We start from the raw sequence: 51,084 nt of genomic DNA on the forward strand, positions 1-51,084 counted from the left end.
GACCGTGTTGCCCGACTCGAACCCGGGGTTACCCAGCTTCTGGCCGGCACCGGTGCAACCACCACCGCTGCCCACGGTGAGCGTGTACGTCGCCGTCTTCGTGCCCGACGCCGCCGTACCGCTGATGGTCACCGGGTAGGTGCCGGCCGGGGTGCTGGTCGACGTGGTGATGGTGAGGGTGGACGAGCCACCGGAGGTCACCGAGGACGGGCTGAACGACGCCGAGGCGCCGGTCGGCAGGCCGCTCGCGGAGAGGCTGACCGACTGGGCTGAACCGCTGGTGGTGGCGGTGCTGACGGTGGCCGTCACCGAGCCACCCGCCGAGGTGGAGCCGGAGGTCGGCGACACCGACACGGAGAAGTCGTTGGTCGACGTGCCGTTGACCACGTAGAGCAGCTTGTTGGGCGAGCCGGTCCCGGGGTTGGTCACCACGTTGCTGGTCGCGTTGTTCACCAGGTAGTCGCGGACCTGCTGGGGGGTCCAGGACGGGTTGGCGCTTGCCACCAGCGCCGCCGCGCCGACCACGTGCGGGGTAGCCATCGACGTGCCGCTGATGTTGTTGCTGGCGGTGTCGCTGGTGTTCCAGGCTGAGGTGATCGACGAGCCCGGGGCGAAGATGTCCAGGCAGGTGCCGATGTTGGAGAACGACGACCTGGCGTCGGTGCTGGTCGTCGAGCCGACCGTGATCGCCTCGGTGACCCGGGCCGGCGAGGTGTTGCAGGCGTTCGCACCGTTGTCGTTGCCGGCCGCCAGGCCGTAGGTGATGCCGGCGTTGATCGAGTTGCGCACCGCCGTGTCGAGCGTGGTGTCCACGCCGCCGCCGAGGCTCATGTTGGCCACCGCCGGCTTGATCGCGTTCCGGGTCACCCAGTCGACGCCCGAGACGACCCCGGCGGTGGTGCCGCTGCCGGCGCAGTTGAGCACCTTGACCGCGATCAGCTGCACGCCCTTGGCCACCCCGTACGACGAGCCGCCCACGGTGCCGGCGACGTGTGTGCCGTGGCCGTTGCAGTCGGTGTTGTTGGTGTCGACGGTGTTCGTACCCCAGGTGGCCCGCCCACCGAAGTCGCTGTGCGTGGTCCGGATGCCGGTGTCGATGATGTACGCCCGCACGTTCGAGGCCGTGGTCGGGTAGGTGTACGAGCTGCTCAACGGCAGGTTCCGCTGGTCGATCCGGTCCAGACCCCAGGACGGCGGGTTCGTCTGGGTGCCGGCGATCGACACCGTGTGGTTCTGTTCCACGTACGCCACTGCGGCATCGGCGGCGATCCGCGCGGCAGCCGCCGCGCCGACCCGCACCTCGAAGCCGCGCAGGGCAGCGTTCCAGGTACGGGCGACGGCACCACCGTGCCGGGTGGTCAGCCGCTGCCCGGTCTCGGTGACCCGGCTGGGCGCGACGGCGCTGTCCTTCAAGACGATGATGTAGCTGTCGGCCACCGCGGTGGCGCCGCCAGCGTTCCGGATGACTCCGCTCGGTTCGGCGGCCAGGGCGGGGCTGGCCGCCATGGCCATCGCCAATGCGGTCGCGCCGACGAGTACAGACCTGTGCGGGAGATTCATCTCCCTACCTCCCTCCGACCGGCACGTGTCCGCCCGGCGAGGAACAGGCAGATCGACGTTGACCGATCGATACGAGGCTAGGTCAAGAAGCCGACGATGGGAAGATGTCGCCCGCTCAATAACGCCGGCGGGATGTCCCCTACGGGGCGAGGTACGGGACGAACCCGGGTGCCGCCCCGGAGTCGTTGCACGTCGAGCCGGACAAGGCTGAAGGGCATGGCCGATCAGCTCGCGGTTCTGCTCCCCGTCGCCGTCGTCTGGGCTGCCGCCGGCGTCGTGGCGGACGGACTGCCCAAGCTGGATCGCGCCCGCGCGCTGCGTCGGCGTACCGGATGGTTGTCCGCCCTGACCCTGGCCGGCCTCGTCCTGACGGCAGCCGTCCTGGCCGTGGGCCTGCAGAGCGCCGGGCGGACGGCGGTCGACCTGGCCGCCGCCGGGCTCACCCTCGCGGCCGCCCCGGCGCTGCTCGTCGCGGCCTGCACGGTGCGTCGGGTACGCCGGTTGCGGGCCGGCGCTAGCGCCTTCGCCACCGCGCCGGGCACCCCGGCCCCGCACGGGCTGCGGGCCGCCGCGGCGCACCCGCTGATCGGGCTGCCGATCCAGGTGACCGCCCTCGCGGTCGTGCTGGCGGTGGTCTCGGCGGCGGGCGTCGACCTGCTGGCGACGCCGGCCGTGGCCGGCCCGGCCATCACCGTCGGCCTGCTCGGCGTCACCGCGATCGGGGTACGCCACGCGCTGCGGCACAACCGGCTCGCCGAGCGGGCGATGCCGCCGACGGCCCCGGTGCCGATACCGATACCGACGCCGACGGCCCCGGTGCCGATACCGACGCCGACGGTACCGGTGCCGATACCGGCGCCGACGGCCCCGGTGTCAGCGCGAGCGGCCGGTCCCCTGCACGTATAGCAGTTCGAGGATCGAGCGGGTCGCCTCGAACCAGCGGTCCAGCCAGCCGGGCGGCGGCACACTGCCCCTCGGCGGCAGCTCCATCAGCAGGCCACGCAGCAGCGGATGGTCCACCAGGGACTCGCCCTGCTCCAACGGCCAGCCCGCCGGCGGGAACGACGGCTCGGTGAGCGGATTGGGATCCAGGGACGGCAGGGTGAGCGGCGGCGAGACCTGCTCCGGGGCGTTCGCCTCCCGGCCCCCGGTCTCGGTGTCGGCGGAGACCACCTCGGTGAGGACCGTGTCCCGGCGCGCCCCGCGGTACTTGCCGCCGAACCGCTCCGGCTTGCCCGGACCGTTGGTGAGATTCTCTGAACCGATCGTCGTCATCCGTCTCGCCTGCCTCGTTCGGTTGCCGATCTGTGCGGTTCAACGAGGCGGAACGGAAGTGGCGACGGGTGGGCGCGGCCGGCCAGCCGGGGGTGCACGAAATGGTCCCGCCCGGCCGTGCTGCCGGGCGGGACCACGCGCACAATCCGGCGTCGCCGGATCAGCCCCGGACGAAAACACCGCCCCGGGTACCGACGACGAAAGCGCGCCAATCACCTGGGGCGAAGACCAGGGCAGGGCCGGTCTTGTCCTTCGAATCCCGGACGCCGACAGCCCCGGTCACATACGCGACCTCCACGCAGTTGTCACAGTTCGGCCCGCTCTTCGAGCTCTTGAACCAGGTCGCCTGCGTCAGGTCCACGGGGAACTTCTTGGTCGCCATTTCCACAACGGCTCCTCTGCCAGTTTTGCGATGTGAGCGATGGATTCCTCCGGGCGTATGGCCGCTGCTCGAATGTGATCGAAGATGAAGCTGTACTTCTGCAGTTCGTCGCTCTTCTCGAGGAAGAGCCCTCCCGTGGCGTTCTCCGCGTACACAACATCGGGATCACTCGGTTCAGGGAAACTGAGGATCGTGAAGGTCCCGTCCATGCCGGCGTGCGCGCCCACCTCGAAGGGCAGGACCTGCAACGTCACGTTCGGCAGTTCGGCCACCTCCACCAGTCGCTTGAGCTGGTCACGCATCACCGCGTCACCGCCAACCGGCCGGCTCAGCACCGCCTCATCGAGCACCACCCATAGATCGACCGGATCGTTCTGAGTCAGCAACGACTGACGGCCGAGCCGGACACGGACACGTTGTGCGACCTGCTCGGCACTGAAGTCGGGCCGGGCGGCCCGGATCATTGCGCTCGCATACTCCTCGGTCTCCAGCAGGCCCGGCACGACCTGCTGCTCGTACGCCCGGATCGAGCTGGCCGCCGCCTCCAGCCCCACGTACGCCCCGACCAGCACCGTGCTGTACGGATGCCACCAGCCCTTCTGCCGGGCCTCGCGGGCGATCTGCACCAGCTCGTCGCTCTCGGCGCCGACCACCCCGTAGATGCGGAGCATGTCCCGCACGTCCCGCGGGGTGGCACTGGTGTGGCCGGTCTCGATGCGGGAGATCTTGGACGCCGAGCATTCCAGCTGCTCGGCGACCGCCTCGATGGTGATGCCGGCGGCCTCCCGCTGGCGGCGGAGTTCCGCCCCCAGGCGTCGACGCCGGATGGTGGGGCTTCGCCGCTCGCTCACGGCACCGCTCCGCGGGTTGCCGGACGGGGATGACTGCTCCTCGCGCTCACCCGATTACCTCCGGTCGATCGCGCCCGGTTCGACACCCGCCGTGGGCGCGGCCGTCTTACGGCGGGCGATCGTTCGCGGCAGGGGGTGGTGCTGGTCGTCGACCGGCCGCGGCGGGCGATGACCGGCGTCCAGTGTGCCGCCCCGGCACCGGAGGCTTCAAGCGTTCCGTTCACGTGTCGTGCTCACGTATCGGCAAAATTCGACATGCAACTTGCATGAAGCACGCCCCTGGTGCACTCTGTCCGTATGGCATGGGTTACTCACCGTCTTCGCTTGATCTCTCGACGTGGTGACCCCACGGGTCGTGGGACGGCGGGAGGGGAGCCGTCCCGCGCCCACAACCTGTCCCGGGATAAAGACCTCGCCGCTGCACGCCAGTGTGGCTGCGGCGGCGGGAGCGGTAGCCGGGAGCAGTCGGGTGTTGGTCGGGTGGCGGCCCGCGACCGCGGGTTCGGCCCGACCACCACCGAACAACCTGATCAGCCGGTCCACGAGGCGCGACCCCCGTCACCGGGCCGATTTGTCCCCCGATCAGCCTTCGCCGGCTCGCCCGCCGGCCGATCTTCCAGGAGCCCATGTGCTTCCCCGCTCCGGTGACGTACTGCACGTGACTCGCGCGGCGAGTGTCCAGTTCCTCCGACCGATCAAATTCCGGGTGATCCGGGTGCTCGACTGGCCGACCTATGACGGTTGGCTCTGGCTCGACGGCTACGAGCTGAACGCGGCGGGGGACGCGGTCAGCCGGCGGTCGATCTTCGTACAGCAGGCGGGGCTGCAGCAGCTGCAAACCGCCCCGGCATCGCGTCAACACACCGTTCGACCCCGGCGTCCGGTCGTCCGGACGCCAGTCCGGGTCGGCTGACCCGGCGATTACCAGGCCGAGGACGGGCTGCCGCCATAGAATCGGTACGCCCACCCCGGCAAAGTCTCCACCCCGCGCGTCCCGGACCACTGAATCTGGGATGGTCATGGTCAATCTGCCCGCCGCGCGGCGGCACCACCGGTCCCCTATCGGCTACGCCTTCGGGCTCCTCGCACTCCTTGGCACCGCTACCGCACTCGTGCTCGTGGTCCGTCACCCGGCCCTCTCCGCCACCGAACAGTTGACCGAGCCGGTACCGGCTCCAGAGATCACGGTGGCCGGGGAGAAGCCCAGGCGCACCACCGACCCGGCGGAGGAACCGGGTTGGGCCGGTACGCCGGGCGCGGACGCCCTCGGCAATGAGGTCAAGGCGCCGCCTGGCCAGGCGGGCGAGGGCGCCGGGGAGGGAGCGCTGGCCGATGGCGCGCGGGACACCACGGACGTCAGCCGATCGCTGTTCTACTCGGGGCTGCTGGGCCTCGGCATCTCGCTGGCCGGGCTCGGCCTGGTCGGCACCAGACGCCGGCAGTGGTGACGGTCAGGGGGTCGGCGTCACCGTCGGGCCGGGCGTCGCGGTGCTCGCACCGGGCGTCGGCTCTCCGGCCTCAGCCACCACGATCGTGACCTGGTCGTCCCCGCCGATCAGCTCACCGGCGGCCGGATCGGTCTCGATCACCGTCCCGGCCGGCCGGTCCGACGTCCGGTGCTCTGTCCGGTAGGGCACATCCAGCCCGTCGAGGACGGCCCGAGCGACGCTCTCCGGCAGCCCCACCAGCGGCGGCATCGACGCCTTGGCGGTCGTGGTCGGCGGAGTGGTCGGTGGCGAACTGCTCGGCGCGGTGGTGGTCGGCGCGGCGCTGGTTTCCGGGACGGTGCTCGGTGCCAGCGAGGGTGAGGGAGCCGGCCCGGGGTCTCGCTCCGCCGCGCGCAGCGCCAGCCAGACACCCAACCCGATCAGCGCGATCAGCGCCAGGGCGAGGATGCCCAGCAGGATCGGCATCCACCAGCGACGATCGGGCTGCTCCTCGGCGTACCACTCGGTGCCGGCCCCGTCGTGGCCGGCCGGCCGGGGCGGGGGCACCCCCGCCCGACCCGACCACGCCGGCTGGCGATCGGTCTGGGGCGCGGGTTGCTGCCGTGCGGTGGTGTCCCCGGCGTCCGGAGGGTCCGGCGGCAGCGGGCGGGTGACGTCGGCGTCCCCGGCGGGTGGCTCCTGGCGGTCGTCGCTCATGGCACGTCCTCTCCCCACCGGGACGGGCACCCTGGCCCTCGATCGTCCACGGTAGCGGGCCAGGAGGCCATCGGCAGGTATCAGCGCGGCGAGCCGCCGGTCACGGCGTCGTGGACGGCGCGGCCTCCGGAGCCGCCGGCGGCTGGTCGCCGCAGGTCAGGACGACCTGGTCGTTCCATTTGGCCATCGCGCCGGGGACCGGGTCCTGGGCCGCGACCGGACCCTGACGGCCAGTCCGGTAGCGCGGGTAGAGCCCCGCCGCGACCAGGTCGTCGGCGGCGTCGCCGCACTTCTGCGCGAGGAGGTCCGGTACGGAGACGGCCGGCGCCCGGCCGGCGACCCAGAGCGTGACGGTGGCGCCGCGACGCACCGGCGTACCGGACTCGGGGGAGGTGCGCTGGACGCTCCGGCCCGAGCCGGTGCCGAAGACGAGGTGCCAGCCGAGCTTGCGGTCCCGCAGTTCCTGCCGGGCCTGCTCGAAGTCGGTGCCCACCAGCTCCGGAACGGTCAGCCCGGCCGCGGTCGTGGTCCGCGTTCCGGTCGGACGCTGCCGCGGCGTGCCGGTCGGCGAGCCGCTCGGCTGTGGCTGGCTGGTGACGCCGGCGGCCGGGGTGGTCGACTTCGCCTCGCCGGCGAGGATCCAGCCGCCGCTCGCCCCGATCACCGCCAGCAGGACCGTTGCGAGGCCGCCACCGACGAACAGTCTCGTCCGGTCCGGCCCCCGGTCGTCGCGTACCTCGGGCTGCCGGTTCCGGTACCCGTCGTCCGTCATCGCCGCCACCGCCTCAGTCATCGGCGACCGTATCCGGCGCCGCCCAGCCCCGTCGCACGGCGGGCCGCTCTCGCCCGACTCGCCGCGCCGACCATGGGACGTTACGCTGCCCGGCATGGCCAGACAGGGCTGGGGAGCATCGACCGCCGCCGCGCTCGGCGTCGCCGCCGGTACGGGGGCCGCACAGCTGGGCGTCGGCTACGGGCTGGGCATCATCAACTGGACGCCGACCGGCACCGTTCGGGTGGAGGACGCCTGGGTGGCGAGCCTTGCCTGGGCCACCTGGATCTCCGCCACCTCGGTGGTCGCCGGCGCGGTCTGCGCCCACTGGCTGCGGGGCGGGGACGACGAGGAGCCGGACGGCACCCTGCGGAAACTCGGCCTCGCGGTCGGCGCCACGGTCGGCGCGCTGATCACCGTACTGCTGGTCGCCGTGCCGGCCCGTTCGGCGCGGGTGCCGGACATGGCCGCGCCGCAGACCGTCGCCGCCGGGTACGCCGCCGTCGGGCTGCTGATCGGGCTGCTTCTGGCGATGTGGGCGCTGCACACCCGGGCGGTCGCCGCCAACCTCGTCGCCACCACCGGCTGGCTCTGGCTGCTCGCGGTGGTGTCGGTGGTCGACGGGGTGCTCTCCGGGCGCGGGCTGACCACCGCCCAGCTCGGCATCTGGCAGATCAGCGCGGACAGCGGGCTGTTCTGGATCCGGGACGACTTCTACTGGCCCGGGGCACTGCTCTCCCTGGGCTCCGCCCTGGTGATCGGCGCGCTGGCGGCCCGGCGTACGTCCCCGGAGCTGGCGGGGCGGGTCGGGACGGCGACCTCCGGGGCGGCCGGACCGCTCCTCGTCGGGCTCGCGTACCTACTGGCCGTGCCGAGGCTCGGGGCGGTCGCCGCCGAGCAGCTGTCGGCCCACCTGATCGCCCCGTACGCGGTGATCGCCGGGGTCGGGGGCTCGGTTCTGGTGGCCGCGCTGGCCCAGCGGACCGAACACCGGGCCGCGGCTCGCGAGGACGCCGCCGACCCGGATGAACATGGCAAGCAGCGCGACGCCGAAACCGGGGTGTCCCGGCCCCGCCAGCGCGACGCCGAAACCGGGGTGTCCCTGCCCCGCCAGCGCGGCGCCAAAGCCGGGATGTCCCTGCCCCGCCAGCGCACCGGCGAGCCGGGCCCCGCCACGGGCAAGGGCGGCCGCCCGGCCGTCGACGGGACGGCGGACGCGGGGCAGCCCGCCACATCCGCCGGTGGGTCGGCCGCGCTGGCCGTCGCGGGTACGGACACGCCGAAACGGAAGCCGGTCCAGGAGACGAAGAAAGCCTCGACGCAGGGCTCCGCCACGACCGGCGACCCGGGCGACGGCGGGCGTACGACAAAGGGGCAACGCCGCAGCCGCTGACCCGGAGCGACGACCACTGCGGCTGCCCGCCGCCCCTCGGCAACGCAGTGCGCGCCCCTCGACGGTCAGTCGATCGGCCAGGTGTGCACGGGTTCGTTGCCGCGCTGGAGCTCCGCATAGCGCTGGAGCACGTGGTGCAGGGCGGCCACCCGGTCCATGCCCCGGTGCCGCTCGGCCGCCCACACCGCCTCGGTCTGCCAGGCGGCACCATTACGGCCGGTACGGCAGCGCTGCTCGATGACGCCGAGAAGGCGGTCCCGCACGGCCGGAGCGACGCCGAACCCGTCCAGCCCCTGCGCGGCCTTGGGCAGGAGCACGTCGAGCACGAGCCTGGTCACCGGCACCTCGCCGAGCCGCGGCCAGTGCAGTACGGCGTCCATGCCTCGCCGGGCGGCGGCGTGGAAGTTCTCCTCGGCCGAGCTGAAGGTGAGCTGGCTCCAGATGGGGCGGTCCGCCTCGGCGAGGGCCCGGGCTAGCCCGAAGTAGAAGGCGCCGTTGGCCAGCATGTCGACCACTGTCGGCCCGGCCGGCAGCACCCGGTTCTCCACGCGCAGGTGCGGGCGGCCGTTCATGATGTCGTAGACCGGCCGGTTCCAGCGGTAGACCGTGCCGTTGTGCAGCCGCAGCTCGGCCAGCTTGGGCACCCCGCCGGCGTGCAGCACCTCCACCGGGTCCTCGTCCTCGACGATCGGCAGCAGCGGCGGGAAGTAGCGGACGTTCTCCTCGAACAGGTCGAATATCGACGTGATCCAGCGTTCCCCGAACCACACCCGGGGGCGTACGCCCTGGGTCTTGAGCTCGTCCGGTCGGGTGTCGGTGGCCTGCTGGAAGAGGGCGATCCGGGTCTCCGCCCAGAGTTGCCGGCCGTAGAGGAACGGCGAGTTCGCGCCCACCGCGACCTGAGGGCCGGCGATCGCCTGGGAGGCGTTCCAATAGTCGGCGAAGCTGTCCGGCGCGACCTGCAGGTGGAACTGGAGGCTGGTGCAGGCGGCCTCCGGGGCGATCGAGTCGGTGTGCGTCTGGAGCCGCTCGACGCCGCGGATGTCCAGCTCGATGTCCTCACCGCGGGCACCGACGATCTGGTCGTTGAGCACCCGGTAGCGCTCGTTGGTGGAGAGGTTGTCGGCGACGAGGTGCCGTTCGGTGAGGGTGGGCAGAATGCCGACCAACACGATCTTGGCGTCCGACCTGGCGGCCAGGTCGTCGGCACGGGCGAGGCTGTTGCGCAGGTCCCGCTCGTAGTCGCCGAAGCCGGTGCCCTCGATGAGCCGGGGCGGGGTGTTCAGCTCCAGGTTGAACTGGCCCAGTTCGGTCTGGAAGAGCGGGTCCGCGATGTCGGCGAGGATCTTCTCGTTGCGCATGGCCGGCTCGGCTGCGGAGTCGACCAGGTTCAGCTCGATCTCAAGCCCGGTCATCGGGCGGTCGGCGTCGAAGCCGAAGTCGTCCAGCATCAGCGCGAAGACGTCCAGGCATCGCCGGACCTTGTGCCGGTAGCGGACCCGGTCCTCCCGGGAGAAGGCGGTCTGGTCGACATCCCTGCCCATGTGTCCTCCCGGCCCGAGGCGTCCCGGAAGCGTACCGTTCCGGAACGCGTTGTGAACCATTCACGTTAGGTGCGCCCGGGCCACCGGTACCAGGGGCCAAGGGGCAGGTCCGCATTCCTACCCGGTCGGCTCGCGTCGCACCCCGGTCCGGCTGAGATCGGAATGTGACGGATCGCACCCGATCCACGTACAACGAACGGGCCCGCGCCGTCGATGGCGCGGGCCCGTGGGGCCGTACGGGGCGATCAGGCCTGGCGGATGGCCTCGCCCTCGATCTCGATCTTGATCTTCTTGCCGACCACGACGCCACCGGTCTCCAGGGCGACGTTCCAGGTCAGGCCGAACTCCTCACGGTCGATCTCGGTGCTCGCGGAGAAACCGAAGATGTCCTGGCCGTACGGGCTGCGGCCGACGCCCTCGAACTCGACCTCGAGCTCGACCGGGCGGGTGACGTCCTTGATGGTCAGCTCGCCGGTGAGGACGAACTCGTTGCCGTCGCGGGACTTCACGCCGGTGCTGCGGAACTCCAGCGTCGGGAACTTCTCGGCGTCGAGGAAGTCGCCGCTGCGCAGGTGCGCGTCGCGGTCGGTCTGGCTGGTGTTGATGCTCGCCGCCTGGATGGTGGCGGACACCGAGGACCGCATCGGGTCCTCCGCGACGGTGATCGTGGCGGTCGCCTCGCCGAACTCACCGCGCACCTTGCTGACCATCATGTGCCGCGCGACGAACCCGACCCGCTTGTGAGCCGCGTCCAGCTGGTACGTGCCGGCAGCCGGGATGGTGAGGCCGTCCCACTCACGGGTAACCGCTTCGGTACTGCTGGTCATGGTGCTGTCCTCCAGGGAGATTGTTTATTAGCCCAACGACTGATAGAGCAACTATAGCGCCGGCAATATTCCTCGTGTCAAGTACTGCTAGGATGGTGGCGTGAACCAGAACGTGTTCAACGACCCCCGGATCACCGCCGTCGGCCTCCTCGTCGAGGTGCACGCCGGGCTGTCGGCCCGGTTCGCCGCCCAGCTCGAGGAGCACGGCCTCTCCTCGGTCGAGTTCGAGGTGCTCACCCGACTCGCCCGCTCGCCCGGCAATCAGCTGCGGATGACCGATCTCGCCGCCCAGACGTCCCTCTCCACCAGCGGAGTGACCCGGGTCGTCGACCGGATGGAGCGCGACGGCCTGCTCAGCCGCCGGGCCTGCCCCTCCGACCGGCGCAGCTCCTACGCGGTGGTGACCGCCGCCGGCCTGACCCGGCTGGACGAGGCCCTGCCGGGGCACCTGCGGATCATCGAACAGTGGTTCACCGGCCAGCTCGACCCGGCAGCCCTGGAGGCCCTCCTCGACGGCCTACGCCGGGTCCGCGACGCGGTCCATCCGGGCGCGACCGCCGGAAGCACGAGCCCCACCCCGACCGACGAGCCCGCCGCGGCCGGCTGCTGAGGCACACCGGCCGGCCCGGGTACGCCCGACCCGCCAGCCACACCCGACCCGCCAGCCACACCCGATCCGCCCGGCCGCACCCCGACCCGCCCGGGCACACTCGGCGGGCACCGGCAGAAAGACCGGCAGAACCAGCGGATACCCAGGGCAAAACCCTACAAAGTCGCACGGATCAGCCATGCTCCGGGGATAGGCTTCTCGGCAAGCGGGGGAGCACCGGGGGGTGCTGGCGCGAGCGATGAGCGAGGGGCAGAACCAGGGGGCTACTTCGCTCGCGCCACCCCCGTTCTCTTCATCACCTCCGCGACGCGCCGGGCGGGCCGCCGCCCGCGGCGTCATCCCGAACGGGTCAGCCCTGCCGGCTGCGCCGCCCTGGGCGGGCCGCCAGCTCGTGGAGCAGGGCCTCCTCCCGGGGCAGCAGCCTGATCCCGCTGGACCGCCGCGCCCGGTCGAGCCGGTCCAGCACGGCCAGGTCGGCCGTGCTCGCCGCCAGTCCCACCAGCGCCTCGATCACGTCGCGCCGGTTCCGGCCATCGGCCGCCGCCTCCGCCGCCGCGGCGTACCACTCGGCCGCCAGATCACGGTCACCCCGGTGCAGGGCGAGATGCCCCTCGATCAGTGCGCAGACCGCGTCCTCCGACCGGTTGGCCTCCCCGACACCGAGCGGATCCGCGCACTCCCCGGCGGACCCCGCGCCGGGCTGGTCCGCGCTCTCCCCGACGGAGGGCGGACGCTGCCCGGGCACCGGCCGGGCCGGCCGCAGCTCGGCGACCACCTCCAGCGCCTCATCCGCCCGTCCCTCCTGGGCGAGCGCCAGCCCGACCGTGCCGAGCATTCCGCGGTGGTGCCCCGGGTCGCCCAGTTCGGCGAGGGCCGCCGCCACCCGCCGACCCTGCTCCACGGCGTCGACGTACCGGCCCTCCAGACGGGTCACCTCGGCGAGACCGGCCCGGGCCAGCACCCGTAGCCGCTGCTCCCCGGACTGGCCGGCGATCCGATCCACGACGGCCAGTCGACGCCGCGCCCCGGCCAGCTCACCCACTCGTACGTCGTGCCAGGCCAGATACGCCTGGGCGACGGCCATGTCGCGTAGCCGGCCGTGTCGGGTGGCCAGGTCCAGCACCGCCTCGGCCTGCTGCCGGGCCCCGTCGTGGTTTCCGACGGCGGGCAACAAAGCATTGAGCACCGTACGCGTCGACAATTCCCCCGCCACCTCCCCGGCGTCGCGGAAAATGGCCAACGCGGCCCGCGCCGCGGCCAGTTCCTCCGCGCCGGCATCGTGCTCCACAGCCAGCTGAGCCGCGCCGAGCTGCGCCCAGGCTCGCAGTACCGGATCAGCATCGGCGGTACGCGCGTCGACCAGCAGCCGGCGCAGCCAGCGTCGTCCGGAGACATCCCGGCCCCGCAGCCGCCACCACCTGGGCAGCGCCGCCGCCAGCCGCAGCGCGGTCACCGGATCGTCGGCGGCGGCGTGCGTCAGGGCCGCGATGATGTCGCTGGTCGCCTCGTCCAGCAGGTGCACCGCGGTGGGCAGGTCCGCACCGGCCAGCTTCGGGGCGACGCGGACCACCATCGCGGTGACCACGAGCGCGTGCCGGTGCCGGATCCGGCTCAGCTCGCCCGCCCCGACGGCCTGCTCGGCGGCGAAGTCGCGTACCGCGTCCAGGAGGCGGAACCGGAACGGACCGTTGCCCCGGACGCTGAGCAGGCCGAGTTCGAGCAGCCGGTCCAGCAGCGGCACGGCGTCCCGGCGCTGGCCGCCATCGGCGAGCAACTCCTCGGCCAGCTCCACCGACCAGCGGTTGCGGAACGCCGAGAGCCGACGCAGCGCCGCCCGTTCCTCCGGCGCGAGCAGCCGGTAGCTGGTCGCCACCGCCTCGCGCAGGGTCACCGTGCCCGCCGCACATTCGGCGGGTACCCACCCCGGCCGGCCGCCGGTGGCGAGATCGAGGACGCGGTCGCCGTACCGGTCGAGCAGCTCGGTGACGTCGAGGATCCGCCCGCGCGCGGCCATCAACTCGATGGCCAGCGGCAGGCCGCCGAGGCGACGGACCAGCGCGGCGAGCGCCGGCAGCTCGGCCGGGGTGGGCGGCTCGCGGCGTACCTGGGCGAGCCGGGCGGTGAACAGTGCCGCGGCCGGCCAGCGGGCCAGCTCGGCCGGATCCGCCGGCACCGCCCCGACCGGCGGCACGTCGAGCGGCGCGACCGGCCGGACCAGTTCGCCGGGGAGGCCGACCGGGCGTCGGCCGGTCACCAGCACCCGCAGCGTCGGCACCGTGGCGACCAGCGTCCGCAGCGCCTCCGCCACCGGCCCGGGTGCCCGTTCCACCGCGTCCACCAGCAGCAGCGCCGGTCGGCCGGCGAACCGGCCGGCGAGGTCGGCGAGCCGGTTCACGCCGAACACCGCCGCCGAGGCGGCCAGCACGTCGACGGCGTCCGAGCCCTCGCCGACCAGCACCCCGGCGACGCCGGCCGGATGCTCGGCGGCCACCGCGTACGCGACGGTGAGGGCGAGCGCGGTCTTACCGACGCCGGCCAGGCCGACCAGGCTCACCACCGGATGCTCGGCGCCCAGCAGGCCGACCACCTCGGCGACGTCCCGGTCGCGGCCGATCAGCGGAACCGGCTGCGGCAGCGCGATCGGCGTACCGGATCCGGCGGTGGCGGAACCGGTGACCGGCAGGTGCCGCCCGGCCGGATGCGGCGCGTCGGCGGCGTGGTGCCGCCCGGCCTGGCGCGGGCCGGAAGGGCCTGGCCGGGCGGCGGCGCGGAATGCCTGCCGGGCATCGCCGGCCAGGCCGAGGGCGTCGGCGAGCAGGTCGACGGTGGTGCGCTGGGGCCGCGCCGACCGGCCCCGCTCCAGATCACGAACGGTCCGCACGCCGACGCCGGCCCGGCCGGCCAGCTCGGCCTGGGTGAGACCGGCGGCGAGCCGGTGCCCACGAAGCAGATCGGGCAGAAGGGTACGACCATCCGGGCTCCGCGAAGGATCATGATCCGGGGTCATGGGCACGAAGAGTACGGACGGGGTGCGACCCTCCACAGCTGATCGTCGTCCAACCGACCGTTCAGCACGGATATCCGACACAATCCCCCGACCCGGCAGCGGGTAACTGCCCGTCCGCACCTTGAGCACGGTGCGACACCCGGTCAGCATCGATGGATGGTGATGCAGACGGACGGCAGAGACGACCAACTGCCCGGCGGCCTCGACGTGTGGCAGGCCCGATGGCTGCTCGTGCGGAACAGCGGGGTGCTGTGGCCGACGGTCTTGGGTGCCATCATGGCGCTCCTCGTTCCGTACGCCCTGCCACTGTTCGCCGTCATCGGCCTCGGCGTACTCACCCAGGTTCGCTTCAGTCGCCGGGGCGCGCTGGTGACTGAGGAGGGCCGCCACGAGCTGCACGCGCTCGTCGCCACGGCCGCCGCCCGGCTCGGCACCCCGATGCCCGACCGGATCTGGATGACCGCGGAGGCCTCCGTCAAGCTCACCGCTGTCGCGGGCCGGCGCCACCTGCTGATCGGCCTTCCATTGCTCACCTGCCTCTCCGCAGCCGAGCTGCGCGCCCTGGTGGGCTATCAGCTCGCGCTGCTCCGGCACCGGCGGCCGGGCCTCCTCGCCCGACTGCGGGACCTCTGGACCGAGAGCGTCGAGATGGCATCCGCTGAGGAGGGGCAACTGGCGTGGCGGGCGGCGACGACGCGGGCGAACGTGGACCGGTTCGCCGGCCAGGTCCAGCGGGAGGCCGATGGGGTGGCGGTGAGCACGGCCTCCGCCCTGGCCCGGTTCGCCGGCCAGGTCCAGCAGGAGGCCGATGCGGCGGCCGCGACCGCGGCCGGCAGCCGTGAGGTGGCTGCCCGGGCCTTCGCGCTGGCCGAGACGGTCGGGGTCGAGTACGACGGCTTTCTCGACAACTCCGGCGTGCCCCCGAAGCACTGGTGGCAGCCGTCCGACACGTCGATCAGCGACGTGCACGACGGCTGGTCCCGGGCCGTGGCCTACGGCCTGGGCGAGACGACCTGGGACGAGGAGGCCGCCGAGGTGCTCGCGACCGTGCATCCTGGGCTCGCCGACCCGATCCGGGCACTGGGTACGGACCCGCTGCCCGTGCTCGCGGCTGCCGACCCGATGGCGGTGGCCCCGCCGACCGTCCGCGAGCAGCGACGCATGGTCCGCCAGCTACGCGGCATCCCCTATCCCCGCGTCATCCGATGGCGCACCTACGACCAGAGCCCGCCGTCCTGGTGGCGACGACGGGCGGCCCGGGACGCCAAGTCCGTACGCGCTGACGTCGCCGCAGTGCTCGATCGGAGGGCCGTGGACGACGTCGAGGTCTTCGAGGTGGTACGGACCCGGCTGCCCGAGGTGACGGCCGCGGCACTGGGCGTACCGGTCGAGGAGCTGGAGGACCACCCGCACGACTGTCTGCCGGCCGACGACCTACCCACCGCCCTGATCTGGCTGGTCGAGGACCACCTGCTCCACCGGGGCTGGCGGCTGGACCACCCGGCCGTACGCGGAGTGCTGGTCGGTTCCGACGGCGAGCGCGTCGACGTCCGGGCGGTGCTCGCCGACGCGGTACGCGCGAACGGCGTCACGCCCGTCCTGCGGGACTGGCTGTCGGCACCGGGGCGGTGAGTTCCACCGGAAACTCACCGCCACCAGACTGACCGGGTTGGCCGGCGGCCCCTCACACGCCGAGATCGCGGGCGATGACCATGCGCTGCACCTCGCTGGTGCCCTCGCCGATCTCCAGGATCTTCGAGTCCCGCCAGAAGCGGGCCACCGGGTACTCGTTCATGAAGCCGTAGCCGCCGTGGATCTGGGTGGCCTCGCGGGCGTTGTCCACCGCGATGGTGCTGGCGTGCAGCTTGGCGATGGCGGCCTGCCGCTTGAACGGCTCGCCGGCCATCATCCGCGCGGCGGCGTCGTAGTACGCCAGCCGGGCAGTGTGCGCCTTCAGCTCCATGTCCGCGATCTTGAACTGGATCGCCTGGTAGTTGCCGATCGGCTGGCCGAACGCCTGGCGCTCCTTCGCGTACTTGATCGACTCGTCGACGCAGCCCTGGGCGAGGCCGACGGCCAGGGCGGCGATGGCGATCCGCCCCTCGTCGAGGATGCGCAGGAACTGGGCGAAGCCCCGGCCGCGCTCGCCGAGCAGGTTGGCCGCCGGCACCCGGCAGTCGTCGAAGATCAGCTCGTGGGTGTCCGAGGCGGTCCAGCCGACCTTGGAGTAGCCGGGCGCGACGGTGAAGCCGGGCGTACCCGACGGGACGATGATGGTGGACAGCTCCTTCGAGCCGTCCGGCTTGGTTCCGGTGACCGCGGTGACGGTGACCAGCGTGGTGATGTCGGTGCCCGAGTTGGTGATGAACGCCTTCGAGCCGTTGATCACCCACTCGTCGCCGTCCAGGACCGCCCTCGTCTGGGTGCCGCCGGCATCCGAGCCGGTGCCCGGCTCGGTCAGCCCGAAGGCGGCGAGCGCCTCGCCGCTGAGCAGCTTTGGCAGCCACAGCACCTTCTGCTCGTCCGTGCCGAACCGGTAGATCGGCATCGCGCCGAGGGAAACCGCCGCCTCCAGGGTGATCGCCACGCTCGAGTCGACCCGGGCCAGCTCCTCCAAGGCCAGACAGAGCGCGAAGTAGTCGCCACCCATGCCGCCGTGCTCCTCGGGGAAGGGCAGGCCGAACAGGCCCATCTTGCCCATCTGCCGGACGATCTCGTACGGGAAGGTGTGCTGCTCGTAGTGCTCGGCGATGGCCGGCGCCACCACCTCACGGGCGAAGTCCCGCACGCTCTCCCGCAGCGCCTCTTGTTCCTCGCTGAGCCGGAAGTCCATCTGATCCTCCTGTGTGGATGGGCCGCCGGGCGCTCGTGACGCCGGGACGGAATCGCTGACTCGGCCGGGTCGCGGCCGGGTCAGACCGGGGTGACGCCGTGCCGGCGCCGGGAAAAGTGCCGCTCCTTGCCGCGCGCGGCCGCGAGCCGGCGGATCAGCTCGGCGCGCAGCTCGTGCGGTTCGACGATCGCGTCCACCACTAGCTCGCTGGCGAGCCGGACGATGTCGATGTCCCGCTCGTACTCCTCGCGCTTCGCGGTGACGAAGGCTGCCCGCTCGGCCTCGTCCTCGATCGCGGCGATCTTGTTGGCGTACACCGCGTTGACCGCGGCCTCCGCGCCCATCACCGCGATCTTGGCGGTGGGCAGCGCGATCGTCGCGTCCGGCTCGAAGCCCGGGCCGGCCATCGCGTAGAGGCCGGCACCGTACGCCTTGCGGACCACCACGCAGATCTTGGGTACGGTCGCCTCGGAGATCGCGGTGATCATCTTGGCGCCGTGCCGGATGATGCCCTGCTTCTCCACCGCGCTGCCAACCATGAAGCCGGGCACGTCGGAGAGGAACAGCAGCGGCACGTTGAACGCGTCGCAGAGCTGCACGAAGCGGGTCGCCTTGTCGGCCGAGTCGACGAAGAGCACCCCGCCCTTGAACATCGAGTTGTTGCCGACCACGCCGACGACCTCGCCGTTCAGCCGGCCGAAGCCGATGGTCAGCTCCTTGGCCCAGAGCGCCTGGATCTCGAAGAAGCTGTCCTCGTCGAGCAGGCCCTTGACGTACCGGCGCATGTCGAACGCCTGCCGCTCGCTGGCCGGGACCAGCGCGGCCAGATCGGCCTTCCCGGAGGCCGCCACCGGCTCGGCCTTCGGCGGGTCCTGCTGCCAGTTCGCCGGCAGGTACGACAGGTAGCGCTTGACCACGTCGAGCGCCTCGGCCTCGGTCTTGCAGAGGAAGTGCCCGACGCCGGACTCGGCGCAGTGCACCTTGGCCCCGCCCATCGCCTCCAGCGTGGTCTTCTCGCCGGTGACCATCTCGACCATCCGGTCGGAGCCGAGGTACATGCTGGCGTTGCCGTCCACCATGGCGACCACGTCGCAGAACGCCGGGATATACGCCCCGCCGGCCGCGCTGGGCCCGAACAGCGCGCAGACCTGCGGGATCGAGCCGGAGGCGCGTACCTGGTTCCAGAAGATCTTCCCGGCGCCGCGCCGGCCGGGGAACAGTTCGACCTGGTCGGTGATCCGGGCCCCGGCCGAGTCGACCAGGTAGACCATCGGCACGCCGGTCGAGTACGCCCGCTCGATGATCCGGATGATCTTCTCGACGGTACGCGCGCCCCAGCTGCCGGCCTTGACCGTGGAGTCGTTCGCCATCAGGCAGACCGGACGGCCGCCGATGGTGGCCGTACCCGTGACCACGCCGTCGGCGGGTAGCCCATCAGCGGTCGTGTTGGCGGCTGAGCCGGCCGGTTTGCCGCCGCAGGCGTTGGCAAACAAGCCGTCCTCGACGAAGGAGCCCTCGTCAACCAGGAGGGCGACCCGCTCGCGGGCGAAGAGCTTGCCCTTGGCGGCGTTCGCCGCGTGGTACTTGTCCGCACCACCGGCCTTGGCGCGCTTGCGCAGCTGCTCCAGAGCCTCACCGTCGAGCGTCACGCCGACTCCCTCGCCACCCGCGCCTCGTGAGCGCGCCCACCGACCTGAACGATCGTTAGGCTAGCGCACCGTTGCCCGCTCCGGCGAGCCGACCCGCACCCACCCTGGCTGCCAGCAGCGGTCGGACGTCAGCGCCGCGGCACGGCGAGGATGGCGCCTCCGTGAGGTCACCCGCCCCAAAAACCTGCGCAAACGTGATGTCCCAGAGACATGAATACGTCTGTCAGACATCACGCTTGCGAGCCGTATGCCTCATCTGGTCCGGGCAGCTCCGCTCGCCCGGCCGAGCTTGGGACGGTCAGGAGGGGAGGGGGGTGAGGCGGGTGCGCGGGCCGGCGCGGAGGACGCCGCTCGGGAGCTTCTTGCCCACCAGGTTCTCGGCCAGCTCGGCGACCTCGATCAGGGCGTCCAGGTCGATGCCGGTGTCGATGCCCATGTCGTGCAGCATGTGCACGGCCTCCTCGGTGGCCAGGTTGCCGCTGGCCCCCGGGGCGTACGGGCAGCCGCCGAGGCCGCCGACGCTGGCGTCGAACTCGGTGACGCCCAACTCCAGGGCGGTCAGCAGGTTCGCCAGGGCGGTGCCCCGGGTGTTGTGGAAGTGCAGCAGCACCGGGATGTGCGCGTTGCGGTCGCGTACCGCGGTGATCAGCTCGCGGACCCGCCGGGGCGTACCCATGCCGGTGGTGTCGCCGAAGGCCACCCGGTCGGCGCCGTCGAGGACGACGCGGTCGACGATGCCGGCGACCCGCTGCGGGTCAACGTCCCCCTCGTACGGGCAGCCGAAGCTGGTCGCGATGATCACCTCAGCCCGGGCTCCGGCGCCGTGCAGCAGGTCGATCAGCTCGGCGATGTCGTCCAGCGACTCGTCCGTCGTGCGGTTGACGTTGCGCCGGTTGTGCGTGTCGCTGGCCGAGACCACCACCTCGACCTCGGTGAAGCCGGCGGCCAGGGCGCGCCGCGCGCCTCGGGTGTTCGGCACCAGGGCGGAGTAGCGCACCCCGTCGGCCTTGACGGCCCGCTGCCACACCTCGTCGGCGTCGGCCATCTGCGGAATCGCCTTCGGGTGCACGAAGGAGACCGCCTCGATCCGCTTGACGCCCGTGCCGGAGAGCGCGTCGAGCAGGCGCACCTTGGCCTCGGTCGGGATCGGCTCCTCGTTCTGCAGCCCGTCCCGGGGCCCGACCTCCCGGATGGAGACGAAGTCCGGCAGTTCCGCCATAAGGGGTCACCTCACTGTGACGGTCGTACGTGATGGGTGACCTCCAGCATGTCACCCCGACCGGTCAGCGCATGCGGGAGACGATGCCGGTGTCGTAGTCGCCGGAGAGGAACTCCTCGTTCTCCAGCAACTCGGCGAAGAAGGGGATGTTGTTCTTCGGGCCGGCGATCTCGAACTGGGCCACCGCCGCCCGCGCCCGCGCGATGGCCTCGGTGCGGTCCTTGCCGCTGACGATCAGCTTGGCCATCAGGCTGTCGTAGAACGGGGTCACCGTGTTGCCGGCGACGTAGCCGGAGTCGACGCGTACGCCCTCGCTGGCGGGCTCGTTCCAGGTGGTGATCGCACCCGGGCCGGGGAGGAACCGCCTCGGGTCCTCGGCGTTGATCCGAAGCTCGATGGCGTGCCCGCGCGGCGCGAGCGCGTCCGGGTCGAAGGTCGGGGCCAGGCCGGCCGCCACCCGCAGCTGCTCCTCCACCAGGTCGACGCCGTAGACGTACTCGGTGACCGGGTGCTCCACCTGGAGCCGGGTGTTCATCTCCAGGAAGAAAAATTCTTCGGAGCCGGAGCCGTCACCCTCGAAGTCCCGCTGGCGCGGGACCAACAGGCACTCCACGGTCCCGGCGTTGCGGTAGTTGACCGCCTCACCGGCGCGCACGGCAGCGGCCAGGAACCGCGAACGCAGCTCCGGGCAGACCGCCGGGGACGGAGACTCCTCGACCAGCTTCTGGTTGCGCCGCTGCACGGAGCACTCGCGCTCGCCGAGGGCCACCACACGGCCGTCGGCCAGGCCGAGAATCTGCACCTCGACGTGGCGTACCCGGGGGAAGTAGCGCTCGATCAGCACCGAACCGTCGCCGAACATCCGCTCGGCGAACGAGCGGACCTTGTCGTACTCGGTGCGCAGTGCGGCCTCGTCGGCGGCCACGCCCATGCCCATGCCGCCACCGCCGGCTGCCGCCTTGGCCATCACCGGGTAGCCGATCTCCGCGGCGGCGGCGACCGCCGCGTCCAGGTCGGCCGCCGGGTCGGTGGTGCCGGGCGCGACCGGCACCCCGGCCGCCGCCATCAGGTTCCGGGCATTGATCTTGTCACCCATCGCGGTGATCGCGTCCGCGCCGGGTCCGACCCAGATCAGGCCGCTGGCCTCGACGGTACGGGCGAAGTCGGCATTCTCCGACAGGAAGCCGTAGCCGGGGTGGATCGCCTGGGCGCCGGTCGACTTGGCGGCGGCGAGGATGGCCTCGACGTTCCGGTAGCTCTGCGCCGGGTTGGCCGGGCCGACGCAGACCGCCTCGTCCGCCTCGGCCACGAACGGCAGGCCGGTGTCGGCCTCCGAGTGCACCGCGACAGCACGGATCCCCAGCCGCTTGGCGGTCCGGATGATCCGGCGGGCGATCTCGCCCCGGTTCGCGACCAGCAGCGACTCGATCATGCTTCCTCCCGGCGTCCAATAGTTGGGACGGGTGCTAGGGAACCACGAGCCGCAGGTTACTCACGAGTCGGTCGGGGCGAGCAGCGCGGCGAGCGTCGCGCCACGCAGCAGCACGGCTCGGCGCCGGCGGTCCACCTCGCCGCCGAGGAACGGGGTGGAGTTCATCAGGCCGAAGGCGGCGTGGGCGAGCACCCGCGCCTCGCCGGCCGGCAACCCCGGGTGCAGCGCGGTCATCACCGTCACCCACTCCTCGACGTACATCCGCTGGAGCTGGCGGATCCGTCGGCGCGGCTCGTCGGGGAGCCGGTCCAGCTCGTGCAGGTGCAGGGCGATCACCGCCGGATTGGCCAGCGCGAAGTCGACGTGGAAGTCGATCAGCGACTCCAGCGTGCCGCGCGGGTCGTCCGGGTGGTTGGCCGCACGTTCCTGCCCACCGGCGAGCAGTCCCTCGCTGACCGGGATCAGCGCGGCGACCAGCATCGCCTCCTTGCCGGCGAAGTGGTGGTAGAGGGCGGGGCCGGTCACCCCGGCGGCAGCGCCGATGTCGTCCATCGACACCCCGTGGTAGCCGCGGGCGGCAAACAGCCCCACCGCGATCTCCAGGATCTCGTCCCGTCGGGACCGGCGTCGACCCGTACCCGTCGCTCCGTTCGCCGCAGCCCGCGACCGCTGTTCCACCGTCACCTGGCCAGCCTAGACGGCGGACGCGAAACGGTGGAGTCTCGGTTACCCGTCGGTTTCGTCACGCCATCGGCCACCCGGTCGTCCGTTGCGGCCCGCTTGACCCTCGACCGGGTGCAGGTCGCAGGGTCCATCGGCATGACCGCTCCCGCCCTCGGCCGCGACTACCGGCTGCTCTGGTCCGCCGCCGTCTCCTCCCGGTTCGGCGACGCCCTGCGTACGCCCGCCCTGGCCCTGCTGACTGCCACGCTGACCCGCGATCCGCGGGCGATCGCCGCGGTGACCGTCGCCGGGCAACTCCCGCCGCTGCTCCTCGGCCTGGTCGGCGGCGCGTACGCCGACCGCTGGGACCGCCGCCGGACGATGGCGGCGGTGGACGGCGCGCGGGCCGTGGTGGTGGCCGCCCTGGCCGTGCTGGTGGCCACCGGGCGGGCCGGCGTCGCCACCCTGGCGGCTGTCGCGTTCCTGCTCGCCGCCCTCGGCACGCTGTTCGACGCGGCCTCGTTCGCCGTGCTGCCGTCGCTGGTGCCGCCGGCCGCCCTGCCCACCGCCAACGGCCGCCTCCAGGCCGGCACCGCCGTCGCCGGTGGCTTCCTCGGCGCTCCCCTCGCCGGCCTGCTGTTCGCCCTCGCCGCCCCCCTCCCGTTCACCCTCGACGCCCTCACCTTCGCCCTGGCTGCCCTCCTCGCCCTCGCCCTCGCCGCCCCCACCCCGGCTGCGCGATCTTGCACTTGCGGCCCTCACAGAAGTGTCGAGAAGGTGCGTATCGGCGACCACAACTGCAAGATCGGCGGAGGCGGGGGTGGGGGTGGCGGTGGGGGCGGGTCGGTCTGGGGAGAGGCTTGGGCGGGGGTGCGGTGGGTGTGGGGGGATCGGGTGTTGTGGCGGGTCACCCTCGCCACCGCCGGGTCGAACCTGGCCATCAGCGGGCTTCTGGCGGTGCTGGTGTTGTACGCCCTCGAGGTGCTGCGGGTGCCGGCGGCGGCATACGGGCTGTTCGCGGCGGGAGTGGTGGTCGGCGGGCTGGCCGGGGCGCTCGCCGCCGGATCGGTGGCGGGACACTTCGGCACGCTGCCGGCGCTACGCGGCGTGCTGCTCGCCCAGACCCTGGCGCTGGCCGGGTTCGCGCTGGCCCGGCAACCGCTGGCCGGAGGCATCGCGCTGGCCTGCTTCGCCGCCGGCACCACGGTCTGGAACAGCCTCTGGTCGGCGTACGGCCAGCGGCACGTGCCACCGGAACTGCTCGGTCGGGTCGGCGCGGCGCAGCGGGTGGTCGGGTTGGCCAGCGCGCCGATCGGGGCGGCGCTGGCCGGGTTCGCCGGGGAGGCGTACGGGGTGGCCCCGGTGGGCTGGGCGGCGGCCGCGGTATTTGCCCTGGTCACCGCAGGTGCGTGGCGGACATTGCGCGACACCGCCGAGGACCGGGCGGAGCCGGCCGCTCGTCCCTAGTCTGGGAGGAACGGCGGAGGGAGGGCGGGGTGACCCGGCACGACGAGGCGCGTCTCAAGCACCGGCAGCGGCTGCTGGCGGCAGTCCTGCTCACCGCGGCCGGGCTCTTCGACGGCCTCGCCGGGTCGAGCGACCTGGACGACGACCCGTACGTGGTGGGCGACCCCGGAGCGCTGCTCCGCCTCGACATGACCGGCTGGGTGTGGGCGCACCTGGTGCTCGCGGTGCTGATGCTGGTGGCCGGGCTCCTCCTCTTCACCACCCGCCCGTGGCCGGTCCGGCTCGCCGCGGTGATCGCGGGGGCCAGCATCCTCGTCCACGTGATCATGCTTCCGTTCGAAACGGTCTGGGCCGCGATCGTGATCGGGCTGGCGGTGGCGGTACTGCGGCTGCTGTGGGTGTGCCGGCGACAGGGCCCTCGGGCGGACGACGTCAGCCCTGACAGACCCTTCCGGTGAAGGCCGGGTCGGGCAGCCGTTCCCCCCGCCAGACAGGGTTGATGCCCACCGCCAGCGGTGGCGCCTGCCAGGCGGCGGCGACATCCTGGAGCAGGGTGTAATCGCTCTCGGATTTGCTGACCGGCGCCCCTTCAAGGAAGTTCAGCAGACGTTCCTGGATGACCGGCTGAGTCAGCAGGCCGCCGTGTACGGCCGGCATCTCGAAGACCGGCACGCCCGCGTACTTGCCCGGCGGAGCCTCGGTGGCGGTGGTGGTCGGCAGGAACGCCACGATCCGCACGCCGGGGACCGGGCACATCAGGTCGTTGCGGTAGAAGGGCGCGTTGTCAAGGATCGACCGGACGAACGGCTCTTCCGGCCCAATACCGCTCATCGCGATGACGTCGGCGAGGCCGAAGATGGCTCGCAGTTCCCAGCCGGCGGCGACGCCCCAGCCCGAAACCCCGGGCGGCGGGTAGTAGGAGCGACCCGCGTTGATCAACGGGCTGAACATGGCCAGGAGGTCCACCGGCGAGTGCGGCCGGGCGGCCAGGTAGGTCCGGGCGACGATCGCCCCCTCGCTCTGCCCGACCACCGCGACCGGCCGGCCGGTACGCCGGTGCAGCAGCTCCACCTGGGTGTTGAGCAGCGCCACGCTGGACTCGATCGAGCGGAAGGTGTCCCGGGCCCCGAACGGCAGGGACTTGCCCTGGGCATCCAGTCCTCGGTAGGAGAACCACTGCACGTTCGGGTCGACGGGAGGTTGCCCGTCGTAAACGCTGCCGTTTCCGGCTACGAAGATCACCGCGTGCCGGACAGTGGGCGGCAACGGCCGGTCGAGCAGCGCGATCGCCGGTGGCTTGCCCGACCTCCCGGGCAGGGCCGCCAGCGCCGGCTGCACGACGACCGGCACGATGAAGGCAAGCAGGATCGCCAGCGGTGCGGCGGGCACTCGCGCCCAGTGGACCGGTCGGCGCGGCAGCACGGCCGAAAACACGGTGCGCTGCCAGAGCAGCCCGTTGATCGCCCCGGCGATCGCCGCCACCGGTGCCGTCCACCCGATCGGCACCGACCAGACCAGCGCGCCACTCACGGTGAGCACCACGATGTTGAGCAGGGACCAGCCGACCAGCTCGATCGAGGGCAGCCCGCGCCACCAGGTACCCACCACGGCCGCGCGTTGCAGGAACGGCGCGAGCAGGAACAGCGGCAGCAGCGAGGCGAGCAGCAGCCAGGAGAGAGCGACCACCGAGGCGGCGATCGACAGGGCCGCCCAGGGCGACACCACCACGACGATCACCGCGGTCAGCGCGAGGGTCCGCCCACCCAGCCAGCGCAGGCTCGGCCGGGGCACCTGCCGCGGCCAGGCCAGGAGGACCAGCGCGGTGGTGAGCGACGCCCGGAACAGCACGAGCCCGACCAGTCCGATGGCGAAGGTCGACCACGAGTCGTGGTAGACGAACAGCCACCGCAGGTCGTGGTAAGTGTCGTACGGCCAGACCGCGGAGACCTGCGGGGCCAGCCCGTCGGCGGCGCGGAACCCGAACACGTCGAGGACAATGCCCTCGACGGCGGGCGGCGCAGCGGCCACTACGAGCAGCGCCACGAACCGCTTGTCCAGGCGACCCACGCCCCCTCCTCGGCTGCTCCGACGGCCGCTTCCCAGCCTGCCCGGTCGGGCCCCGGCCGCACGGCGCAACGCCGGATCGCCCCCCGGTCGGGGCATTCCGCCGCTGCCGGAACGACGACGCCGTCGGTGGGCCGGTCGAGGCTCAGCCGGCGAGGCCGCCCGGCTGGTCGCCCTTCACGACGGGGGCGCGCACCAGGTTGCCCCACTCCGTCCACGAGCCGTCGTAGTTGCGGACCTGCGGGTAGCCCAGCAGGTGGTGCAGCACGAACCAGGTGTGGCTGGACCGCTCACCGATCCGGCAGTACGCCACCACGTCGTCGGACGGGCTCAGGCCGAGCTGGTCGGCGTAGATGGCGCTCAGCTCGTCGGCCGACTTGAAGGTGCCGTCTTCGTTCGCGGCGGACTTCCACGGCTTGCTCACCGCACCGGGGATGTGCCCGCCGCGCAGCGCGCCCTCCTGCGGGTAGTCCGGCATGTGCAGCATCTCGCCGGTGTACTCGCCGGGCGAGCGGACGTCGACCAGCGGCCGGCCGGCGGCGACGTGCGCCATCACCTGCTCCCGGTACGCCCGGATCGGCGTGTCGTTCCGCTCCGGCACCGGGTACTCGGCGTGCGGTCGGGTCACCTTCTCGCGGGTCAGCTCGCGCCCCTCGGCGATCCACTTCTGCCGGCCGCCGTCGAGCAGCCGTACGTCCGGGTGGCCGAAGAGGGAGAAGACCCAGAGGGCGTACGCGGCCCACCAGTTGAAGTTGTCGCCGTAGAAGACCACCGTGTCGTCCCGGCCGATGCCCTTCGCGGCGCACAGCTCGGCGAAGCTCTTCGCGTCCAGGTAGTCCCGGGTCACCTGGTCGTTCAGCTCGGTGTGCCAGTCGACCTTGACGGCACCCGGGAGGTGACCGGTGTCGTAGAGGAGCACGTCCTCGTCGGACTCGACCACCACGAGCCCCTCGTCGCCCAGGTGCTCGGCCAGCCACTCGGTGGTGACCAGGCGCTGTGGGTTGGCGTACGACTGGAGGCGGGGATTCGGATCGCTCGGCACAGCCATGAGCCCCAAGCTACGCCCGATCCCGGGCCAGCGGCCGGGCAACGAAAACCGGGTGCAGCAAATGCGGCGGGTCGTGCGTGACAGTGACGGAACCCGCCAATCGCAGAGGATCGCTATGACCGTACGGCAACAGACCGGGCCACCCCGGTCCGTGGCAGCGCCGGTGGACTTCACCGACTTCTACCAGGCGCACTTCCATCGGATCGCCGTGCAACTCTACGCGTACCTGGGGGACCACGCGGAGGCGCAGGACCTGACCCAGGAGGCGTTCTGCCGGATGCTGGAACGCTGGCCTCGGATCAGCGCGTACGACGATCCCTCGGCCTGGATCCGCCGGGTGGCCTGGAACCTGGCGACCAGCCGGCTCCGGCGGATGCGTACCGCCGTGCGACACCTGGCCAAGCAGCGTGAGGAGCACGTTCCCGGTCCGGAACCGGACCGGGTGGCGCTGATCCGGGCGCTGGCCACCCTGCCCGAGGCCCAGCGCCGGGCGATCGTGCTGCACCACCTGGCCCACCTGAGCATCGCCGAGATCGCCGAGCAGGTCGGTGCGGCGGAGGGCACCGTCCGTTCCTGGCTGTCCCGGGGCCGGGCCGCGCTGGCCGGCCAGCTCACCGAGACCCGAGCGGAGGGCAACCGTGCCTGACACCGTCATCGAGGAGATGTTCGCCGAGTTCGAGGCGGCGGCGAGGGAGACCTTCCGGCCGCCGGGCGTACCGGAGGCCCAGCGCCGAGTCCACGCCCGCCGCCGGCAGCGACGTGGCCTGCTGGCCGGGGTGATGGCGCTGCTGCTCACCGGGTCGGCCGGCGGCTACCTGGCCGCCCACCGGGGCGACCGGCCGGAGCCGATGCCCACCCCCACCGTCGCCCCGACACCCGTCGGGAAGCTCACCGAACGGAAGGTCGCCCTGCCGGGTGTCCCGGGCAAGCTGACCGGCCTGCGGTTTGTCGACGCCCGCACCGGCTGGGCGCTCTTCGACACCTGCGGCTCGTACGATCCGGACGCCCGCGGTTGCCAGCGAACCATCGCCCGGACCACCGACGCGGGCGTGACCTGGCGACGGACGGCCTTCCCGGCTGCCCCGACCGGCGGGGTGCACCTGCTGCCCAGGGACGACGAGACGCTGACCGTGATGGCGCGCGACCGGTACCTGGTGACCGTCGACGGCGGTGCCACCTGGACCAGCCACCCGCTGAGTTCGCCGCCCGAGGCGACCAGGCGCACCGTGGCCACCTCCGCCGGCCTGTACCTCGGATGCCCCACGGCGATCGTTTGGGTCCGTACCTGCCCTCGGCTGAAGGTCCTCCGGCTCGATGGCGGCGCGCTGCCCCACCAGCCACCGGTGACGTTGCGACAGGACGTCGAGAGTGCCCTCATCGAAGGTGGGGACGGGCGACTCTGGCTCACCGTCCCCGAAGGGGACCGGTTCACCGTGGTAACCAGCGACAACCAGGGCAGCACCTGGCGGAAGCTGCCGGCCGTCGCGGGGGCAGGGAAGCTCATCCTCTCGCCCGACGGCCGCGAGGTCTGGCTGGTGCGGACGGACCGACCGAACGCGGTGTGGCGGTTGGTCGGCGACCGCTGGCAGCAGGGCCCGGGCCTGCCAGACGACACGGACGGGGTCGCCGCCGTGGGCGACGGCATCCTGGCGGTCACCAGTATGTACAGCGGTATGGGCTTCGTGGCCGAAGGCCGCTACGTCGACGTGCCCGAGCTGCGTGACCCGCTGGGCGGCAACTCCAACTACGGCGTCGACGTCCTACCCGACGGCACGGTGCTGCTCACGTCCGGCAACATGCAGTTCCTCGGTACCGGCCGGGGCGTCGACCGGACCTGGGTCTGGGTCTCCTGACCGACCATCCCGAGGGCCCGGTCGGCACCGGCCCTCGGGGCGGTCAGGCACGGCGGTGGACCAGCCGCCCGGCCACAACCGTGGCCAGGCAGGAGCCGTCGTCGCCGAAGACGGCAAGGTCCGCGCGGCCGGCCGGGACCAGCGTCGGCGGGCGGGCCCGATCGAGGACCGCGACGCCGCCGCGCGCCGCGGCGGCCCGGAGCGCCGGATCGGGCAGGTGAGCGGCGAGCACCGCGGCGGCACCGAGCCGGAACAGGGCGTACACCCGCTCGCGCGGGGTGGGAGCGGGCGGCAGCGGCCCGTCGTGCACCAGCGCCGGCCCGAGGATCCCGGCCCAGTGCCGCACCCGCACCCCGGGGTACGCCTCCGTCAGCTCGTCCAACGGCGCGACGGCCTCGACCCGGTCGCCGGAGACCAGCACCGCGTGATCCGGGCGTGGCTCCTCGTCGAGGGTGAGCCGCAGCAGCGGCGCGGCGTGGATCGTCCGCACCGGTCAGTCGACGATCGGCCCGAGCACCGGCCGCTTGGCGGTGACGAGGTCGCCGGAGGAACGGCCGGTCAGCCGCCGCTTGATCCACGGGGCCAGGTGCTGCCCGGCCCAGCGCAGGTCGGTGGCACGGGCGGCCAGCCACGGGGTCGGCGCGGGGCGCGGCGGCACCAGCAGCCACTCCTCGTCGCAACCCACCCCGAGCGCGGTGAGCACCTGCCCGGCGACCCGCCGGTGCCCGGCCGCCGACATGTGCAGCCGGTCGGTGCTCCACAGCATCGGGTTGAGGTAGGTGTCGTCGGCGTACAGGTCGACCAGGATGGCGCCGTGCCGCTCGGCGACCTCCCCCACCACCCGGTTGAGCAGGGCCACCCGGGGCGCCACGAACCGCTGCCCGGGGAGCCGGGCCATCACGTCGGCGAACCGGAAGAGGATCACGTCGGCGCCGCTGCCGCGCAGCTCGCCGATCACCGCGTCGAAGCGGGGGACGAACGAGTCGGCGTCGAAGGTACGCCGCAGCACGTCGTTGCCGCCCGCCGCGAAGCTGATCAGGTCGGGCTTCATGGCCAGGGCGGCCGGCACCTGCTGGGCGACGATGTTCGAGAAGAGGCGGCCTCGGATCGCCAGGTTGGCGTACCCGAAGTCGGGGCCGGCGTCGGCAGCGAGCCGGGCCGCCACCAGATCGGCCCAGCCGCGGTAGGTGCCGTCCGGATAGGAGTCGTTCAGGCCCTCGGTGAAGCTGTCACCCACCGCCACGAAGCTGCGCCAGCGCACCTGTCGTCCCTCCGGCTAATCGCGTTCCCATCGGCGTCGGCCATTCTGGCACCGGAAACGGTCGGCGGGCGCGCCTGCCACGTACGGACGTGGCGCTGCCCACGCCACTGGTGGGCGGAACGGGGCAGAGAATCGGGCACTCGACGGAAATAATGGCGCCCGACCCCAGTCGGAACGGCCCCTGAGTGGATGCGGATCCGACACGTCGGACACGAGCGAGGACGCACGCCATGACCGAGGGACCGTCACCCGTTCCTCCGCCGGGACGCCCCGGACCGTACGCCCCACCGCCCACCGGGCCGCACGCCCACCCCGCCCCGCCCGGGCCGCGCGCCCACGGTGCTCCGCCCGCGCCGTACGGGCCGCCCGCGCCATATGGGCCGCCGGCCTACCCGCCACCGGGCGGGTACGCTCCGCCGCCAGCACCACCGGCGAGGCGGTCCCGACGCGGCCTGTGGATCGGACTCGGCGCGGGAGTGCTGGCCCTGGCCCTGTGCGCCACGGGCGCGCTGGTCGGGCTGAAGTCGTACCTCGACGAGCGGAACGACGACTCGGTCGAAGAGCTCTACGACACGAACCCGATCAAACAGTCGAAGATCGAGTCCTTGCTGGCCGAACACACCAGGGCGCTCACCGACCGGGACGAGAAGACGTTCGTCGCGCCGTTCGACCCGACCGACAAGGACCTGCTCGCGAACCAGACCAGCCGCTACCGCAACCTCAGCAAACTGCCGCTGGCCGACGTCCGCTTCGTCTACCGCCACAAGAGCGCATTCCGCGCGGTGGGCGGCGGGCACGAGGTCGACGTGACGGTGGCGTTCGTGCACCGGTTCGACGGCTTCGACGTCGGCCCGGTCGAGGAGTGGTACCAGTGGACGATCGTCCAGGCTGACCAGGGTGCCCCGCTAAAAGTCATCCGGGCCGGGGGCGTCCCGGATGAGCGCCAGCGGGATGCGACCCACTACCCGGCCCCCTGGGACAAGTGGCGGGACATTCACGTCGAACGGACGCCGCACACGCTGCTGATCGTCGACGCGTCGCTTCGGGCGGAGGCGCAGCGGTACGCCCCGACCGCCGAGCAGGCCGCGGTGGACGACCTGGCCGCCTGGCGGGCTGGCGGGGTGAGCGGCAAGACGCCGCCGGGCTTCGTCATCTCCCTGGTCAACGGTCGGTCCGAGATGGGTTCCCTCTACCGGACCACGAAGGAAACCGCCACCGAGTCCGGGGTCGCGATCCCGGTGCCGCCCGAGGGCGTGCTCGACGGCGACGAGAACACCCCGGCGGTCGGGGCCACCCGGGTGGTGATCAACGCCCGCGACGAGTACTACTTCACCAGGGGAACCCGGGAGCGGCAGCTGAACCTGTTCCGGCACGAGATCGGTCACGCCCTGGTCGGCAAGCTCACCGCCCGGGCCCCGGGCTCCTCTCTCGTGGGCGAGCGGGAAAACTGGGTGGTCGAGGGGTTCGCGGAGTACCTGGGCCACGACCGGAAGCCCTGGCTGACCAGCCCGCGTACGCCCAGCTCCCGGGCCGTTATCCGCCAGATCGGCTACCCGTCCTCGCTGCCCGGGACCCAGTCCTGGGAATTGGAGGGCCGGGTCGAGTACCACTACTGGCTGGGCCACTCGGCCATCGGCTACATCGTCGAGCGGTACGGAGAGCAGAAGATGTTCCAGCTCGTGGTCGAGCACTACCGCAGCGGCAAGCTCGACGATCTGACGCGGGACGTCCTCGGCGTGTCGTACGAGGAGTTCGAGAAGGAGTGGGCCGCCTACCTCAAGGCCAAGGTGCGCTGACCGCCGAGCGAGCCACGACCCAACCGCCGTTGACCCGAACGGAGGAAGTCTCGGTCGAAGGGCGCGCAAATCCTCGCGGGGCCCCAGTCTTAGAAAGCGCCGGATCGAGGAGCAGCCGAAGGAGTGCGCGCCCCATGAGTCAGGAGACCAGAACCGAGCAGGCTGGACGCGCGGCTGGCACCCACCCAGCCCGCCCGAACAAGCTCAGCAACGAAGACGGCAAGATCATGATTGCCGACAACGTGGTGCAGAAGGTCGCCGGTATGGCGTGCCGGGAGGTGGCGGGCGTCCATGCCATGGGTTCCGCCGGCACGCGCGCGTTCACTGCCATCCGGGAACGGATTCCGGGCAGCAGTGGGCCGAACGTTTCGCAGGGGGTCGGCGTCGAGGTCGGCGAGACCCAGGCTGCGGTCGACCTGGACGTCATCGTCGAATACGGGGTCAGCATCGCTGACCTGGGCCGGAACATCCAGCGCAACGTCAAGACGGCCGTCGAGCGGATGACCGGCCTGAACGTCGTCGAGGTCAACATCAGCGTCGATGACGTGCATCTGCCCGAGGCCGATGGCCAACGGCAGGAGTCGCGGGTGTCATGACCGCCATCGTTGGTCAGCACGACGCGGTGGTCGACGGCGTCGACGTGGACGCCGTGGTAGACGCGGTCCGCGCCTGTCCGGACGTGGTGGGCCTGACCTCGGGTTGGCCGGGAGGCCGCAGCACCTACCTGCCCGGTCGCCAGATCGAGGGTGTGGCCGTCGACCCCGACGCCGTGGTGGTCCAGATCAGGGGCCGGTGGGGGGTTACGGCCGAAGAACTCGCCGGTGAGGTCCGGGCGGCGGTGGCGCCACTGGTTGCCGGTCGGCGGGTCGATGTGGTTATCGCCGATCTCGAGGATCCGCCTCCGGCCGGCGCGGATGTTCGCACAGCATGATGGGAAGAGCGACAGCATGAGCAAGTTAATCGGCGTCGTCGTCGGCCTGGCGTTGGGTTTTGCCCTGGCATTCGGCAGCTTCGGTCAGATGCTGATCGTCGCGCTGTTCGCGGCGATCGGCTACGCGGTGTCGAAGTTCTTCGCCGGCGAGGTCAATCTCGCCCCGTACATTCAGGGCCGGCGGAGCAGCCAATGACTGCGATGACCGACGCCGGAGCAGGCGGGCCGGGCCAGCCGACGCACGAGGAGCTGGGCCGGCTGCACATCCACGACCGGGTGGTGGAGAAGATCGCCGCGCGGGCGGCACGGGAGATCGCCGAGGCGGGCAAGGCGACGCCGCGCGTTCTCGGGCGGTCCCTCCCCGGAGCGGGCCGCTTCGGAATCCGCCGTGCCGACCTGGGCGCCGCCGCGAACGCGTCCGCCCACATCGAGGGATCGGTGACCCGCATCGAGTTGTCCATCAGCGTCCGCTGGCCGGCATCCATCCCGGAGGTCACCGCCCAGGTCCGCGACCGCGTCCAGACCCGCGTGTCGGAACTGACCGGGCTACGGGTCCAGGAGGTTGGGATCACCGTCACCGACCTGGTCACCGACCGTGCAACCGGCGGTCGGGTGCGCTGAATCGAGGCCCTGGTGAGAATCACCAACCGTCTGCTCGCGTTCCTGCTGAGCCTCGCGCTGGCCCTCGGTGCCGTGCTCGTGTTGATCGAGATCGTCGCCTACGCGATCGGGGCGAAGCCGATCGTGCTGGACTGGCCCGGCCTGTACCGCTGGGCGTCCGGCACCACCTGGGGCAGCGGGATCGTACGGCTGGTCGGTGTCGTCCTCGCCGTCATCGGGCTGCTCCTGCTCGCCGCGCAGCTCAAACCCCGTCGGCCGGACCGGCTGCGTCTGCAGCCCCTAACCTCCGCCACCGACGCGGCCATCACCCGTCGCGGCCTGGCCCGGACCCTGCGGGACGCGGCCGTCGAGGTCGACGGCGTCCAGGACGCCCACGTCACGGTCGGCCGGCACCTCGTGCGCCTTCGCGCCGAGGTCCACGACGGGGCAGCACCGGCGGTGGACTCCGTGCACGCCGCGATAGCCTCGGCCGCCCAGCACCGCCTCGACGCGCTGCGCCTGGCCACGGCACCGGCCCTGCACGTACGGATCAGGATGGAGGAGCAGCAGTGATGCTGGCCGATCGCGCCAACCGAGCCCTGCTCACCGTTCTCGCGCTGGTCCTGCTCGTCGCCGGCGCCGCGGTCCTCCTCGCCGGTGCCGACGTGTACGGCCGGGATTTCAGCCGGCGACACCTGCTCGACAATCCGGCCGCGCGCTACATCGGTGCCCACGGCGGCTGGTTCTGGCCGGTGGCGGCGGTGGCAGCCGCGATTCTCGCGCTGCTCGGCCTGCGCTGGCTGGCCATCGTCGTCACCACCGAACCCAGCCAGCGGCGCATCAACATCAGCACCGATGGCACCACCGGGCGGACCGTCCTCGACGCCGGTGCCCTCGCCACCGCCGTCAGGGCGGAAATCGAGGACTGCCCGGGCGTGGACGACGTCGGCACCAAGCTTTCGGGCAGCCCGAATGCTCCCAGCCTGGCGCTGAGCGTCACTGCCGATCCCGACGTCGACCTTGCCGCATTGCGCGAGCGGCTCGAAGCCGTCGTCCTGCCCCGGGTCCGCTACGCCGTCGGCAAGCCGGACCTGCCCGTCGTCCTCGACCTCACCTACCCCAGGCGCCGGATCACTCGCGTTAGCTGAGGGCTCGGTGTGAACCGTCGCACGGGTTTGCCTATGAGCCGGGCGAACGCAATGGTTCGATGATCCCCCTGCGGTACGGGCCCCAGGCGACGAAGCGTTCAAACAGTTCACGTGGGGTCGGGCCGTCGTGCGGGTTGAGACGGAACAGGTCGTGGGTGGCCTCGTGGTAGAGCCCGGACAGGTAGATGGCCAGGTCGACGGGGTGGTCGTCGTACTCGACCTTGAGCAGCAGCCGGGCTTCGGCGCACGGCCACGGTTGCCCGCAGGCCCGGCAGACCCACAGCGGCCGGATCGGCAGGTGCGGTGGGTGGCCGGGCGGGTAGGGCCGTGGCCGGGCGGGGTACGGCCCGAGGCGCGGTATCGGCAGCATGGTGACGTGCCGTTCGTAGCCAGTCACCAGCGACCGCCGTTGGCCCGCCAGCGGAGCGCGTTGCGCATCAGGTCCTCCTTGTCGAGTACGGGGTCGGGGCCGCCCCTGCACCGGGGGGTTCGGGGCGGCCCTGTGGCGGGCCGGACGGGGGCCCGCTGCGTGACAGTCTGCTGAGGACAGCACTACGCTCGGAAGGCATCGAAGGCGGCCGGGGGAAGGTCCGGTCGGCTGTTGCGGATGGACGGCGGCGCCGGGCAGCAGGCCGGGAAAATCGTGGAGGCAGCGTGGAGAGTGAACCGACCGCCGAGCTGATCCGGGCACAACTGCGGCGGCTACGGATGAAGGCCGAGCTGAGCCAGGAGGAGTTCGGGAAGCTCGTCCACTTCTCGGGCTCCCAGGTGTCCGCCATCGAGCTGGGGCAGCGGCCGTTCGACCGGTTCTTCCTGAAGCGGGCCGACGAGGTGCTGGACACGGGTGGGCTGTTGACGTCCCTGCTCAAGATGGCCGAGCGCGACGGCCAGCCGAGTTGGTTCAAGCCGTGGTTGGAAGCGGAGCGGCAGGCGCAACAGTTGCGCTGCTACCTGCCCTCCCTCATTCATGGCCTTTTACAGACGGAGAACTACGCCCGCACGATCATCCGCACCGACGACATGATCAGCGACGATGAGGTGGAGAAGCGGGTGTCGGCCCGGATGGACCGGCAGTCGATCCTCGTCAGTCCCGATCCGCCGATGTATGTCGTGGTGCTTGAGGAGGCCGTGCTCCGCCGAGCTGACGAGAGCTTCCGCGGGCTCATGGTGGAGCAGATCGCGCATCTCATCGAGTGCGCCCAGCGCCCGCGCATTCACGTCCACATCATTCCGGCCACCGTCGCCTTGCACGTCGGGCTGGTCGGCCCCTTCTCGCTCGCCCGGAGCCGCGACGGCGGCTGGGTCGGCCACCAGGAGACCCAGCTCGGCGGCGAGGTGGTCGACAAAGATGAGGATCTGGCTATTCTGCTGGCGAGGTGGGAGAGCGTCCGCGGCCAGGCACTGTCTCGCCAGCAGTCGGTCGAGCTGATGAAGGATGTGATGACGTCGTGGAGCTGACCGGCGCCACCTGGCGCAAGTCCACCCGCAGCGGTACCCAGGGCGAGTGCGTCGAGGTGGCCGACAACCTGCCCGGTGTCGTCGGCGTACGCGACAGCAAGGACCCCGACGGCCCGGTCCTCACCTTCGACTCCCCGACCTGGCGCACCTTCGTCGAGCACGCCAAGCGCCACTGACCCGTACCTGGACTGGCGCGCGCCATCGCGGCTGCCGCAGCGTGGCACGCCTCGCTTAAGGGCGAGGACGCTGCGGTGTTAACCAACTTCAACGCCGCGTGAGCCGCAGGTCAGGGCCGGTGGGAGGTGAAGATCCAGTCGAGGCCGTCTTCTCCCTGCGTGTCGAGGTGTTCCGCGCGGTGCAGGCCAGCCTTCACGGCGACTCGTTGAGAGGCTGCGTTCTCGGGGCGGACTCGGGCAATGACGGGATGGTCCGGACGATGGGCGGACGCCCAACCAACAACCGCCATGGCTGCTTCGGTCGCCACCCCTTCGCCCCAGGCAACTGGATCGAGGCGATAGAACAGGTTGAGGACATCCTGGTCCTTCAACCGCATCAGCTTCATGCCGCAGAAGCCCAGGCCGCTGCGGCCGGAATGGATCACCCAGTACCCGAAGCCCCAGCGCTGCCAGTGGTCATCCCACCGGCGGTAGAGGTCTTCCGCGTCGGCGCGGGTGTCGAGCATGTCGGCCGGGTTGTGCGCGCAGGTTCGCGGGTCGCGGTGGACGGCGTGGATCAGGTCGATATCGGCGGGTGTTGGGCGGCGTAGTGACAGCCGCGAAGTCATCAACTCCTCGTTACCGAACCCTCGATCGCGCATGGCGCGAATATAGGCACCTTGATCCACTCCGGATGCGTCACATGGCGGTGTCCCGGTCGGTCGGATACCGCAACGTCGGCGATATGGAGTCGATCATGCCTGACTCGGGGCGAATTGGATCGCCGGAGCGCACCGCCCCCCGTACGCTGCGGCAATGCTGCTGCGCATGTCGACACTGCTGCTCCGGACCCTGCGCGAGGACCCGGCCGACGCCGAGGTGCCGAGCCACCGGCTCCTGCTCCGCGCCGGCTACATCCGCCGCGCCGCCCCCGGTGGGTACACCTGGCTGCCGCTGGGCAAGCTGGTGCTGGACCGGGTCACCGAGATCGTTCGGTCGGAGCTGGCGGCGATCGGCGACCAGGAGGTGCACTTCCCGGCGCTGCTGCCGGCCGAGCCCTACCGGACCAGCGGGCGGTGGACGGAGTACGGCGACGACATCTTCACCCTGGCCGACCGGAAGGGCGCCGAGCATCTGCTCGCCCCGACCCACGAGGAGATGGCCGCACTGCTGGTGAAGGACCTCTTCACCTCGTACCGCGATTTTCCGGTGACCCTGTTCCAGATCCAGACGAAGTTCCGGGACGAGGCCCGGCCCCGGGCCGGGCTGCTGCGCGGGCGCGAGTTCCTGATGAAGGACGCGTACTCGTTCGACCTGGACGAGGCCGGGCTGCAAGAGGCCTACGACCGGCACCGCCACGCCTACACGAAGGTCTTCGAGAAGCTCGGCCTGGACTTCACGGTCGTGCGCGCGATGTCCGGGGCGATGGGCGGCTCGGCGTCGGAGGAGTTCCTGGCCGCGACCCCGGTCGGCGAGGACAGCTTCGTCGGCTGCACGGCCTGCGACTACGCGGCCAACACGGAGGCAGTGGTGACCCGCGCCCCGGCCGCCGGTGACCCCGACGCGCGCCCGGCGATGGAGGTGCACGACACCCCGGAGACGCCCACCATCGCCTCGCTGGTCGAGCTGGCCAACGCCCGCGCCCTCGGCGGCCGGACGGACTGGACCGCCGCCGACACGTTGAAGAACGTGGTGCTGACCGTACGCCGGCCGGGAGCCGAGCAGGCGGACCTGCTGGTGATCGGGCTGCCCGGGGACCGCGAGGTGGACCTCAAGCGGGTCGAGGCGGTGCTCGCCCCGGCCACGGTGGCGGTGTTCGAGGACTGGATGGCTCACCCCGAGCTGGTCCGCGGCTACATCGGGCCGCAGATCCTCGCCAAGCACGGCATCCGCTACCTGGTCGACCCGCGGATTGTTCCCGGCACCGCCTGGCTGACCGGGGCGAACGAGCCGGGCCGGCACGCGGTCGACGTAGTCTGCGGGCGCGATTTCGTCCCGGACGGCACGATCGAGGCCGCCGAGGTACGCCCCGGTGACCCCTGCCCGGCCTGCGCCACCGGCGAGCTGACCATGCGGCGGGGCATCGAGGTGGGGCACATCTTCCAGCTCGGCCGCCGCTACACCGACGCCTTCACGGTCGACGTGCTCGGCCCCGAGGGCAAGCCGGTCCGGCCCACCATGGGCTGCTACGGCATCGGCGTCTCCCGGGCGGTGGCGGCCGTCGCCGAGCAGCACCACGACGACCGGGGGCTGGTCTGGCCGGCGGCGGTCGCGCCGTGCGACGTACACCTGGTGGCGGCCGGGAAGGGGCCGCAGCTCGACGCGGCGCTGGACCTCGGCGGGCGCCTCTCCGCCGCCGGCCTGCGGGTGCTGGTCGACGATCGCACGCACGTGTCGGCCGGGGTGAAGTTCACCGACGCCGAGCTGGTCGGCATCCCGCGCGCCGTCGTGGTCGGGCGCCGTCTCGCCGACGGGTACGTCGAGCTGCGCGACCGGTCCTCCGGCGAGCGCGTCGAACTGCCGGTGAACGGCTTGGTCGAGCACCTGCTCGACGTGGTACGCGGGGCCCACCGCGACCGGGTGTAGCGGACGCGCCACCGGGTACCGCTGTCGGATCGAGCGTTTCGGAGGCCTCATGTACCGGGTCAGCGACGTGATGACCAAGCAGGTGCTCTACCTGCCGGCGGAGACCGCCCTGGACGAGGCGGCCAGGGTGATGAAGGAGTCCGACATCGGCGACGTGGTGGTCACCGACGGGGCGACGCTCGCCGGCATGCTGACCGACCGCGACATCGTCGTCCGGGCGGTGGCCGAGCGGGCCGACCCGGCGACCACCACGATCGGCTCGATCGTGACCCGCGAGGTGGTGATGATCGACCAGCACGCCACGGCGAGCGAGGCGGCCGCCCTGATGCGGGAGCGCAACATCCGGCGGGTGCTGGTCTGCGACAGCGAGCGCAAGCTGGTCGGCATCATCTCCCTCGGCGACCTGGCCATGCGAAAGGAGGGGCCCCTTCTTAACGCCTCCGGTAGAGGAGGGGCCCCCTATTAACACCTCCGGCTGGGCGGCGATGTGCGGCGGATAGCCTCAGGGAATGCCCGAGATGCCGAGCAAGCTGGCCGAGATCGTCGACGAGTTCGCCGCCGCGCCCCGCGACGTGGTGCTGGAGATGCTCCTCGAGTACGCCGATGTCGTGCCGCCCCTGCCGGCCGGAATGGACCGGGCGGAGCTGGAGCAGGTCCCCGAGTGCCAGACCGCCTTCTTCCTGCGCGCCGAGGTCAACCCCGACCGGACGGTGAGCACGGTCTTCGACTGCCCGCCGGAGGCGCCGACCACCCGCGCCTTCGCCGGCATCCTCGCCGAAGGGCTGGCGGGGGCGAGCGCCGATGAGGTGCTGGCCGTCCCGGACGACCTCTACCAGCGGATGGGGTTGGCCCAGGCGATCAGCCCGTTGCGGGTACGCGGGGGAAACGCGATCCTGGCCCGGCTCAAGCGCCAGGTCCGGGAACAGATCTCCTGATCGACGGGTTGTCTCCGGTCATGGAGATCGAGATCTACGCCGACGTCGTCTGCCCCTGGTGCTGGATCGGCAAGCGCCGGCTGGAGCAGGCGCTGGAGTCGTACGACGGCGAGGTGACGGTCCGCTTCCGGCCGTTCCAACTCGACCCGACGCCGGCCACCGAGCCGAAGCCGCTGGTCGAGGCGATGGCCGCCAAGTTCGGCGGCCGGGAGCGAGCCGAGGGGATGTTCGCCCACGTGACCCAGGTCGCGGCCGGCGTGGGGCTCGATCTGCGCTTCGACCACGCGGTGCAGGCCAACACCTTCGAGGCGCACCGGCTGATCCGATACGCCGCCGAGCGGGGCCGCGCCGCCGAGCTGGTCGAGGCCCTCTACCGGGCGCACTTCCACGACGGCGTGGACGTCGGGTCGACGGACGCGCTGGTCAAGCTGGCCGCCGGGGCCGGCCTGGACGAGGCCGAGACCCGGGAGTACCTGGAGTCGAACCTCGGCCGGCGCGAGGTGGCCGTCGACCTGGACACGGCGCGCCAGCTCGGCGTCTCCAGCGTGCCGACCTTCGTGCTGGCCGGGAAGTACGCCGTCACCGGCGCCCAGGAGCCGGAAACCCTGCTCGCCGCCCTACGCGAGGTCGAGCAGCGCGAGACGCCCAAGTGATCACCATCGATATTGTTTCACGTGGAACAAGATCGATGACACTGGCTGGCTAGGCGGGCCTGGCCAGGTCCTCCACCACGATCGCCCCGGGTAGCGCGCCGAGCGCCGGCCCGGGCAGCGCGATCTTGCTGTGCCGTACGCCGGAGCCGATGATCACGTGGGGCGTGGCGACCACCCGCGAGTCGACCAGGATCGACCACTCCTCCGGCAGCCCGACCGGGGTGATCCCGCCGTACTCCATCCCGGTCAGCTCGACCGCGTCGGCCATCGGCGCGAAGCTCGCCTTGCGTACGTCCAGCATCCGGCGGACCACCCCGTTGACGTCGGCCCGGGTGGTGGCGAGTACGACGCAGGCCGCGTACCGGGTCTCGCCACCCCGCTTGCCGGCCACCACCACGCAGTTCGCCGACTCGTCGAGCCCCACCTCGTACGCGGCGCAGAACGCCGCCGTGTCGGCCAACTCGGCGTCGATCGGGGCGACCAGGACGTCGTCGACGTCCACCGGCGCCCCGCCGGGCCACCGCTCGATCGCGTCGGCGACCGGCGGTGCCAACAGGTCCAGCCGGGTACGGGCAGGTTCGGTCTTCAGCGTCCCCATCACGGTTGCGATCCTCGCACCCGCGGGCCGGATCCGCCCCACCGGCGTCCCGACCGCAGCCCACCGGCACGAGAGCCCACCGGCGTCCCGACCGCAGCCCACAGGCGTGCCGATGAGCCCACCGGGTCCCCGCCGAACGTCAACTGCCGGTGAGGAAGGCGTTCTCGCGGACAAAGGTCCGCTCCTGGTACGCCGCGAGCTGCTCGGCCCGGGCCATCTTGGCGCGGTGCGCCTCGACGTCCTCGATGCCGTGCCGGACGCCCAGCCGGATCACGGCGTAGAGGAACACGAAGCCGAACACGTAGAGGATCACCGTGGTGACGAAAACCAGCATGCGGTCACGGTAAGGCGAACATGAGCCGCTGAAGTTTTCATCTTCGGCCCGTTCCCCCATACGTGTCGGCGAGGTAGTCCGCCCAGGTCCGGGTGCCGGTCGGGGTCATGGTGGTGGTGAGTCCGCCGGCCCGCAGCGCCCGACCGAGCCGCCCCGGGATCCGCACCGGCAGCAGCGGGCGACGGGACCGGCGGGCGTGCCGCCACGCCCGTACCGCCTCGTCGAAGCGGAGCACCTGCGGGCCGCCGAACTCCGCGACGGCGTACGACGGGCCGGCGGTCAGCATCGCGACCAGCCGGCTCGCCACCTCCCCGGCGTCGACCGACTGGGCGACCACGGCCGGGTCACCGATCACCGGCCCGAACCGGCTGGCGCCGCGCAGCAGTTCCTCCAGGAACTCCGGGAACTGGGTCGCCCGCAGGATGCTCCACGGCACCGGGCCGGCCGCCACCACCTGCTCGGCCGCGAGCTTGTGCCGGTAGTAGCCGAACGGCACCCGGTCGACGCCCACGATCGACACGTACACCAGGTGCGCCACGCCGGCCCGGTCGGCGGCGACGACCAGCTGGTGAGTGCCCAGCACGTCGACCTCTCGGGTACGACGGGCCGGCGAGGAGGCCAGGTGCAGCACCGCCTCGACCCCGTCGAGCGCCTCGGCAAGCCCAGCACCGGTGGCGAGGTCGACCGCCATCCACTCCACCGTGGAGTCCTCGCGGGGGCGGCGGCTCACCGCCCGCACCGTGAACCCACCGTCCCGCAGTCGCGGCAGCACCTGCTGCCCGAGCCGCCCGCTCGCCCCGGTGACCAGAACCCTCATCGACCGTCCTTTCCCGTGCCCTACCGGAAGGACGAAGCAGTGCCGCCCGTCGTGACGGCAGGAGGTGGTGCCTCCCGCACGCCGATCCTGGCCGCCGTGCACGGGCCCGCGAGGCCGATCCGCCCGGCCCGAGGTCGACCGGCCTGTCCCGGCGAGGCCGGTCGACCAGCGTCGGGCTGGGCGAGGCCGGTCAGGGGACTGCCCGGCGTACCACCACCCGACCGGCGAGCAGCACGCCGATCAACCCGCAGCCGGCCGCCACGGCCAGGGTGACGGCGTAGCTCGCCGGGCCGGGGGCCGGCCTCGCCGCCAGCACGGCGCCGGTCAACGCCAACACGGTGGCGGCGGCCAGCGAATCGCCGAGTTGCAACGCCGAACTGTTGCGACCCTGCTCGTCGGGCGCGGAGAGGGCCAGGGTGAGTACCGACAGAGACGGATAGAGCAATCCCATGCCCATGCCGGCCACGGCCCAGGCGACCACCACCAGCGCCACCGGTACGCCCGGCAGCACGGCCAGCGCGACGCCGGCCGTACCGGCGGTGATGCAGCTCAGCCCGGCCCGGGGCAGGGTGGCGACGGAGCGCGGCGTGGCCAGCCGACCCTGGAGCCACGAGCCCATCGACCAGGAGACCGCGCCGACGGTCAGCACCAGGCCGGCCGCGGTCGGCGAGAGGCCGCGTTCCCGGGAGAGCATCAGCGGAAGCACCACCTCCGCCCCGGCGAACGCCGCCGACGCGAGGCCCCGCAGGCCGACCACCGTGGGCAGGCCCCGCCCAGCCTGCAGGAAGCCCGCCGGCAGCAGGCGCGGGGCGCAGGCCAGCAGTCCGGCCAGCGCCACCGCCACCATTACGGCGGCAGGCACGCCGCGCTGCTGCCCCCCGTGGTGCAGCAGTGCGGCGCTGGCCCCCGCCCCGCAGGCCCAGGCGATCCGGGCCAGCGCGCCGGCCGGCGGACGGGTGGGGACCGCCGCGCCCAGCGCCCGCAGCCCGGGCTGGATCAACAGCACCGCCGGCACCGCGACCACCGGCACCGCCAGGAAGACCCAGCGCCAGCCGAGGTGCTCGACGATCAGGCCAGCCAGCGCCGGACCGACCAGCGACGGTACGACCCAGGCCGCCGCGAACGCGGCGAAGACCCGCCGCCGCAACTCCTCGGGGTACGCCTTCCCGACGATCACGTACAGCGCCACGGAGAGCAGACCCGACCCGAAGCCCTGCACCACCCGGCCGGCGACCAGCACACCCATCGTCGGGGCGGCACCCGCGACGGCGAGCCCCACCACGAACCAGGCCACCCCGTGCGACATCGGCTGGCGCGGTCCCCGCGCGTCGCACCAGATGCCGGAGACGACCATGGCCACCACGCCGGCGGCGAACGGGCCGCCGAAGGCGAGCGCATAGAGGGTCAGCCCGTCCAGGCTGCGGGCGACCGTGGGCATCGCGGTGCCCACGGCGAGGGCTTCGAACGCCAGCAGCGAGACCAGGGCGACACTGCCCACGGTCATCGCGCGCAAGCGCGGCGAGTACAGGTTGGCGGGTGGGGCCGCCGGCGCGGCGGTGGTGGTCACCGGCGTTCCGGCGTACGTGCGGTCGACATGGGCTCAAGCTTGGGACCTCAACCCGGATTGAGGTCAACCGTGAGCCTGGTCTCGTCAGGCCGACTCCAGCGCCTCACCCAGTCCCCGGACCACGCCGGAGAGGTGCTGGTCGGCCAGCAGATGCCCGGCCGTGATCACCAGAGCCAGCGGCCACTCGATCACCTGGAGGGCGGCGAGCACGCCCAACCCGGCGTAGTAGGCCAGCTTGTCCGGCGGGGGTATCGCCACCTCGCCCAGCACCGGGATCTCCACCCGCCGGCAGTACGCCGTGATCATCTCGTGCGCCCCGCCGAGTTGTCGCGTCAGGGTGCTCATGTCGCCTCCCCGGTTCTGGATGACACATCGACCTCCGGGTGGGCATTCCACCGGCGATCCCGTCCATGCCCCGGTAGCGCGGAAACTTCCCCAGCCCGGGGGCATAACGGACGCGACGCCGGGAAAGTCGGCCCCCGGGACGAACGCGGGAGGCGAGATGGCGTACGGCGGATGCGGCGACCGGCGCACCGGGGAGCGGGGCCGGCGGCTCGGCCGTACACCTCGATGACCTCGCTGGGCCGGTACGCCGGCCTCCTGTTGTCGGCGACGGCAGTGCCGGACGCCGTCGCGCGGGTCGCCCGTACCGTCGTCACCACCGTGCCCGGCGCGGCCCGGGCGGGCGGTGCCGCCGTGGGAGGCGCGGCCCAGGCCGCCGTGCCGCACAGCGTCACCGAGGCCGCGGGAAGCGTGGGTACGGCGGCGACCCGGCTGGCCCGGCTCGTCGGGCTGACCCGACGCCGGATCTGGACCAAGGACGGTCGGCACCACATCGAGGTGCACGGCGTCTGCCAGGACGGCGGGGACCAGCTGGCCCGCCAGGTCGAGGAGGCGCTGGAACGGATGCCCGGGGTGGCCTGGGCCCGGGTCAACGCGCCCTCCGGCCGGGTGGTGGTGGCGGTCGAGGAACCGAAGCCGAAACTACGCGAGCTGATCGCCACCGTCGCCCGGGTCGAACGGGTGTGCCCGCACGAGCCGAGCCCGGAGATTCCTCCGCCGCACCCACCGGAGGAGGGCCCACGTACGCCCCGGACCCTGGGTGGGCTGGCCTCGGACGCGCTCGGCCTGACCATCTCGGCGGCCACCCGGATCCTGCCGCTCACCCCCGTCCCCGGTGAGGTGTCCGGCCTGCTCACCGCGATCGACCTGCATCCGAAGCTGCACGCGCTGGCCGGCAAGGGGCTGCGCGCGGACCCCCGCGCCGACGTACTCTTCCCGCTCGCCGAGGCGGTCGTGCAGGGCCTCACCGGGGGCTGGGCCGGGATCGTCCTGGACGGCGCGCAGCGGGTGGTGCAGTGGGGCGAAGCGCGGGCCCAACTCGCCGCCTGGAGCAGGGCGGAGCCGCGACTGACCGGGACGCCGGAGCGGGCGGTGGCCCGGGTGCCGAACTGGCAGCGCCCCTGCCCGGTGCCCGACGGCCCGGCGGAACGGTACGTGACCAGGATGCTCGACACCGGGGTGGCGGCCGGTGCCGCCGCGCTGCCGGTCGCCGGCCCCAAGCGGGCCGCCGCGCTGGCCCTCTCCTCGCTGCCGAAGGCGCCGGGGAGCGGACGCGAGGGATACGCCGCGCAGCTCGGCCGGATGCTGGCCCGACGGGGCGTCATCGCGATGGACCGCAGCGTGCTGCGGGTGCTGGACCGGATCGACACAGTGGTGCTGGACAGCGCCGTCCTCGGCTCGGACCGGGGTGTGCTGGCCGACCTGGCGCCCCTGCCCGGAGCGGACACCGCGCAGGTCTCCGCCCGCGCCTTCGCCCTTTTCGACCCGGCCGCCCCCGGCGCCCTGCACGAGGCCGACGGCTGGCGGCTCGGGCCGCTGGATCGGATCGACGCCGACGACCCCGGGGACACCCCGGACAGCCGCCGCCTCCGGGAGAGCGGGAGTCCGCTGCTCGGCCTCGCGGCCGGCGACACCCTGGCCGCCGTACTCCGGGTCGAGCCGGAGCCGGCCCCCGGCGTGGACCTCCTGCCCACCGCCGCCCGCCAGGCCGGCCTGCGGCTCGTGATCGCGAGCGACGACGACGAGCGGTACGGCTTCGCGGACCTGGTCGTGCCCGGCGGCCCCCGCCTCGCCGAGTCGGTACGCGCCCTGCAACGCGACGGTGCGGTCGTCATGGTCGTCTCCGGTGACCGCGCCGGGCTCGGCGCCGCCGACTGCGGGCTCGGGGTGGCCGCCCCGGACGACCTCCCGCCGTGGGGCGCGCACCTGCTGGTCGGCGACGACCTGCGGATTCCCGCCCTACTGGTCGACGCCACCGGGGTGGCACGCCGGATGACCAGGCAGAACATCCGGATCGCGATGGCCGGCAGCGGCCTGGGGGCGCTGAACGCGTTCACCGCCGCCCCCGCGCAGCTGCCCGGCCGGACCTACGGCGCGATCAACGGCGCCGGCGCGATCGCCTTCGCGCACGGTGTGTGGCGGGCCCGCCGGCTGCCCGACCGGACCCGCACGCCGGTGCCCGCGCAGACCGCCTGGCACCTGATGCCGGTGGAGACCGTGCTGGACCACCTCGGTACCGACCCGGCCGGGTTGACCGGCGCGGAGGCCGCACGCCGTCGACGGGCCGCGGCCGGCGACGGCGGCGGCCCGGCCGGGCTGCTGCGCATGTTCGTGGACGAGTTGGCGAACCCACTCACCCCGGTGCTCGCCGCCGGGGCGGTGCTCTCCGCCGCGTTCGGCTCGCTGGTCGACGCGGCCCTGGTCGGCGGGGTGGTCGGCGGTTCGGCCCTGATCGGCGCGGTGCACCAGCGAAACACCGAACGGTCCCTGGCCGAGCTGCTGTCCCGTTCGGCGGTGACCGCCCGGGTGCTGCGCGACGGCGCCGAACAGGTGGTGCCCGCCGAGGATCTGGTGTGCGGGGACGTGATCGCGGTGGGCCCCGGCGACGCGATCCCGGCCGACTGCCGGGTGCTCACCTCTGACGGGCTGGAGGCCGACGAGTCGTCGCTGACCGGCGAGTCCCTGCCGGTGAGCAAGACCCCCGAACCGGTGGTGGCGGCGGCCGTCGCCGAGCGGCATTCCATGCTGTACGAGGGCACCACCGTCGCCGCCGGCCACGGCACCGCCGTCGTGGTGGCGACCGGCGAGGAGACAGAGGCGGGGCGGAGCCTCGCCATGGCCCGGCAGGCCCCGCCGCCCAGCGGAGTGGAGGCTCGGCTCGGCAAGCTGACCAGCTCCGCCGTGCCGCTGGCCGCCGGCTCGGCGCTCGCGGTGGCCGGGGCGGGGCTGCTTCGGGGCGTACCCCTGGCGGAGACGGCGGCGACCGCCGCGAACCTGGCCGTCGCCTCGGTGCCGGAGGGGCTGCCGTTCCTGGTCAGCGCCGCCCAGCTGGCGGCGGCGCGGCGGCTGGCCGAGCACGGCGCCCTGGTCCGCAACCCGCGGACTATCGAGGCACTGGGCCGGGTGGACGTGCTCTGCTTCGACAAGACCGGCACCCTCACCGAGGGAAAGTTGCTGCTGGCCGGGGTGGGCGACGGCAGCGACCGGTACGCCCCGCCGGACCGGCTGGACGAGCCGCTGCGGCTGGCCCTGGCCGCGGCGCTGCGCGCCACCCCGGCGGCGGCCGACCCGGACGAGCTGCCCCAGCAGACCGACCGGGCGGTACGCCGGGGTGCGGGAAGCGCCGAGGTCACGGAGCAGATCGGCGCGGCGGACTGGGTGGCGGTGGGCGGGCTGCCGTTCGAACCGTCCCGCGGCTACCACGCCACCGTGGGACGGACCGCGGACGGGCTGCTGCTCAGCGTGAAGGGCGCGCCCGAGTCGGTGCTGCCGCGCTGCACGATCCTCCGGAGCGGGGACGACGAGCCGCTCGACGAGGCGGGCCGGAACGCGGTGCACGCGATGCTGGCTGAGCGGGCCCGGGCCGGGCACCGGATCCTCGCCGTCGCCGAGCGCCGCGTGGACCAGGAGACGGTGACCGACGACCAGGTCGACGACCTGGTCTTCATCGGCTTCCTCGCCCTCGCCGACGGGGTACGGGAGAGCGCCAAGCCCGCCGTGCACCGGATCCGGCAGGCCGGCGTGCACACCATCATGATCACCGGAGACCACCCGGCCACCGCCGAGGCGATCGCCGCGACCATCAGCCCCGACCACGGCGAGCAGCGGGTGGTCACCGCTACCGACCTGGACCTGCTGGACGACGAGGCACTGGCCGAGCGGCTCATGGCGACCGACGTGGTGGCCCGCTGCACCCCGGCCCACAAGGTACGCATCATCCAGGCGCTGCAACATCGGGGCCGTACGGTGGCGATGACCGGCGACGGCGCCAACGACGCGCCGGCCATCCGGCTCGCCGACGTGGGCATCGCGCTCGGCCAGCGCGGCACCCCGGCGGCCCGCGCCGCCGCCGACCTGGTGGTCACCGACGACCGGCTGGAGACGATCATCGCCACCCTGGTCGAGGGACGGGCGATGTGGTCGTCGGTCCGCCACGCGCTGAGCATCCTGGTCGGCGGCAACCTCGGCGAGATCTCGTTCAGCGTGCTGACCGCCGCGGCCACCGGCCGGTCCGCGTTGAACGGACGGCAACTGCTCCTGGTCAACCTGCTCACCGACCTGGCACCGGCGCTGGCCATCGCGGTCCGCCCGCCCGCCTCCGACCGGGCCGACCACCTCCTGCTAGAAGGTCCGGACACCTCCCTCGGCGGGACGATGACCCGGGAGATCGCGCTGCGGGCCGGCGCCACCACGCTGGGCGCGACCGCCGGCTGGACGATGGGCCGGTGGACCGGTAGGGAACGGCGGGCCGGGACGATCGCGCTCGCCTCGCTGGTCGGCACCCAGCTCGGCCAGACCGTGTTGGCCGGCGGCACCAGCCCCACCGTGCTCGCCTCCACCGCCGCCTCGATTGGCGTACTGATCGGGGTGGTGCAGACGCCGGGGCTCAGCCAGTTCTTCGGCTGCACACCCCTCGGCCCGGTGGGCTGGACGATCGCCGCCGGCTCCGCGCTCGGCGCGACCTTCGCCAACGGCGCACTCACCCGGCTGGTCGACCGCCTGCCGCAGCGCTGAAAGGAGGGGCCCCCTATTAACGCCTCGCGTTGTAAAGGGGCCCCCTATTAACAGGGAAATCCCCCGCGTAAACCGGTCGAGTCCGGCGCCACCCGGCGGCTAGGGTGCTGCCGTGCCGTCCCCGCGTCTCGAGAAGATCACTACGGACAACATCGCGGCCGCCTGCGCGATCACCGTCCGTCCCGACCAGAAAAACCTGGTCGAGCCGGTGGCGCGGTCACTCGCCGAGGCGTACGTCCAGCCGGACGTCGCCTGGCCGCGGCTGATCGTCGACGGCGGCCAGGCGGTCGGCTTCCTGATGGCCTTCCTCGACATCCAGTGGCGGCCGGAGGATCCGACCGATGCCCGCTCCGGGCTGTGGCGGCTGAACATCGCCGCCGACCAGCAGGGCCGGGGATACGGCCACTTCGCCGTGGCAGCGGTGGCCGAGGAACTGCGCCGCCGGGGCGCCGACCGGCTGATCACCACCTTGGTCCCCGGAGCGCACGGCCCGGAGCGCTTCTACCGCCGCCTCGGCTTCCGGCTCACCGGCGAGCACAGCGCCGACCAGGTGGTCGGCGAGCTGACCCTGTGACGATCAGTGCCAGGTGGCGGCGGCCCGCCGCAACCGGTCGTTGATTGCCCGCCCCACCCCGCCGTCCGGGACCGGCTCGGCGACGATCTCGGTCACCCGGGCCGCGTCCAGCCGGTGCAGCGCGTCGAACAGCCGCGCGGCCGCCTCGGTCAGGTCACCCTCGGGCGACAGTACCTCCACGGCCGCCCAGGCACCCGCCGCCGGGCGCTCCCGGAAGGCCAGGAACCCGCGCCGGCCACCGTCGCCGGGCGCCGACTCCGCCGCCCCCACCCGCAACGGGGTACGCGGGGCGTAGTGCGCGGCCAGCGTGCCGGGCGCCACCGGCTGGCCCGAGCTGCCCGGTCGTACGTCGACCGGCCCGACCGCCTCGACCAGCGCCTCCACCGGCAGCGCGCCCAGCCGGAGCACCACCGGTCGTACGCCCCGGGCGTCCACGATGGTCGACTCGATGCCGCACCGCGTCGGACCGCCGTCGAGCACCACATCCACCGCGCCGCCCAGCCCGGCCACCACGTGCTCGGCCCGGGTCGGGCTGAGCTGCCCGAACCGGTTGGCGCTGGGGGCGGCCACCGGCACCCCGGCGGCCGCGATCAACGCCCGGGCGGACGGCTCGTCCGGCACCCGGACCGCCATGGTGTCCAGGCCGGAGGTGACGATCGGCGGGATCACCGCCGGCCGATCCACGATCAGCGTGAGCGGGCCGGGCCAGAAGCGCTCGACCAGCGCGGCGACCGCCGGCGGCACCGCGCCGACCAGGCGGGGCAGGTCGGCGGCGTCGGCCAGGTGGGTGATCAGTGGGTCGAAGTTGGGCCGCGCCTTCGCCTCGAAGATCCGGGCCGCCGCCCGGGCATCGAGCGCGTTCGCGCCCAGCCCGTAGACCGTCTCGGTGGGAAAGGCGACCAACCCGCCGGTACGCAGGACGGCAGCCGCCTCGGCGACGCCGCTGGCCGCCGGCAGGACGCGCGGGGATCCGGAGCTCACGCCCCGACGCTAGCCTGCCGCCGTACGCCGGCTCCGCCGGGTCGGCCCAGTGACGGCCTCGGCGTACCCTCGTCGTGCTGGCGTTCGACCGGTAGACGACCTCGGGTGGCCGCGCGGGTAGGGTCCGGGACATGCCGGAGTGGGTCCGCCTTCAGTTGGACATCGATCATCCGCGATAGCCATGAACCGACGGCTTGGTTTCGTTGACCAGGTCGCCGGATCTAGCCCTGCGGTAGCACCTCGTCCATCGACGATGCCCCGGCAACCCGGTATACCGCAACGGCAGCGCTGAGCGGCAGAGCCGCGTACACGTGCGGGAAATTGCCGCCATCGGCGGCATCCTCCCAGCGCACGGACTCGCCGAGCAGCTGTGTGTCGAGAGCGACGACCACAAGCGCTGGCTCCTGCTCGAATACCCGCATGGCCGTAGCGCCCACTTGTTCCCGGGAGGAGCAGTGGATGAAACCGCTGCTGCGGTCGAACGGCGAACCGTCGAAACGCCCGGTGGTCTCAAACTCAGCCCACTCGGCAGGCAAGAGGATCTTGTAGATCAGCACCGCATTACGGTTACAGGTGGACGGGCGAGCGTCTAGACAGGCTGCCCGCTTGGCCCGCCGCCCGCTGTACAGCCCAGACTTCTTCGTCCCGAACGCGGGTTCGCAGCATCATCGGGATGGTTAGCGCCGGAGCAGGACGGACCATCCCGCCGCACTCATGACGAGAAGCAGTACCACTGCGAACAGGGCCCGTCCGACCGCCTGGGGCATGGGGATGAGAAACGGTGCCTGCGCGACGAGCATGCTCGCACCGAGCAGGGCGAGAAAGCCACCGTGGCGGACGGGCTGGGATCGCTGGCTCGCCGGCAGGCGCGCGACCCGTACCCAGGCCAGAGGAAACCGTCGCGTCACCGCGACACGCACGCCGAGGATGACCAATACAAGGCCGAGGACCACGCTGACGAGAGGCAAGGCGATCCACACCGGCTCCGGGTCATCCACGCTCATGCGACCAATCATCCAAG

The 51,084-nt window shown here is 72.5% G+C and carries 53 protein-coding genes; 25 read left to right on the forward strand and 28 right to left on the reverse strand.

Annotated elements, in window-relative coordinates; translation table 11 throughout:
* The coding region (locus ACNAW0_RS19680) for a S8 family peptidase (RefSeq protein ID WP_416289386.1) at positions 1-1,560 on the reverse strand (1,560 nt) is incomplete at its 3' end.
* 216 nt (positions 1,561-1,776) lie between these two features.
* On the opposite strand from ACNAW0_RS19680, the gene ACNAW0_RS19685 reads away from it, so the two are divergent.
* Positions 1,777-2,466, forward strand: coding sequence for a hypothetical protein (locus ACNAW0_RS19685; protein ID WP_416289387.1), 690 nt, complete (start codon positions 1,777-1,779; stop codon positions 2,464-2,466).
* Here ACNAW0_RS19685 and ACNAW0_RS19690 read toward each other — a convergent pair.
* The 3 genes from ACNAW0_RS19690 to ACNAW0_RS19700 all read right to left on the reverse strand — a co-directional run bounded on the left by ACNAW0_RS19690 (position 2,434) and on the right by ACNAW0_RS19700 (position 4,068).
* The gene (locus tag ACNAW0_RS19690; RefSeq protein WP_416289388.1) at positions 2,434-2,835 is read right to left on the reverse strand and encodes a hypothetical protein; all 402 of its coding nucleotides are present in this window, start codon (positions 2,833-2,835) and stop codon (positions 2,434-2,436) included. The genes ACNAW0_RS19685 and ACNAW0_RS19690 overlap by 33 nt on opposite strands.
* A gap of 160 nt (positions 2,836-2,995) precedes the next feature.
* Positions 2,996-3,217: a DUF397 domain-containing protein gene (locus tag ACNAW0_RS19695; protein ID WP_416289389.1), complete on the reverse strand. Its 222-nt coding sequence runs from the start codon at positions 3,215-3,217 to the stop codon at positions 2,996-2,998.
* The gene (locus tag ACNAW0_RS19700) at positions 3,187-4,068 is read right to left on the reverse strand and encodes a helix-turn-helix domain-containing protein (protein WP_416289390.1); all 882 of its coding nucleotides are present in this window, start codon (positions 4,066-4,068) and stop codon (positions 3,187-3,189) included. The genes ACNAW0_RS19695 and ACNAW0_RS19700 overlap by 31 nt, the downstream gene beginning before the upstream one ends.
* Positions 4,069-4,696: 628 nt before the next feature.
* On the opposite strand from ACNAW0_RS19700, the gene ACNAW0_RS19705 reads away from it, so the two are divergent.
* Both ACNAW0_RS19705 and ACNAW0_RS19710 read left to right on the forward strand, forming a co-directional pair.
* Positions 4,697-4,981 carry a hypothetical protein gene (locus tag ACNAW0_RS19705; RefSeq protein WP_416289391.1) on the forward strand — a complete coding sequence of 95 codons (285 nt, stop codon included), beginning with the start codon at positions 4,697-4,699 and terminating at the stop codon, positions 4,979-4,981.
* Positions 4,982-5,081: 100 nt separating this feature from the next.
* Positions 5,082-5,516, forward strand: a complete 435-nt coding sequence (locus ACNAW0_RS19710; protein ID WP_416289392.1) for a hypothetical protein — start codon at positions 5,082-5,084, stop codon at positions 5,514-5,516.
* Between the two features lie 3 nt (positions 5,517-5,519).
* Here the strand turns inward: ACNAW0_RS19710 and ACNAW0_RS19715 are convergent, their stop codons facing one another.
* Together ACNAW0_RS19715 and ACNAW0_RS19720 are read right to left on the reverse strand one after the other, a co-directional pair.
* On the reverse strand, positions 5,520-6,212 hold the full coding sequence (locus ACNAW0_RS19715) for a PASTA domain-containing protein (protein ID WP_416289393.1): 693 nt from the start codon (positions 6,210-6,212) through the stop codon (positions 5,520-5,522).
* Between the two features lie 100 nt (positions 6,213-6,312).
* The gene (locus tag ACNAW0_RS19720) at positions 6,313-7,005 is read right to left on the reverse strand and encodes a PASTA domain-containing protein (protein WP_416289394.1); all 693 of its coding nucleotides are present in this window, start codon (positions 7,003-7,005) and stop codon (positions 6,313-6,315) included.
* 94 nt (positions 7,006-7,099) lie between these two features.
* On the opposite strand from ACNAW0_RS19720, the gene ACNAW0_RS19725 reads away from it, so the two are divergent.
* Positions 7,100-8,377, forward strand: a complete 1,278-nt coding sequence (locus ACNAW0_RS19725; protein WP_416289395.1) for a hypothetical protein — start codon at positions 7,100-7,102, stop codon at positions 8,375-8,377.
* 65 nt (positions 8,378-8,442) lie between these two features.
* Here ACNAW0_RS19725 and ACNAW0_RS19730 read toward each other — a convergent pair whose 3' ends face one another.
* Together ACNAW0_RS19730 and ACNAW0_RS19735 are read right to left on the reverse strand one after the other, a co-directional pair.
* A complete protein-coding gene (locus ACNAW0_RS19730; RefSeq protein ID WP_416289396.1) occupies positions 8,443-9,921 on the reverse strand; it encodes a glutamate--cysteine ligase in 1,479 nt (492 codons plus the stop codon).
* A gap of 245 nt (positions 9,922-10,166) precedes the next feature.
* Complete coding sequence (locus ACNAW0_RS19735; protein ID WP_416289397.1) at positions 10,167-10,748, reverse strand: YceI family protein; 582 nt, start codon at positions 10,746-10,748, stop codon at positions 10,167-10,169.
* A gap of 100 nt (positions 10,749-10,848) precedes the next feature.
* Here ACNAW0_RS19735 and ACNAW0_RS19740 point away from each other — a divergent pair, with 100 nt between their 5' ends.
* On the forward strand, positions 10,849-11,358 hold the full coding sequence (locus tag ACNAW0_RS19740; RefSeq protein ID WP_416289398.1) for a MarR family winged helix-turn-helix transcriptional regulator: 510 nt from the start codon (positions 10,849-10,851) through the stop codon (positions 11,356-11,358).
* Between the two features lie 349 nt (positions 11,359-11,707).
* Here ACNAW0_RS19740 and ACNAW0_RS19745 read toward each other — a convergent pair whose 3' ends face one another.
* Complete coding sequence (locus tag ACNAW0_RS19745; RefSeq protein ID WP_416289399.1) at positions 11,708-14,365, reverse strand: ATP-binding protein; 2,658 nt, start codon at positions 14,363-14,365, stop codon at positions 11,708-11,710.
* A gap of 156 nt (positions 14,366-14,521) precedes the next feature.
* On the opposite strand from ACNAW0_RS19745, the gene ACNAW0_RS19750 reads away from it, so the two are divergent.
* Complete coding sequence (locus ACNAW0_RS19750; protein ID WP_416289400.1) at positions 14,522-15,997, forward strand: hypothetical protein; 1,476 nt, start codon at positions 14,522-14,524, stop codon at positions 15,995-15,997.
* A gap of 52 nt (positions 15,998-16,049) precedes the next feature.
* Here ACNAW0_RS19750 and ACNAW0_RS19755 read toward each other — a convergent pair whose 3' ends face one another.
* From ACNAW0_RS19755 to ACNAW0_RS19775, 5 genes are all read right to left on the reverse strand, one after another.
* Positions 16,050-17,198 carry an acyl-CoA dehydrogenase family protein gene (locus ACNAW0_RS19755; protein WP_416289401.1) on the reverse strand — a complete coding sequence of 383 codons (1,149 nt, stop codon included), beginning with the start codon at positions 17,196-17,198 and terminating at the stop codon, positions 16,050-16,052.
* Positions 17,199-17,278: 80 nt separating this feature from the next.
* Complete coding sequence (locus ACNAW0_RS19760; protein WP_416289402.1) at positions 17,279-18,847, reverse strand: acyl-CoA carboxylase subunit beta; 1,569 nt, start codon at positions 18,845-18,847, stop codon at positions 17,279-17,281.
* A gap of 298 nt (positions 18,848-19,145) precedes the next feature.
* Positions 19,146-20,066 carry a hydroxymethylglutaryl-CoA lyase gene (locus tag ACNAW0_RS19765; RefSeq protein ID WP_416289403.1) on the reverse strand — a complete coding sequence of 307 codons (921 nt, stop codon included), beginning with the start codon at positions 20,064-20,066 and terminating at the stop codon, positions 19,146-19,148.
* Positions 20,067-20,130: 64 nt separating this feature from the next.
* On the reverse strand, positions 20,131-21,498 hold the full coding sequence (locus ACNAW0_RS19770) for an acetyl-CoA carboxylase biotin carboxylase subunit (RefSeq protein WP_416289404.1): 1,368 nt from the start codon (positions 21,496-21,498) through the stop codon (positions 20,131-20,133).
* A 60-nt stretch (positions 21,499-21,558) separates the two neighbouring features.
* On the reverse strand, positions 21,559-22,182 hold the full coding sequence (locus ACNAW0_RS19775) for a TetR/AcrR family transcriptional regulator (protein ID WP_416289405.1): 624 nt from the start codon (positions 22,180-22,182) through the stop codon (positions 21,559-21,561).
* Positions 22,183-22,317: 135 nt separating this feature from the next.
* Between ACNAW0_RS19775 and ACNAW0_RS19780 the strand changes: the two genes are divergently transcribed.
* Both ACNAW0_RS19780 and ACNAW0_RS19785 read left to right on the forward strand, forming a co-directional pair.
* Positions 22,318-23,628 (forward strand): MFS transporter, encoded by a 1,311-nt coding sequence (locus ACNAW0_RS19780; RefSeq protein ID WP_416289406.1) that lies wholly within the window; start codon positions 22,318-22,320, stop codon positions 23,626-23,628.
* 29 nt (positions 23,629-23,657) lie between these two features.
* A complete protein-coding gene (locus ACNAW0_RS19785) occupies positions 23,658-24,086 on the forward strand; it encodes a hypothetical protein (RefSeq protein ID WP_416289407.1) in 429 nt (142 codons plus the stop codon).
* On the opposite strand, the gene ACNAW0_RS19790 is transcribed toward ACNAW0_RS19785, so the two are convergent.
* Both ACNAW0_RS19790 and ACNAW0_RS19795 read right to left on the reverse strand, forming a co-directional pair.
* Positions 24,061-25,791 (reverse strand): hypothetical protein, encoded by a 1,731-nt coding sequence (locus ACNAW0_RS19790; protein ID WP_416289408.1) that lies wholly within the window; start codon positions 25,789-25,791, stop codon positions 24,061-24,063. The two genes, ACNAW0_RS19785 and ACNAW0_RS19790, sit on opposite strands and share 26 nt — an antisense overlap.
* 46 nt (positions 25,792-25,837) lie before the next feature.
* On the reverse strand, positions 25,838-26,740 hold the full coding sequence (locus ACNAW0_RS19795; RefSeq protein ID WP_416289410.1) for a sulfurtransferase: 903 nt from the start codon (positions 26,738-26,740) through the stop codon (positions 25,838-25,840).
* A gap of 115 nt (positions 26,741-26,855) precedes the next feature.
* Here ACNAW0_RS19795 and ACNAW0_RS19800 point away from each other — a divergent pair, with 115 nt between their 5' ends.
* On the forward strand, positions 26,856-27,386 hold the full coding sequence (locus tag ACNAW0_RS19800) for an RNA polymerase sigma factor (RefSeq protein WP_416289412.1): 531 nt from the start codon (positions 26,856-26,858) through the stop codon (positions 27,384-27,386).
* The gene (locus ACNAW0_RS19805) at positions 27,379-28,593 is read left to right on the forward strand and encodes a WD40/YVTN/BNR-like repeat-containing protein (RefSeq protein ID WP_416289413.1); all 1,215 of its coding nucleotides are present in this window, start codon (positions 27,379-27,381) and stop codon (positions 28,591-28,593) included. Before ACNAW0_RS19800 ends, ACNAW0_RS19805 begins: the two co-directional genes overlap by 8 nt.
* 43 nt (positions 28,594-28,636) lie before the next feature.
* On the opposite strand, the gene ACNAW0_RS19810 is transcribed toward ACNAW0_RS19805, so the two are convergent.
* Positions 28,637-29,083 (reverse strand): imidazolonepropionase-like domain-containing protein, encoded by a 447-nt coding sequence (locus tag ACNAW0_RS19810; protein WP_416289414.1) that lies wholly within the window; start codon positions 29,081-29,083, stop codon positions 28,637-28,639.
* A 3-nt stretch (positions 29,084-29,086) separates the two neighbouring features.
* Positions 29,087-29,854, reverse strand: coding sequence for an SGNH/GDSL hydrolase family protein (locus ACNAW0_RS19815; RefSeq protein ID WP_416289415.1), 768 nt, complete (start codon positions 29,852-29,854; stop codon positions 29,087-29,089).
* Positions 29,855-30,330: 476 nt separating this feature from the next.
* Here ACNAW0_RS19815 and ACNAW0_RS19820 point away from each other — a divergent pair, with 476 nt between their 5' ends.
* The 7 genes from ACNAW0_RS19820 to amaP all read left to right on the forward strand — a co-directional run bounded on the left by ACNAW0_RS19820 (position 30,331) and on the right by amaP (position 34,329).
* Positions 30,331-31,650, forward strand: coding sequence for a hypothetical protein (locus tag ACNAW0_RS19820; RefSeq protein WP_416289416.1), 1,320 nt, complete (start codon positions 30,331-30,333; stop codon positions 31,648-31,650).
* Positions 31,651-31,784: 134 nt separating this feature from the next.
* A complete protein-coding gene (locus ACNAW0_RS19825; RefSeq protein WP_416289417.1) occupies positions 31,785-32,246 on the forward strand; it encodes an Asp23/Gls24 family envelope stress response protein in 462 nt (153 codons plus the stop codon).
* Positions 32,243-32,581: a hypothetical protein gene (locus tag ACNAW0_RS19830; protein WP_416289418.1), complete on the forward strand. Its 339-nt coding sequence runs from the start codon at positions 32,243-32,245 to the stop codon at positions 32,579-32,581. The genes ACNAW0_RS19825 and ACNAW0_RS19830 overlap by 4 nt, the downstream gene beginning before the upstream one ends.
* A 16-nt stretch (positions 32,582-32,597) precedes the next feature.
* Positions 32,598-32,777 carry a hypothetical protein gene (locus tag ACNAW0_RS19835; RefSeq protein ID WP_416289419.1) on the forward strand — a complete coding sequence of 60 codons (180 nt, stop codon included), beginning with the start codon at positions 32,598-32,600 and terminating at the stop codon, positions 32,775-32,777.
* Positions 32,774-33,202: an Asp23/Gls24 family envelope stress response protein gene (locus ACNAW0_RS19840; protein WP_416289420.1), complete on the forward strand. Its 429-nt coding sequence runs from the start codon at positions 32,774-32,776 to the stop codon at positions 33,200-33,202. The genes ACNAW0_RS19835 and ACNAW0_RS19840 overlap by 4 nt, the downstream gene beginning before the upstream one ends.
* A gap of 12 nt (positions 33,203-33,214) precedes the next feature.
* Positions 33,215-33,754, forward strand: coding sequence for a DUF6286 domain-containing protein (locus ACNAW0_RS19845; RefSeq protein ID WP_416289421.1), 540 nt, complete (start codon positions 33,215-33,217; stop codon positions 33,752-33,754).
* Positions 33,754-34,329, forward strand: coding sequence for an alkaline shock response membrane anchor protein AmaP (gene amaP / locus ACNAW0_RS19850; RefSeq protein ID WP_416289422.1), 576 nt, complete (start codon positions 33,754-33,756; stop codon positions 34,327-34,329). Before ACNAW0_RS19845 ends, amaP begins: the two co-directional genes overlap by 1 nt.
* Before the next feature lie 31 nt (positions 34,330-34,360).
* On the opposite strand, the gene ACNAW0_RS19855 is transcribed toward amaP, so the two are convergent.
* Positions 34,361-34,699, reverse strand: a complete 339-nt coding sequence (locus ACNAW0_RS19855; protein WP_416289438.1) for a hypothetical protein — start codon at positions 34,697-34,699, stop codon at positions 34,361-34,363.
* 284 nt (positions 34,700-34,983) lie between these two features.
* On the opposite strand from ACNAW0_RS19855, the gene ACNAW0_RS19860 reads away from it, so the two are divergent.
* The gene (locus ACNAW0_RS19860) at positions 34,984-35,787 is read left to right on the forward strand and encodes a helix-turn-helix domain-containing protein (protein ID WP_416289423.1); all 804 of its coding nucleotides are present in this window, start codon (positions 34,984-34,986) and stop codon (positions 35,785-35,787) included.
* Positions 35,778-35,963 (forward strand): DUF397 domain-containing protein, encoded by a 186-nt coding sequence (locus tag ACNAW0_RS19865; protein WP_416289424.1) that lies wholly within the window; start codon positions 35,778-35,780, stop codon positions 35,961-35,963. The genes ACNAW0_RS19860 and ACNAW0_RS19865 overlap by 10 nt, the downstream gene beginning before the upstream one ends.
* Before the next feature lie 110 nt (positions 35,964-36,073).
* On the opposite strand, the gene ACNAW0_RS19870 is transcribed toward ACNAW0_RS19865, so the two are convergent.
* Entirely contained in the window at positions 36,074-36,604 is a 531-nt protein-coding gene (locus ACNAW0_RS19870) for a GNAT family N-acetyltransferase (protein WP_416289425.1), read from the reverse strand.
* A 154-nt stretch (positions 36,605-36,758) separates the two neighbouring features.
* Between ACNAW0_RS19870 and ACNAW0_RS19875 the strand changes: the two genes are divergently transcribed.
* Genes ACNAW0_RS19875 through ACNAW0_RS19890 form a run of 4 tightly spaced genes read left to right on the forward strand, consistent with a single transcriptional unit; the run spans position 36,759 to position 40,116 of the window.
* A complete protein-coding gene (locus ACNAW0_RS19875) occupies positions 36,759-38,528 on the forward strand; it encodes a proline--tRNA ligase (RefSeq protein WP_416289426.1) in 1,770 nt (589 codons plus the stop codon).
* 49 nt (positions 38,529-38,577) lie between these two features.
* Positions 38,578-38,994, forward strand: coding sequence for a CBS domain-containing protein (locus ACNAW0_RS19880; RefSeq protein ID WP_416289427.1), 417 nt, complete (start codon positions 38,578-38,580; stop codon positions 38,992-38,994).
* 43 nt (positions 38,995-39,037) lie between these two features.
* Positions 39,038-39,463 carry a SufE family protein gene (locus ACNAW0_RS19885; protein WP_416289428.1) on the forward strand — a complete coding sequence of 142 codons (426 nt, stop codon included), beginning with the start codon at positions 39,038-39,040 and terminating at the stop codon, positions 39,461-39,463.
* A 20-nt stretch (positions 39,464-39,483) separates the two neighbouring features.
* A complete protein-coding gene (locus tag ACNAW0_RS19890) occupies positions 39,484-40,116 on the forward strand; it encodes a DsbA family oxidoreductase (protein ID WP_416289429.1) in 633 nt (210 codons plus the stop codon).
* A 49-nt stretch (positions 40,117-40,165) separates the two neighbouring features.
* Here the strand turns inward: ACNAW0_RS19890 and ACNAW0_RS19895 are convergent, their stop codons facing one another.
* From ACNAW0_RS19895 to ACNAW0_RS19915, 5 genes are all read right to left on the reverse strand, one after another.
* Positions 40,166-40,714, reverse strand: coding sequence for a YbaK/EbsC family protein (locus tag ACNAW0_RS19895; RefSeq protein ID WP_416289439.1), 549 nt, complete (start codon positions 40,712-40,714; stop codon positions 40,166-40,168).
* A 139-nt stretch (positions 40,715-40,853) separates the two neighbouring features.
* Positions 40,854-41,048, reverse strand: a complete 195-nt coding sequence (locus ACNAW0_RS19900) for a hypothetical protein (RefSeq protein WP_416289431.1) — start codon at positions 41,046-41,048, stop codon at positions 40,854-40,856.
* 37 nt (positions 41,049-41,085) lie between these two features.
* On the reverse strand, positions 41,086-41,865 hold the full coding sequence (locus tag ACNAW0_RS19905) for an SDR family oxidoreductase (RefSeq protein ID WP_416289432.1): 780 nt from the start codon (positions 41,863-41,865) through the stop codon (positions 41,086-41,088).
* A gap of 190 nt (positions 41,866-42,055) precedes the next feature.
* Entirely contained in the window at positions 42,056-43,432 is a 1,377-nt protein-coding gene (locus ACNAW0_RS19910; protein ID WP_416289433.1) for an MFS transporter, read from the reverse strand.
* Positions 43,433-43,516: 84 nt separating this feature from the next.
* Positions 43,517-43,777: a hypothetical protein gene (locus ACNAW0_RS19915; protein ID WP_416289434.1), complete on the reverse strand. Its 261-nt coding sequence runs from the start codon at positions 43,775-43,777 to the stop codon at positions 43,517-43,519.
* A 225-nt stretch (positions 43,778-44,002) separates the two neighbouring features.
* Here ACNAW0_RS19915 and ACNAW0_RS19920 point away from each other — a divergent pair, with 225 nt between their 5' ends.
* A complete protein-coding gene (locus ACNAW0_RS19920; RefSeq protein ID WP_416289440.1) occupies positions 44,003-48,508 on the forward strand; it encodes an HAD-IC family P-type ATPase in 4,506 nt (1,501 codons plus the stop codon).
* A gap of 112 nt (positions 48,509-48,620) precedes the next feature.
* On the forward strand, positions 48,621-49,082 hold the full coding sequence (locus tag ACNAW0_RS19925; RefSeq protein WP_416289435.1) for a GNAT family N-acetyltransferase: 462 nt from the start codon (positions 48,621-48,623) through the stop codon (positions 49,080-49,082).
* Positions 49,083-49,085: 3 nt separating this feature from the next.
* Here ACNAW0_RS19925 and ACNAW0_RS19930 read toward each other — a convergent pair whose 3' ends face one another.
* From ACNAW0_RS19930 to ACNAW0_RS19940, 3 genes are all read right to left on the reverse strand, one after another.
* Entirely contained in the window at positions 49,086-50,039 is a 954-nt protein-coding gene (locus ACNAW0_RS19930) for an L-threonylcarbamoyladenylate synthase (protein WP_416289441.1), read from the reverse strand.
* Positions 50,040-50,284: 245 nt separating this feature from the next.
* Positions 50,285-50,620, reverse strand: a complete 336-nt coding sequence (locus tag ACNAW0_RS19935; RefSeq protein ID WP_416289436.1) for a DUF952 domain-containing protein — start codon at positions 50,618-50,620, stop codon at positions 50,285-50,287.
* Between the two features lie 120 nt (positions 50,621-50,740).
* A partial coding sequence (locus tag ACNAW0_RS19940) for a hypothetical protein (RefSeq protein WP_416289437.1) occupies positions 50,741-51,084 on the reverse strand: 344 nt, incomplete at its 5' end.

The sequence above is a fragment of the Micromonospora sp. SL1-18 genome (genome assembly GCF_047921505.1).
Classification (GTDB): domain Bacteria; phylum Actinomycetota; class Actinomycetes; order Mycobacteriales; family Micromonosporaceae; genus Micromonospora.

Bases quoted from the DNA above. Each gene is read 5' to 3' on its own strand.
- ACNAW0_RS19915 (WP_416289434.1), bottom strand. From the start codon at position 43,777: ATGAGCACCCTGACGCGACAACTCGGCGGGGCGCACGAGATGATCACG.
- ACNAW0_RS19835 (WP_416289419.1), top strand. From the start codon at position 32,598: ATGAGCAAGTTAATCGGCGTCGTCGTCGGCCTGGCGTTGGGTTTTGCC.
- ACNAW0_RS19755 (WP_416289401.1), bottom strand. From the start codon at position 17,198: ATGGACTTCCGGCTCAGCGAGGAACAAGAGGCGCTGCGGGAGAGCGTG.
- ACNAW0_RS19825 (WP_416289417.1), top strand. From the start codon at position 31,785: ATGAGTCAGGAGACCAGAACCGAGCAGGCTGGACGCGCGGCTGGCACC.
- ACNAW0_RS19905 (WP_416289432.1), bottom strand. From the start codon at position 41,865: ATGAGGGTTCTGGTCACCGGGGCGAGCGGGCGGCTCGGGCAGCAGGTG.
- ACNAW0_RS19750 (WP_416289400.1), top strand. From the start codon at position 14,522: ATGGTGATGCAGACGGACGGCAGAGACGACCAACTGCCCGGCGGCCTC.
- ACNAW0_RS19745 (WP_416289399.1), bottom strand. From the start codon at position 14,365: ATGACCCCGGATCATGATCCTTCGCGGAGCCCGGATGGTCGTACCCTT.
- ACNAW0_RS19725 (WP_416289395.1), top strand. From the start codon at position 7,100: ATGGCCAGACAGGGCTGGGGAGCATCGACCGCCGCCGCGCTCGGCGTC.
- ACNAW0_RS19780 (WP_416289406.1), top strand. From the start codon at position 22,318: ATGACCGCTCCCGCCCTCGGCCGCGACTACCGGCTGCTCTGGTCCGCC.
- ACNAW0_RS19900 (WP_416289431.1), bottom strand. From the start codon at position 41,048: ATGCTGGTTTTCGTCACCACGGTGATCCTCTACGTGTTCGGCTTCGTG.
- amaP (WP_416289422.1), top strand. From the start codon at position 33,754: ATGCTGGCCGATCGCGCCAACCGAGCCCTGCTCACCGTTCTCGCGCTG.
- ACNAW0_RS19715 (WP_416289393.1), bottom strand. From the start codon at position 6,212: ATGAGCGACGACCGCCAGGAGCCACCCGCCGGGGACGCCGACGTCACC.
- ACNAW0_RS19870 (WP_416289425.1), bottom strand. From the start codon at position 36,604: ATGCGCGATCGAGGGTTCGGTAACGAGGAGTTGATGACTTCGCGGCTG.
- ACNAW0_RS19880 (WP_416289427.1), top strand. From the start codon at position 38,578: ATGTACCGGGTCAGCGACGTGATGACCAAGCAGGTGCTCTACCTGCCG.
- ACNAW0_RS19720 (WP_416289394.1), bottom strand. From the start codon at position 7,005: ATGACTGAGGCGGTGGCGGCGATGACGGACGACGGGTACCGGAACCGG.
- ACNAW0_RS19875 (WP_416289426.1), top strand. From the start codon at position 36,759: ATGCTGCTGCGCATGTCGACACTGCTGCTCCGGACCCTGCGCGAGGAC.
- ACNAW0_RS19685 (WP_416289387.1), top strand. From the start codon at position 1,777: ATGGCCGATCAGCTCGCGGTTCTGCTCCCCGTCGCCGTCGTCTGGGCT.
- ACNAW0_RS19795 (WP_416289410.1), bottom strand. From the start codon at position 26,740: ATGGCTGTGCCGAGCGATCCGAATCCCCGCCTCCAGTCGTACGCCAAC.
- ACNAW0_RS19885 (WP_416289428.1), top strand. From the start codon at position 39,038: ATGCCCGAGATGCCGAGCAAGCTGGCCGAGATCGTCGACGAGTTCGCC.
- ACNAW0_RS19710 (WP_416289392.1), top strand. From the start codon at position 5,082: ATGGTCATGGTCAATCTGCCCGCCGCGCGGCGGCACCACCGGTCCCCT.
- ACNAW0_RS19695 (WP_416289389.1), bottom strand. From the start codon at position 3,217: ATGGCGACCAAGAAGTTCCCCGTGGACCTGACGCAGGCGACCTGGTTC.
- ACNAW0_RS19735 (WP_416289397.1), bottom strand. From the start codon at position 10,748: ATGACCAGCAGTACCGAAGCGGTTACCCGTGAGTGGGACGGCCTCACC.
- ACNAW0_RS19895 (WP_416289439.1), bottom strand. From the start codon at position 40,714: ATGGGGACGCTGAAGACCGAACCTGCCCGTACCCGGCTGGACCTGTTG.
- ACNAW0_RS19765 (WP_416289403.1), bottom strand. From the start codon at position 20,066: ATGGCGGAACTGCCGGACTTCGTCTCCATCCGGGAGGTCGGGCCCCGG.
- ACNAW0_RS19920 (WP_416289440.1), top strand. From the start codon at position 44,003: ATGACCTCGCTGGGCCGGTACGCCGGCCTCCTGTTGTCGGCGACGGCA.
- ACNAW0_RS19690 (WP_416289388.1), bottom strand. From the start codon at position 2,835: ATGACGACGATCGGTTCAGAGAATCTCACCAACGGTCCGGGCAAGCCG.
- ACNAW0_RS19770 (WP_416289404.1), bottom strand. From the start codon at position 21,498: ATGATCGAGTCGCTGCTGGTCGCGAACCGGGGCGAGATCGCCCGCCGG.
- ACNAW0_RS19840 (WP_416289420.1), top strand. From the start codon at position 32,774: ATGACTGCGATGACCGACGCCGGAGCAGGCGGGCCGGGCCAGCCGACG.
- ACNAW0_RS19830 (WP_416289418.1), top strand. From the start codon at position 32,243: ATGACCGCCATCGTTGGTCAGCACGACGCGGTGGTCGACGGCGTCGAC.
- ACNAW0_RS19730 (WP_416289396.1), bottom strand. From the start codon at position 9,921: ATGGGCAGGGATGTCGACCAGACCGCCTTCTCCCGGGAGGACCGGGTC.
- ACNAW0_RS19790 (WP_416289408.1), bottom strand. From the start codon at position 25,791: ATGCCCCGACCGGGGGGCGATCCGGCGTTGCGCCGTGCGGCCGGGGCC.
- ACNAW0_RS19855 (WP_416289438.1), bottom strand. From the start codon at position 34,699: ATGCTGCCGATACCGCGCCTCGGGCCGTACCCCGCCCGGCCACGGCCC.
- ACNAW0_RS19890 (WP_416289429.1), top strand. From the start codon at position 39,484: ATGGAGATCGAGATCTACGCCGACGTCGTCTGCCCCTGGTGCTGGATC.
- ACNAW0_RS19800 (WP_416289412.1), top strand. From the start codon at position 26,856: ATGACCGTACGGCAACAGACCGGGCCACCCCGGTCCGTGGCAGCGCCG.